Origin of the sequence: Bacteroides sp. MSSM.1001136sp1_RTP21357st2_D2_RTP21359_211015, assembly GCF_040913205.1 — a bacterium.
GTDB lineage: Bacteria > Bacteroidota > Bacteroidia > Bacteroidales > Bacteroidaceae > Bacteroides > Bacteroides ovatus.
On the sequence record NZ_JBDFVF010000009.1, the window covers coordinates 57,672 to 115,342 of the forward strand.

The following is a 57,671-nucleotide window of genomic DNA, read 5'->3' on the forward strand; positions in this document are numbered from 1 at the left end:
ACCAGTAGCATCTACTTCCATATCCGTATAAAGCGTCAATACAAAATGATCTGTGCCCACTCCGTCTTTATCTCCCCAGTACACCAGGTTGGAGTTGACAAACTCCACCACTTCCGGCGCCGGGTTTACGTCTTCTCCACCGGGTTTTCCTCCCTCCGGATTTTCGGCGTCATTGTCACTGCAAGCGGTCAACACCCCCACAGACGCAACAGCGAACAGGCAGACACCCAATAACTTCATTATTTTCTTATCCATATCAGACTGATTTATATATTTTACATCATTGAAAAGAACTTCCGTAGCGACCGGGAATCATAAAAAAGGCGGAGTAAGCTCGGGAAAAGGATTCCCATTCTTCGCACGAGTATCCCCGCCTGTCATATAGTAAAGTTAAATTAAGAGAGAATTAGTAAATTCTCATTCCGTTTCACAACGGTAGTTCTTTTCTTTATTCATCAATGTTATGTTCGTTTTATCTGAAAAGTGCAATATCCGGGAAAAGGATACAATCTTTCAGTGTCCCGGTCAGGAACTGCTGTCCGTCAAACAATGCTATCGCCAGGTAGCATCCGCTTTCCGGTGCTCCGGTCACGTCCTGAAAACTGACTCCGACAGAACCGTCCTGATAAAGCACAGGAGCGAAACCGAAATTTCCTTTCGAATAAATATTGGAAGAAGCCGCTACAGAAAAGCCGTACAGGGTTTGCAAAACAACACCTGCCCCATCATCCGATGTTCCGTCCGATACTCCACCTGACGTTCCGTCCGAAGCGCCTTCTGCCACCTCATCCGCAACTTCTTCCACGACCGTAAAGTCTTTCTGTGCCGCACCGATAGGAACCACAAACGATCCATTTTCATAGGTAGCCTGCAATGAAATCGTAGCCTTTGCGGGGTCTTTCAGATATTGCGCTGCCGGAGTATTTGCCAACGACATCTTAATGGTATATCCCTCGCCATCGACATTCTTCGAAATTTCAGTAGCCGACAAGGGATAGGCGTTTTCGATATTCTTCGTATCCCATTTCACATAAATCCGGCTATTTCCCCACACTCCAAGCAGGTCCGTCGCTTCATACTGGTAGACGTAGTAAAAGAACTTCCGCCCTTCATTGGTGCTGACCAACAACTGGCAGGCACGGGGATTACCGGTTTTGTTCTCTTTCAACACAAGCAAGAAACCATCTTCTTTTGAAGCAGCCGGCACCTCCACCCAGTCGATTCCCCGCTGCACGCTCACTTTGAAATCAAACGAACTATTCACCCGTACAATCGTCTGTGAAGGAGCATTTCCGAGGCGTATCACCTGCTGGTCGGAGTCGGGAGCAAAAATATTTCCCTCCTGCGTCACTACAATTTTCTGTTCGCTATTGCCATCGCTCACGGTCACCTGCGTGGCACGTGACGTATATTCATAATTGGCTCTGACAAGCAAAGTTATCTTTTCGTTTGTCACTTCGATTACCCTGCACCAGTCCGCACCCGAAACGGCAGTTAGTTCTCCGGTAGCCTGCAAAGCCACTTCCACTGTTCCGCCTCCGGCTACCAGATCGACGTCCGCCTTCATGACGCGAAAGCCTTGTGCCGTTTCATCGTTTTCCTTGTCGCACGCTGTCATCAGCAAACAGCACGCAGATAATAACAGTATAACTAACTTATTCATCATATCATTCTTCTATTGTTTTTTTAATCAACCTGATTGCTGCAACTGCATCCGTGTATCCCATGAAAGAGGCCTCCTCATCCTGCGAGTCGTACACACCGAAGATAAATCCGGAGATTTCACCCATCCACACTCCATTGTCCACCAGATAAATGCCGTCGGTGGTAGGATAACTGATAAGACCGATTGCCGAACTGCGCAAAACATAATCATTCATCAAATCCCACATAGCCAGATATACGTAACCTCCCTGTACTTTCTTCAAGAATTGCGGCAGGATGGAAAGTCCGCCACGCGGCTTGTCGTAAGTTACCAGAATGTCATATTCGAGTCCTTTAAGCCAGTAGCTCTTGCCGTCCTCGTTCTTCACCAGTTGAATCTCCTGCGAAGCCACTTCCAGTTGGTTCGTCGCACCGTTCAGGCGGTAGAAATCCATCAAATAAGTGCCCGGATAATAGTCGTAGCTCTGATATCCGTCAATGTAGATGCCTTTCATCTTCACTCCTGTAGCTCCTTCGTCGGTACAGACAAAGCTGATTTCCTCGTTCTTCCAGACAAAATTCTGCATGGTTTGTCCGTCTATCGTCACCGGTTCGTGAAAACGCATTCCGTCGGTGGTAAACATAAAAGGTACGGTTTTCTGATACACCTTTCCAACTTCGTCATAATAGGTCACAATGAACGTATAGTTGCTGCGTAGCATTTGCCCGGTGTAGAGTCCGTCCATCCGCAGGTCGTATTCATAAAAGAAAGCATCGTCTTCCACTTTCTTTATCCGGGTGAGATATTGCTTCCACGTCTGGTCGGCAGAAAAAGCCTTCATCACGATGCGGTTGCCATATTTCTTGCCTTTCAGTTCGATACGGTCGGCGGTGGCATCGGAGATCACAAATTCGTAGTCGCCTCCGAGCGTTCCGTTCGGGTCGTCGGCCATACTTCCCTGCGGTTGCCCGAAATAATGCACCAGGTAATTGTAGGTATCGAAAGACAACATCGTCGCCTGCTCGGACTTGACGCTATAAAGCGAACTGACCGTCTCATCCGCTCCCGCTATCTGCGAAGCCATCGTCACCCGCTGGCCGTCGAACTTGCAAAGCAGGGTAATACCTCCCAGCGAGTAGTCCTTACCGACGTAATATTCCATCACCCATCCGTTGGGTGCTGCTTCCAGCAGTTCGCTGCAACGCTTCACATCGGCCGTGGCACGGTTGGCAGACGAATCGTCAAAATAATCTTCTTCCTGAAAGAGGCACGACTGCAAACCCAGGCAGACAAGGGCCAACAGGAAATATATCGTTCTATTTTTCTTCATCATAATAATGTGTAATTAAATAATCATCCAATCGTCAATCAAAAAAACAAGAGGTGACCGGCACTTATTGAATAGTGCTCAAGTCAATTTCGGTAATCTCCTGCTGGCGGCGCAGCACGATTTTACGAAGTTCGTTGAGGTCGATCCCCCATGTGTCGCGCATATAGTTATAGACAATCGTGAATTTCTTGTTGATGATGGCAGCGCCCGATTCTCCGGCTGCCGTCATCATATTGTCCCAGTAGGCCTGCGTATGCGTGACGTACATGGCTATATTTTCCACAAAATCCTCGTTGGACTGGCTCATGGCATAAGCCGTCACGAAACCGTCGGACCAGGCCACATCGTCCGTGCGGGGCATGGCACCCTGGGCGGTCATGTAGTAATACCAGTCGGCTCCCACGTATTTTCCTTCCGAGATGCGGTTGAAAGAAGGGTCGAAATTCCGTTTCTGATGCAGGATATGGGCAAATTCATGATGCATCGTTTCAAAATAATACTCGTTGAGCTTTTCGATATTGATCTTCTTTATGTTGAGGTCGTTCACGTTGTAGAGGGTGATTTTCTTCCCGCCTTCTGCCGTGCCGAGCACCATGTTACCGCTACTTTCGTAGGCGGGCGATCCGATGAGGTGGAATGTCTTGGGTACGTAGACACGGAGAAAATCCATTCCTGCCAGTTCGACGTAAGCGTCCATCCAGACGTGTTTGATGATTTTCGACAGTGCCACTGCTTTGTCATAGTCGGCGGGCACGAGGTTGTATTTATGATCGCTCTCGATATCCTTCATGCGGTACATGAAGTCGATGTTATAAGGATAGGTGTAGTTGTCGAGCAGCCAGTAGTCGAAAGCATTTCTCTCCAGCGGTTCGGTAGAGAAGATGCTGTTCGCAGTGTCTATCTCGTCGTTATTGTTGCAAGCCCCCAGGCAGACTGTGGTGAGAGCAAGCAAAGAGTAAATGATCTGTTTCTTCATAATTTTCACTTTTTTCTCTGTTAGTTTCTTCTCGGGTTAGGTTGCATTCCCGCCACGATCACGTTTCGCGGAATCTGGATGGCACGGCGCAGGTCGTTCGGCGGCATTTCGTCGGTGACACGTTGAGTAGCCATGTTACGACGGTAAATCATAATACCGTACCGTTTGATATCGGGCCAGCGCATCCCCTCGTGCAGGGTAGTGACACGGCGTATGTGCAGAATACAGTGAAGAATATTTTCCTGCATCCCTTCTTCGATAGTGAAATCGGGAGCTAGCTGTTTCTTGGGCGTCTGTTGCGTGAAAGGCGTGTAGAAATTCATTTTATCATAATACGCATTGATCTGGTCGGGTGTCAGGGTCGATTTGTTGCGGGTGTAGGCACGTTGCCAGCTCGTGATGTCGGCAGCCGACTGGGGGTACATTTTCTTCAACGCGTATGCTTCGGCACGGCAAAGCAGGGTTTCGTCCGTTGAGAACAATACCGGCATATAATAAAGGTAGCCGCCATCATAAAGTCCGCTCTTGCGCAGGATGCTGGCTACAAATCCGGTGGTAGAGAAAGGTTTCAGATACAAATAATCCGAGCTGCCCCACAGTCCTGCAGAAAGACAGGTTTCGCTGGTGGCGAGCGTTTGGTTGTGGAAGTAACGCGGGCCTACCAGGTAGTCGCTTCCGAGTGCGCCCCAGTTGGAGACGGTGCTGCTTATCAGCAGGTTGGCCTCATTGGAAGAAGCAATATACGCATCTGCCTGCACATTTCCGTTCACGGAAAGATTGCTCAATGCTTCCCAGTCGCGGAGCAGGTCGTCGGGGTTGCTGCCCAACACACGGGTGGCAAAGTCAATCACCCGGTCGCAGTTGGAGAAATCGGGTTTCATATAATAAAGGTAGAAACGGGCGGCAAAGGCATAGGCGGCCTTGCGGGTGAAATGGTATTTGGGGACGGAATATCCGTCGTCCGAAATCAGTTCCACTCCCTCCAGGAGGTCACGCTCCACTTTCCGGTACACTTCTTCCAGCGTGCTGCGCTCGTAACGGGGAGACACGGTGGTTTCCACGTCTTCCATATAGGGGATTCCCAACGATTCGGAGGCATGAGTGTCATAAGCATTGCAGAAGATAGTTGCCAGCATGAAATGGCAGTAGGCACGGCACACCAGTGCTTCACCGCGCTGCGGGTTGAGCGATGCCGGATTTCCTTTCTCCTCTATCGCCTTGAGTGCCATGTTGGCGGCTGAAATTGCACCGTAATAACCTCCCCAAAGGGAATTGGGTGTGTCCTGATATTCCTCTTTGGTATCTTCCCAGTTGTAACATTCCTTTTCGGAAAGCTGGTAGTAACCGTAGGTGGGGCCGCTATCATCGGAGTTGTCGCTGTAGAGTTCGAACAGTTCGTTGGGTGATACGTCGGGATAGGCCGATACAAGCAGTTTGGCTATTTTCTGGTCGGTGTTCAGTTCCGTGCGGTTGTCCGGTGTTTTGTCCAGAAAATCATTGCAGGAAACGGTAGTCAGACCGGAAGCTGCGGTGAGCAGCAGCACAGGGAGTATATGGTTTATTTTCGTCTTCATCTATCGTATATTTTTTCGGGTTCTCTATTGGGGGTTACAATCACAGTCCCAGACGCAGGGTGAGGGTAAACTGACGCGGAACGGGGGATGCTACCCCTCCGGTGTTCACAAATTCGGGGTCCTGCCCGTTCAACTTCTTGTCGGCGTAGATCAGGAAGAGGTTGGTAGCCTGCAACTTGAGCGACAGGTTGGATATTTTGGCAGGAGCGATCCAGCTTCTCGGGAACTCATACATCAGTGATATTTCTTTCATGCGGATAAAATCGCCTTTGGCGATGCGCTCCGTAGAATAGTTGTAGGCGTTGTAGGCAAGATAAAGCGATGTATTCGTCCTATATTGCGGGTCGCTAAGTATCACCGGGATATTCGTTCTCGCTTCGTCGCCGGAAACAGTCCAGCGGTTTTTGAATTCACGCGGCATGGCGGTAAGGTCGGAATATTTGTAGTTGAACACCGGGTTGAGGCGGACTACGTTGCCGAAAGAGTAAGTCATAAAGACATTTAGTTTGAAGCCTTTATAGGTGAATACATTACCGAAACTTCCCGTGACGGTGGGATCGGTAGGACCTTCGTATTTCAGGTAATCCAGTTTTTCGCGTTCCTGGAAGTTGATGCTGGTGCTAGTCACTTTTCCGTCGATGAGGTATTGCGGAATACCGTCTTCATCAAGTCCCGCAAAAGGGATGGAGAAGAGTCCGCGCACGGGGTATCCTTCGCGGGCAAAGCCGTTGCCGGAAACGAGTTCCATCATACTTGTGAGTCCTTTCAGCTGGGTGACTTCGTTCTTGGCATAGGAGAAGATAAAGTCTGTGTTCCATGAAAAATCATTCGTGCGGATGTTGCGGGTGGAGAGCGTAAATTCCACACCGTGAGATTTCATGGTGGCTACGTTGGCATATTTGTTGATGACGCCGCCTACTCCCTGTGTGGGGACTACACCGATCAGGTCGTAGTTGTTACGCTGGTACCAGTCGGCGGAGAAGTTGATGCGATTTTCGAGCAGGCCGAGGTCGATGCCGATGTTCAGCTCATGCTTTTTCTCGTAAGTGAGTTCGCTGTTCTCGATGTCATCGATATAAAGTCCCGTTTCCTGAATGTCGGTAAAGGGGCGGTAGGGCGAGAAGCTGCGGATGATGGCTTGCGAGTTGGTCACTTCCGCCGGGCCGCGGTCGGCGGTGAGGGAGTATGAGGCTTTCAGTGTCAGGTTGGAAAGGGTGGGTTGCAGCGCTTTGAAGAAAGATTCTTCATGCACGTTCCAGGCACCGGACAGGTTCCATGTGGGTAGCCAGCGGGATGAACGGCTGCGTCCCATGCGGTTGGTTCCTTCATAGCGGAAAGTGCCGTTGAGGGTGTAGCGTCCGTCGTAAGAATACGTGGCGTTGAAGAAGCTGGCTATACTCCGGGTTTCGGAGTGTCCCAGGCTGTAATAGCGCGAACCGGATTCGATACCGTTCTTGAAGAACTGGTAGATGTAGGACGGAATTTCCCCCATCGAATATTGCATTCCCCAGCCTTGGAAAGAGGAATATGTTTTTTGAAGGCTGTTCACTTCCATTCCGGCAAAGAAGTTGGTGATGTGCTTTTCGGCGAAAAGATGATTCCATGAGAGTGTTCCACGGAAATCGAGTCCCAGCATACGGCGGTCCTGACGCTGGTAGATACCGCCTTCGGGCAGCAGGGTAATAGGCAGGGCGTATGGGTTGTCGGGGTCGGTATAGAGCAGTTTGTTTTGCTCGCGGATGGTGGCGTCGTCCATACCGGTGCGGTAGGCGATTGCCTGATTGGCGTCGTCGAGCACGTTGTGTTCCTGCGATGAAGTCTGGTATCTAACGGCTCCGAGGGCACTCAATTCGAGTCCCTGAATCACTTTCCACTTCATCTCGCCTTGAAATTTCACATCGACCATATTGATTTCGATGTAGTTATTGTCGAGTTCGTGGAGAATATTGAATGGGGCGTAGTTGCTGATATAGTCCACAGAGGGGTCGAGTGTGCGGCTTGTGTTGAGCGCGTATGAATAAGGGTTGATGTCGAATCCGCGGGACATCTTTCCTGATGCGATGTCGAGGGTGGAGTTCATCGTTCCCGGCGCGTTCTGCTGGCGGTAGGAGGCGTTGGATATGAGGTTGAGCGACAGATTTTTATATATATTATAGGTTGTGTTCACATTGGCCGTATAGCGTTTCACCTTGCTCTGCTTGTACCAACCAGGATCGAGCATGGCACTCAAGGAGGCGTAGAAAGAGGATTTTTCCGTTCCGGCGGTGATGCTGACGGAATGGTTCTGCGAAACGGCATTGGTGAAAAGCACGTCGAACCAGTCAGTGTTGCGCATTTCCGCTTCGCGGAGGTAAGCGTTACGGGCTTCGGTGGTGTTGAGCAGTCCGCGTTGGCCGTTACTGTTGTTGTATTCGTCGATGAGGCGGTACATACGACCGTACACTCCGGTGTCTCTGGTGCGGAAAAGGTCGGCACTGTTCAACCAGCCTTTCTGTTCCATTTCTTTGTAGATTCCCATCTGTTCCTGCGAATTCATGATATTGAATTCTTTGTAGCTGGGGATAGCACGGGTGGTGAACTCGCCCATATAACTGATCTTGCTGACTCCGGCACGTCCTTTCTTAGTGGTGACTACGATAACGCCTGCCATCGCACGTGCACCGTAAATGGAGGTTGCCGAACCGTCTTTCAAAATTTGGAAACTCTCGATATCGTCGGAATTCAGTCCGGCTATGGCGGAACTAATCAGTGTCTCGGCATCACCGGAGGAAAGGTCATCGGGACCTACGTCGATGGCGTCTTCCAGAATCACGCCGTCAACAACCCACAACGGTTTGGAACTTCCGTAAATGGAAGTAGCTCCACGCACACGAATCTTGGGGGCAGTTCCAAAAGTGCCCGAAACATTCTGAACGGAAACTCCTGCCGCACGACCTTCCAGTCCGCGACTAATGTCGGGCAAACCGTCCAGCTTCACATTATCGGCATTTAATTGTTTGGTGGCTCCGGTAAAAAGACGTTTATCCATTTTCTGCATACCGGTCACTACCACTTCCTGTAATACTTCGGAATCGGATTTCATCATTACCTTGATGGTCCCGGACTTGATGGGAACATCCTGCGACTTCATGCCGACATAGGTGATTTGCAAAGTTCTTGATGAACTCATGCATTTTCTGCCCCTCCTTCCATAAGTGCTTGAGCACAAAATATTTAATAAATATAAAAAAGAAAATACCGAAAGGGGAATAAAAAAAGCAAAAAAGGAAGTGAAACGCAAAATAAATCGTCCTTTTTTGCTTTTTATCTACTTACTGAAAAGGTAGAAAATATCTTTCATGTAGCAAACTTCAAGTCCGGCAGCAACTCTCGTCTCCCCAATTAGGGTATTAATATAAGAGACTATGGATAGAATTTCTTTCTTTGTCCAATAAACTATCTTTTTTCTACCTGCAATTATTTATTTGCAGATTATTATGTGTTATTAAACATCTTATCTACGAATTTATCCACATTTATTTATCAAAAAGATACTTATTTTCGTTTATTAATCACCAAAAAGAAATAAGAAACCGCCTTTCATGTACTTATCTTGTATTTAAGTCCTTTTGCTACAAGTATTTTGTATCGACAGCACAAATTCATATTTTTTTTCATATTTTTCTTTGTTTTTCTAAAAAAGTGGTTACTTTTGCGAATCGTAAGATAGCAAAACAGACTATTCTACTATATAAAAACTATATGAAAAGAAAACTAACGCTGTTATTAACCTGCCTGCTAGCAGGCATTAGCCTGGCAATCGCTCAAACCTCCAGAAAGGTAATGGGCGTTGTCTTCTCCGAGGAAGACAACCAGCCCGTCATAGGAGCATCCGTTTTAGTTAAAGGTACATCTATAGGAACCACCACCGACCTCGATGGAAAGTTCGTTATCAATAATGTACCAAGTTCATCAAGAACTTGGTAACTCCCCTCCCGCTTTCTTCTATTTTCCATCTTTTTTCTTCACCTTTCCTTCCTTTTCACCAGTCTCCAGGAACAGTGTTTTATCGTCATGAAACTGAATATCTATACGAATATGATGACTATCATCAACTGTATAGCCTACATCCGCAGAATCTCCTAGAAAAAGCTTCAGAATCCAGCACAACACCTCCGGAATATTGACAATAATCGTTGCCTTTCCAATCACACAAGAGAAAAAATTAAAGATAGTTGTCCAATTTGGTATAGGACTCCGACCGTCGAAATTACACCTGTACACACGCCCCACGGACGAACGCGAACAATCCGAATTCTTTTCAACATATTTTTCTGGAATATTATTCAGTTGCCCCAACTTAAAAACACAATCAATTACTTTCTTCTTAACATCATCGTCGCTGTGACGTACACCGGTCATTTCTTTCTGACCATTTTCACTGTTAAAAACCACTTCTCTTTCTACCTTAGTCATTTTTTTACATTTTATTTAATATTTACATATAAAATTCACGACAAAAGTACAATGCTTATTTTAACATATATGTTCAAGCATGACACATTCTATATTTTTCATCCATATTTTCACAAAGAAAGAGGGTTTGGGGTACCCATTTTCTACCTTACCGGTATTATCAAGAAAATAGATGAAATAAAATCTGCCAAAGAGGAAAGAAATCACTCGTTCCAAAAGCTGTGATTTGCGCTAAGAAAAGATACCGGAACTATTACTAAAAATAATAAATTAAGAGAATAGAAAAGCGATGTCAAATCGCGACTGTACATTTATAGCGGGTAATATCAACTTCCGGCAACTTGCTCCCTGAAGCAATTACCTTAGCAATAAACTCGTTACATTCCTCTGCCGAAAGCTTCTTCCGGCAAAAAGCATAATATAGAAAATCAAGAGTAGTCAGAAAAGTTATACCGTTCTGCAAACAATAGTCCTTTATATCCTTCAAATTACTGCTACCCAGCACATCACGGTGCTCTCTGCAATAAATCATGCAGGCACTCTCACCGTGTCCAAACGTTTTAAGTAATTGGAAATAATCTTTCAACGATGCTCCCGTAGGGGAGAAACCAAAATAACATATTCGTATTCGGGAAAGATGTCCGGCAACAAAGAAAATGCTTCCGCTTTCACAAAATGGATGATAACGTCAGCATCCAGTATTATTTTCGTCTTCTTCTGTTGCATGTGTGTTTATTTTGCGGAGTAACTCCCAATAGTGCCCCTCTGATATTTTTTCCTGTTCAAAAAGTGAGCGGGCTTTTTCGCCGAAGTCTCCGATTACCAGTCCTTCGTTTGCCGGATCATATAATGCAGTGTCATAACCGAAACACAAAGCCGAGTGTTTCACCGGTTCATCTGCCAGCGCAAGACGTGCAGCATTGGTCAGTAAACCAACATTCAGCAATCTGTAAAGCAGTGCAGAGCGGGAAACAGAAAAGTAATGTTCCAATTTCAACACTGTTGCCAATGAGATCTTTTTTGTTTTCAGTTCATTTTCCGGGATAAGTTGACAAAGTCCTGTCTCCGGCATCAGCAAAGAAGAGGCAAACATATCGGCGCTCTGTTCTACGGGGTCTTTACTTCCACTACAAGGGTTGCATTTGTGCGGAGTTGGTTTACTTTCAATATACAAGTGATAGAGTTCGTGGGCAATCGTGAAATGTTGCCTGCCTCTTGAATGGGAAGAATTCACGAGCATGAACCGATGTCCGGAACCGTCTTTGAGGCACATTCCCGAAAAGTTATCGGAAAGAGGGCGGAAAATGGTCAAGACATTCAATTTCAGCAACAGACTTTTCAGATTAATGGCTTCCGAAGCACTCAATCCGTTATCCGCGCGAAATTCCGCCACTTGTCTTTCTATGATGAATTTATTTGGAGCCATTTCCAATCCGTTCCATTTTAAGGTAAGACTTCACGAGATCTTTAAAATGGGCTATTTCTTTCAAATCCCCTTCTTCAACATCGGAGATACGAAAAGCAGTAGCCAGAATCTCATTGTCGGCTTCTACATTATCTTCAAACAGAAGAAACGCTTCACAGCCAAACAAATCAGCAATCTTCTCTAACAAATGAAAAGGCACTTCACGAACACCGCTTTCATAGTTACTATAAGCCGACCGCTCCACACCGATAGATTTCGCTACCTGCTCCTGCGTAAAACCGGATAATTCTCTGGTTTTCTTCAAGTTCTCTCCGACAATCTGATTCATGGTTTTCATTAGTCACCTCCTTTATTCTGTGGCAAAAGTAATTCTAAAATAAATAATAAACAAGTTTTGCCACAGATAAGTTTAATCTTCCGCCATTTACTTTTTCTCACATAGCACTCAATCATGACTCAATCGTTTCAACGTTTCATTATGGTTCAAGCTTGGACAGCCTTTGCATTACCTGCTCTCTACCTTTGTCCCCATAATCAAATCATTAAAACGAATCAAAATGACTGAAACTGAAAAAAATCATTCCTTCCAACGGGTACAGCTAATGAAGCAAGCTGCCGTCATCCGGCAAAACAACGGTATGAACCGGCACGATGCACTCGTCACGGCTCACCGGATAGGGGCTCTCATCCGGCAGATGCATCACGGAAATGTCTGTTTCCGCTACACCAAACAGGATGGAACCATCCGACACGCCACCGGCACCCTCACCGGATATGAACATAGTTTCCACCGTCCGTATCTACCCAAACCGGAAAATACGTTCGTTGTCTACTATGATATCGAAGCCAAAGGCTGGCGCACCTTTCACGCTGAAAATTTTCTGGATATCGAAACGGACGGGCAAGACAGCAACAAGTAAAAATGAATCTGCAAAAGAACGGAATGAACGGGCAGGAACGAAAAGAATGGGAGGCGCTTTGCAGACAGTATAACGTAGATTCGCTATACGAGGCCATTCAAGGCTGCCGGGAAGAACTGGAGTTTCTGATTCATTGTGCCGAACGGCTCGAACCTCATACAGAGGAGGAGGAAGAAACGCCGTTTAACACATACAGACCACAGCGTTTCTCCGCACCAGAAAGCGCCGTTTAACAGATGGAGGAAACGCCGTTTCTCCCCGCATGATTCAGAAAAACGATTATTTTTTAACAGAGTATAATTTTATTAACATTATCAATATCAAGTATGGAAAATTGGAGATTTATTGAAGAAAACCCCGACTATATGATTTCAGATCACGGACGGGTATTGAGTTTCAAGGGCAGATCAAAGTTGATCCTTTGTGCCAAAATCATGGGGACCGGTTACGAAACTGTCATACTGCCGAATAAAGGTGTTTGTATCGAATACAAAATTCATCGTTTGGTTGCCAAAGCATTCATCCCCAACCCGGAGCAGCTGCCACAGATTAACCACCTCGATGGCAATACGATGAACAACCACGTGTCAAACCTCGAATGGTGCGATGCATACACCAATATGATGCACGCCATCCGGACGGGATTACGACGTACGGGAGTGGGATCTCATCAAACACCTTTCGCCGTTACGGATGCAACGGGGAAAGTATTGCGTGCCTACCCGTCTATGAAAGAAATGGTCAGAGAGGAACGTCTGAAGCCTGCGCACCGAAACTGGCTTATCCTCCAACTAAAGCATCCGGACCGCGTGAAACAACACGCCTTGCGTGTGCAACATCATCGGGGAGATGCTTTTATTATGGTTCAGACAAGGCCTAACCAGACCACAGTGCTTAATCGGACGACAATACCTAATCGGCCCACCATGCCTAATCAAACGACAACGCCGCCGATGGATGCTCCCTTCTCTCCGGTGCTCCATTCAGTAACAAAGCAATATTACCGCCAACTGTCCAAAGAGGAGGCTATTGCGTTCGGGGTTATCTCACGTGCCGTCTGCAAACAGGAAAGGAGGATTCTGCCATGAAAGACACGATCATCATCCACTGTTCCGCCACTCGTGCGGGACAGGATTTTACCGCTACCGACATCGACCGCTGGCATCGTCAACGTGGTTTTCGTTCTATCGGTTATCATTTCGTCATCCGTCTCGACGGTACGATAGAACCGGGAAGAGATGTTGCTCTCGACGGAGCGCATTGCACGGGTTGGAACCATCGGTCTATCGGCATCTGCTACATTGGCGGATTGGACAGGAACGGCCGGCCTGCTGACACACGGACGGAAGCGCAACGTGAAGCACTCGTCCGGCTGGTAGAAGATTTGCGCCTTGTCTTCCCTTCTCTGAAGCAGGTGATAGGGCATCGGGACACCAGTCCTGACCTCAATGGAGACGGCATTATCTCACCTGACGAGTATATAAAATCCTGCCCCTGCTTCGATGTAAAAGCAGAATTTATTCAGTAATAATCAACCATTTACAACCAGCATTTTATCATCATGGCCCGCATTTCCAAACCCGGATTAGATTATTTCCCCCTCGATGTCAATTTTCTGCAGGACAGAAAAGTACGCCGCATCTCCTGTCGCCACCACGCGGCAGGGATTGCCGCACTCACTTCGCTGCTCTGCCTCATCTATAAAGAAAAAGGTTATTATATTTTGTGGAACAAAGACACTCTTTTCGACATCGCCCAGGAAGCGTGTTGCGGGGAGGAGGAAATGCAGGCCATCATTGATGATTGCCTGTCAGTGGGGCTGTTCGATGATCTTATATATAAGGAGTATGGCGTACTGACTTCACAAGCGATTCAGGAACAATATCATAAAATCATCACCGACAGTCGGAGAAAATATAAATTACCTCTGGAACATTTCTGGATTATCAAGGAGGAGAGTAGTGAAATAGAACCGGAAAATACGGATGACTCCAGTGCCAACTCCGGCAAAGATGTTACAAAACCCCATGAATTTGCTACAACAATGCCACAAACAAAAGAAGAAACGGATACAGATATCAAAGGTAAACAGGAAAGGAATATGGAAAATGAAATCAAATCTGAAATAAAAAAAGACATAGAGACAGAGAGGGAAAGAAAAGACGGAAAGGAGAATGAGAGGAGCATGCCGCCCGTTCCGTCAAACAGCGTTTTTCAGGCTTCGCCTGTCGTTGTAGAGGGTTTGTCTTTGGATAAATCGATTGGAAAAGAAACGGTTTCGGAAGGGATGCAAGCGGGAGGAGGCTCGGAAGCTATACTTCTACTTAATATGCAAACTATCGGCATCCGGAACGAACAGACCGTAAAAGCGATTGTCGCCCTTGCCCGACGTAAAGAATTGGGAGGCCCCGGCGGTATTTTATGGAAAATTCTTAGTTCCCAATACCGCCCTACCCTACTCAAAAAGAATGAACCGGGTGATTACATTCTTTGGGCACTCAATCATCCGACGGAATTTGAAAACACCTACAACGGGACACTGAAAAAGCTAATCAGGGGAAGATAAAGCGGAAAAGTCTGCCTATAAACAAGGAACCTTTTTATTTTTACTGCAAAAGGGATGGAAAACCAAGAATTATCGTACCTTTGTAGTACGAAGAAAAAGCCTCTTTTTTATGTATAAAGAGAAACGTCTCTTTGCAAAACATAAAAAGAAGCGACCCAAAACAATGAGTAAATTTATCAATCCGTTCACCGACTACGGATTCAAACTAATATTCGGCAGAGAAGTGTCTAAGGATTTACTAATCGAATTTCTGAACGACCTGCTCGAAGGTGAACGAGTGATAACGGACTTACAGTTTTTGAATAATGAGCAATTGCCGCTCTATCCGGAAGGACGAGGTATTATCTATGATGTATATTGCACCACGGACACAGGCGAAAAAATCATCGTTGAAATGCAGAACTGTATGCAAAGCAACTTCAAAGAACGCTCGATTTATTATTTATCGCGTGCCATCGTCAATCAAGGAAGGGTAGGCAATGAATGGAAGTTTGAAATAAAAGCCGTATACGGAGTTTTCTTGATGAATTTCATTATCGACAAGAACATAAAACTCCGCACGGATGTTATTCTAAGTGACAGGGAAACAGGAGAACTCTTCTCGGATAAGTTCCGGGAAATCTTTATCGCTCTCCCTCTCTTCAACAAAAACGAAGAGGAATGCGAAACGAATTTTGAACGTTGGATTTATATATTAAATAATATGGAAACTTTAAAACGCATGCCGTTCAAGGCACGAAAAGCTGTCTTCGAGAAATTGGAAGATATCGCTGATGTGGCTTCTATGTCTCCGGAAGACAGGGAGCGATACGACAATAGCGTCAAAGTGTACCGAGATTATTTGGTGACAATGGATGCAGCTGAACAAAAAGGTGCACAAGAAACCCAGCTGAAAATAGCCCGGAACATGAAAGCCAAAGGGATAGACAATGAGTCTATCGCCGAATGTACCGATTTACCTTTAAGCATAATCGAAGGATTATAAAGTAATCGGATTCATAAAGGCACTATCTTGTAACCAACCGTTTACGAACGAAGAAAATAAAAAGAGGTGAGCTCCCTTTGCAGGGTAGTCCACCTCTTTCTCTTCATACACAAACATTCAAATTATCAGGTTTCAGGTGTTCGTCAATATAACGGATACCGTCCATCTTAAAAAGCCCCCGCAGAAGCGTATAGTTCAACATACGCTGCACCAGGTACGGGGTGCCTTGCAAGCTGCTCTGGTAGATGACCTCCTGCAAATCCGGTGCAAAACGGTCGGGATCGACTCCGGGAAGCAGATAACCGCAAATCTTACAATGCGTCAAAACATCAATCAACTGCTGCAACCAGAAAGCTTCCTCCCGCTCGAAAGCAGCACGGTATTCCCTGTCGGCAGCAATATCCATCAGCAACTTCTTCCCCAGCGAATGAAGCAGGGTGAGATAGCCATCCACTGTGATAAAAAGTGCCTCCATGCACGAGCTGTCCATCCGTATCTGTTTTTGCTGGATCCGGCTTCTGATTCCGTTGGCAAAATCAGAAAGACAGACACGGAACAGACTCGTTTTGCTGGGAAAGAGCTTGTAGAGTGTCCGCTTCGACATCTTCATTCCCCTGGCTATATCATCCATCGTCAACCCGTCGGCACCATGCTGGTACATTTCCCGCTTGGTGTAGTCGAGTATCCGGCAACGCAGTGTTTCTGGATTCATACATACCTCCCTACATACGGCCGCCACCCAATGCCTGATACAAAGTGATTACGCCTTGGATTTCGGTAAAGCGGTTCGCCACTTGTGACAGTTGCGCGTTGAGCAACGTCTGTTGGGCGGTCAATACTTCCAGATAAGTGGTGTTGCCATGTTTCATCAACAGGCTTGTGCTCTTGGCTGCTGTTTGCAGAGAAGCCACCTGCTTGTTGTAGTAGTCGGCTTTCTCGCGGGCAGTCTGGTACTGCACCAGTGCCTCGTTCACTTCCACGCCTGCGTTCAGCAAGGTCTGTTCGAAACTAAGGCGGGCTTCCTCCTGTTGGGCTTTCGCTATTTTCAGTTGGGCGATGTTCGCTCCTTTATTAAACAAAGGCTGCGTCAGGGAAGCCACGGCGGAGGCCAGGAACTTACCCGGGTTGACAATCATGCTCCCTGCACTGTTGGTCCACCCTGCGCTGCCGCTCAACGTGATGGAAGGATAGAAAGCGGCACGTGCGGCATTCGTTGTATAGAAAGCCTGTGCCAACGAAAATTCTGCGCTACGCACGTCAGGACGGTTGGCAAGCATCTGTAAGGGAACACCCACGGAGAAGTTTTCCGGCAACTGTTGATTTCCCAGTTTGCCACGCTGTATTTGGTGGGGAGTTTCTGCCAGTAAAAGTGCCAGTGAATTTTCCGCCTGATTGATTTGCTCTTTCAGGTCGAGTACGGTGGTACATATATTGAAGTAGGTAGCCTCCGTCTGCGCCAGTCCGGCCTCATTCACCATCCCGGCCTTTTTCATGGCACGGGTGGCATTCACACTTTCTTTCCAGGCAGCTTCGGTAGCCACAGCTATCTCATACTGCGAATCGAGCATCAGCAAGGTGTAATACGTATTGGCAACGGATGCTACCAACTGCGTCTTGACAGCCTGTTCATATTCCTTGCTCTGTTCGTAGGCAGCTTTCGCACGACGCTTTGCTGTTGTCACCTTTCCAAAAATATCCAGTTCCCACGAAGCAGTCACGGGCAGCGAATAAGTTTGTGTAGCCTTTCCACGGTCGAAGCTGCTGGCAGCTCCTTCCGGTGCCAGAAACAAAGAAGGCAGATAAGACAGTTTGGACGTCAACAGCGTGGCTTCCGCTTCTTTCACACGCAAATGGGCAGTCTGCATATCGGTGTTGCGCAAGAGTGCCGAATCCACCAAATTCTGCAGATAAGGGTCGGTAAAGACCTCCCGCCACGAGAGGTTACCGAAGTTTGCCGTATCGGTGGCAGCAACAGACTCGCTGCCGTAAAGTCCTTCGGGAACTTCCGATACCGGTTTGTATTTATTGTAGATACCGCAACTACTCAATATAAGCGTTGCTGCGGACAGAATGATTATTTTTCTCATTAGTTCTTATTTTAATTCAGGTCTAAAACCTTTAATCATCAATTATTCTTTTCCAGCTTTAGATTTTTCTTCCTCGCTCACTTTGATTTCTTCTTCAATCTGCCAGTCATGCGTCGGGACGCTCTGCACGGGACGCAAACGTTCCTGCAACCACTGGAAAGCAATAAACAAAGTAGGCACGATGAAGAGCAACGCCAACGTACCGATGGTCATACCACCTACTACACCCGTACCCAATGAACGGTTACCGTTGGCTCCCACTCCACTTGACATCATCAACGGGAACAGACCGAAAATCATCGTCAATGCCGTCATCAGAATCGGACGCAGACGGGCTTTAGCCGCACTGACCGCAGAAGCAATCAGCCCCATACCTGCTTTACGACGTTCGGCAGCATATTCCGTCAGCAAAATAGCCGTCTTCGCCAGCAGACCGATCAACATAATCAAACCTGTTTGCAGATAAATATTATTCTCCAGTCCGAACATCCAGGCGAAAAGGAAGCTACCCATCAATCCGCAAGGCACACTCAAAAGCACAGCGAACGGAATAATGAAGCTCTCATAAAGCGCACTCAAAATAAGGTAAATCATCAGGAAGCAGATACCGAAAATAATGATCGTCGTACCGCTCTGCTGGTTTTCCTCACGGGTGATACCTCCGTAATCATAGCCATAGCCTTTCGGAAGAGACTGTTCGGCAGTTTCCTGCACAGCCTTGATGGCGTCTCCCGTACTATATCCGTCGGCCGGCATCGCATTTACCGCAATGGAGTTATACATATTGAAACGGCTCAACGATTCCGCACCGTAGCTACGGGTCAGCGTAACGAACTGGCTCAATGGCGCCATCTCTCCATTCGACATACGCACAAAAGCATTATCGAGGGAAGTTTCGTCCAAACGGAACACCGGATCGGCCTGAATCATGACACGGTACACTTTAGAGAAACGGTTGAAATTGGACACATACTGCCCACCGTAATAACCGGACAGCGTACTCAACACAGCGTCGGGCGTGATACCTGCACGCTTACATTTAGCCGCATCCACCTCTACCGTCCACTGCGGATAGCGAACGTCGAACGTCGAATAAGCCATCGATATTTCAGGCCGCTGGTTCAAAGCTCCCAAGTATTGCTGGGTGGTGGTGAAGAACTCGTTCATATCACCGCCCATCTTATCCTGCATGTGGAGTTCGAGCGCATTACCCATACCGTAACCCGGAATCATACCCGGAGAGATGGCGAACACACTGGCATCCTTGATATCAGCCGTACGCGCATATACCTGACCGATCACCGACTGCACATTGTCCTCATCACCCGGACGTTCGTCCCACGGTTTCAGTTTGAGAATCAACATACCGAACGAACTACCCTGTCCTGCCAACAATCCGTAACCGGCCACTTTCTGCACGTGTTTCAGTTGAGGTATTTCTATCAGGCGTTTTTCGATACGTTCCATCACCTTATCCGTCGTTGTCAGCGAACTGCCTGCCGCTGTACTCACATTGACGAAAATAACACCCTGATCCTCGTCGGGTACCAGACTGGTCTTCGTGTTATTCATCAGTAACACAAGCAATACCACGGAACAAGCCAGCAACGACCATGTCAACCATCTGCGCTTGATAAAGAACAATACAATCGTCTTATATTTATCCACCATCATATCGAAAGCCGAATTGAAAGCCTTACGGAAGCGTGCCGCAAAGTTGTTCTTCTGCGTTCCGTCTTCATTAATATAAGGTTTCAGCAGCAATGCACACAAAGCCGGACTCAAAGTCAACGCGTTAATAGCGGAGATACCTACCGCAACCGCCATCGTCAAACCGAACTGGGTATAGAACGTACCGGAAGTGCCGCCCATGAAGGACACCGGAATGAACACCGCCATAAACACCAGCGAAGAGGTGATAACGGCATTACTGATACCTTTCATAGCGTCGATACTTGCCATATATGACGACCTGTAGCCCACATCGAACCGCGCCTGCACCGCCTCGACGACAATAATGGCATCATCCACCACCGTACCGATAACGAGCACTAGCGCAAACAGGGTCAGCAGGTTGATACTGAATCCGGCTATCGCCATGAAAGCAAACGTACCCACCAGGGAAACCACAATTCCGACCAGCGGAATCAATGTAGAACGGAAGTCCTGCAAGAAGACGTACACCACAAGGATAACCAGGATGATAGCCTCGATCAACGTTTTCACCACCTCATGAATGGAAGCGAACAGGAAGTCGTTGGAGCTCATCATCTGCGTCAGTTCCACGCCTTTCGGAAGGTCTTTACTTGCCTCTTCGAGGAGTTTGTCGATATTCTGGTTTACTTCGGTCGCATTGGAACCTGCCGTCTGGAACACCATACAGGATACACCCGGATGACCGTCCATACCACCGTGGTAAGCGTAGCTGTCCTGTCCCAGTTGGATATCGGCAACGTCTTTCAGTTTCAAGACTTCGCCATTGTCGGTGGAACGGATGACGATATCCCCGAATTCTTCGGGAGTAATGAGACGTCCGGTGTACTTCATCGTATACTGATAAGTCTCATCGGAATTTTCACCGAACGAACCGGTAGCCGATTCGATATTCTGCTCGGCAAGCACACCGGTGATATCGGACGGAATCAGTTTGTACTGTGCCATCACGTCCGGTTTCATCCATACACGCATACTATATTCACCGCCCATAATCATCAGGTCGCCCACACCGGAGATACGAAGAATCTGCGGTTTCAGGTTGATGCTGATATAGTTGGACAGGAAGTTCTCGTCGTAACTGTCGTCCGGACTATACAATGAGAACATCTGCAGAATACTCGTCTGACGCTTGGAAGTGGTCACACCGACCTGGGTTACCTCCGCCGGAAGTTGTCCCGTAGCACGTGATACACGGTTCTGCACGTTGACAGCCGCCATATCGGGGTCTGTGCCCTGCTTAAAATAGACGGTGATGCTCACCGAACCGGAATTGGTGGCGGAGGAAGTCATGTAGGTCATGTCTTCCACTCCGTTGATCGCCTCTTCCAAAGGCGCAATAACACTCTTCTGCAATGTTTCCGCACTGGCGCCATAATAGGTGGTACTCACCATAATGGTAGGCGGAGCAATATCGGGATACTGCTCAACGGGCAAGCTGAACAGCCCGATGATACCCACTACGACAATCGTGATAGAGATGACTGCCGATAATACGGGGCGTTCTATAAAGGTTCTTAAATTCATGAATGATTCCTCCTTGGTTTAATTTTCAGTAGTAGTTGCCGGAGACTTCGTTGTTGTCTCTGTTGATGAGGATTGATTAGCATTTGTCACTCCTGCCACTGGAGTTTGAGCAGCCTTTGCCTTGACCGGAGTACCTTCACGAAGCAAACCTACTCCTTCTGCCACGATCACATCTCCCGGTGCCAATCCTTCATCTACAATAAATTCCCGACCGCCATTGACACGGGTCACTTGTACCTGGCTGGATTGAGCCTTGCCGTCCACTACCTTATAGACATATCTCTTATCTTGTATTTCGAAAGTGGCAGCCTGTGGAATGGTCAGCGCAGCTGTTTTTTGAACAGGAACAATCACATTACCCGCACCACCGCTATGCAGCAATCCTTCCTTGTTCGGGAAAACTGCACGCAGGCTGACCGTACCCGTCGAACGGTCGATCACTCCGCTGATAGATTCAATCTGTCCCCGTTCGGAGTAGGCTGACTTATCGTTCAGTTGCAGGTCGATGGCAGGCATATTTTTCAATGCTTCCTCTTTAGAACCGTATTGGCGGATCAGTCCCAGTAATTGGTTTTCCGTCATGGAGAAGTAGACGTACATATCCGAATTGTCGGAAACGGTAGTCAACGGCTGGGCAAGAGCGGAACTAACCAAAGCTCCTACACGGTAAGGCAACGTGCCTACCACTCCGTCGGCCGGACTTTTCACAACCGTATAAGAAAGATTATTGCGGGCACTCACTTCCTGCGCCTTGGCCTGTGCCAACTGTGCTTTGGCAGCCAACAGGGAGTTTTTTGCCGTACTCAAATCGAAAGAGGAAATTACGTTCTCTTTATACAGTTCCTCTTTACTGTCATACGTCAGTTGCGCTGTAGCCAGAGAGGCCTTGGCCGATTCAACGTTTGCCACTGCCGTCTGCAAAGCAGCTTCATACGGCACTTGGTCGATGATGAACAATGTCTGTCCGTTCTTTACACGCTGCCCTTCCGTTACACAGACTTTAGTCAGCGTACCACTTACCTGGGGGTAAATATCAATATCCTGACGTCCGCGGATGGTCGCCGAGTAGGCGCTTGAAATCATCCGGTCGGCCGGAGAAACGGTCATCACTTCGTATTCTGTTTCCATTTGTGCCGGAGGAGCTTGTTTACAGCCCGTAGCAGCTACCATACAGCAGAGCAACAATAGCCCTTGCTTCACTTTACATACCTTTTTACTCATTTTCTGTTACCTATTTAACTATTTTTGAACGCGGCAAAGGTAGACTGTTTTCTTCATAGGAAACTGGACTTAGTATCTTCAGTTTTGTTCATTTTAGGAACATTAAAACCGATATTTAGTGAAAAAGTCCTATTTTTGTACCCAAAATAAGAACAACAATGGAATCAAAAAACTCTAGCCTAGCCATACTTCATGAACCGTTCGTTGCCGGAATGGACGAAAACCTGTCTCCAATTATGCAACGCCTGTGGAAACTGGAAGGGGGTGCCATCTATTTTTGCAGAAGCGGATGGGCACACGTCACAATCGACCTGAAAGACTATGAAATAGTAGAAAACACTCAAATCGTGCTCTTGCCGGGAACGATTATCCGCATCAATGGCAACAGCAGCGATTTCACAGCTTCTTTCTTCGGATTTCCCAAAGAAATGTTTCGCGAAGCCTGCCTCCGTTTCGAGCCGATCTTCTTCCGGTTCATCAAAGAAAAACCGTGCTATACACTCAAGGATGAAAGCACAGGAGCAATCAACGGGTTAATGCGTGCCACAACAGCTATATACAACGATCGTGAAAACCGTTTCCGCAACCAGATCGCCAAAAATCATCTCCAGTCGTTTATGCTGGATATTTATGATAAGTGTTACCGCTACTTCGACCGACAGGAAATCGAAGGAGGAAGCCGGCAGGATGAAATCTTTAAGAATTTCATCGCACTGGTACATGAAAACTGTATCTCACAACGGGAAGTGACTTTCTACGCCAGCAAACTGTGTATCTCCACCAAATACCTGACAGGTATTTGCAAAAGCGTGACGGGCGAGGCTGCCAAAAAGATTATCGACGACTTTGCCATCCTGGAGATAAAAGTGTTGCTTCAATCCACCGGACTGACGATTCAGGAAATAGCCGACCGACTTGGTTTTCCCGATCAGTCGTATTTAGGAAGGTACTTCAAACGGCACGAGGGAATGTCGCCGAAAGAGTATCAGAGTAAGTATTCTATCTAATCAAGTAAAATAATCTTTTATTATTAGATTATTAGGCACGGATTACGCGGTTCTTTTATTAACTAAAACCGTGTAATCCGTGCCTCCATTTATTTTATTAATTTGTATTTATCGCACAACACAGATTGTTAACAGATCTGTAATACTATCTTAATCTGCCTTGCATTCCTTTGCACCGTGAAACAAAAACACGGGTGTGAATAACTTTATTTCATTTAATAAATTAAAAGAAGCAAGGTAAAAGATTATGAAAAGAAACAAATGGCTGCTTTCTCTGTCGATTGGGCTCTTGTGCTGTGGCTCTGCATACGCACAGACAACAGTGAAAGGAAAAATCACAAGTGAAGGCGGGGAACCGTTAATCGGGGCTACCGTAGCTGTGAAAAACTCGACAGACGGCACGGTGACCGACATCGACGGAAACTACTCCCTGAAGACTAAGAAAACATTGACTCAAAAGGATTTGCTTGTATTCAGTTATGTGGGATATAAAACGCTACAGAAGAACTATGCAGGCAATACGATGAACGTAAAACTGGCGGAAGAGTCGCAACAACTGAATGATGTGGTGGTGACTGCCCTGGGGATCAAACGTGAAGAAAAAGGATTGGGATATGCCACGGAAACCGTGAAAGGGGATATGATTACGAGTGCCCTGCCCACCAACTGGTCGACGGCACTGAACGGCAAGGTAGCCGGATTGAGTGTTATCTCTTCCGGTGGTCCGCTTAATTCGAGCCGTATCTCGCTGCGGGGGGACGTCTCGCTGAACCAGAACGGAAACGACGCATTGGTGGTAGTGGACGGTGTACCGATGAGTAGTCCGATGACCAATCCGGGTGTTGCCTACGGTGCAGGTTCAAACAGCGAACTTTCCGTGGACTATGGTAACGGATTCTCCGACATCAATCCGGATGATATCGAAAGCATCCAAGTATTAAAAGGGGCCAGTGCGACAGCCTTGTACGGTACGCGTGCAGCCAATGGCGTGATTATGGTGACTACCAAATCGGGAGCGGGTGCACCCAAAGGTATCGGTGTGTCTTACAGCGGTAACTTCAGTATTGACGATGTGATGAGATGGCCCGATTACCAGTATGAATTCGGACAGGGATTGCCGAGCAATATCGGTCCGGCAGGTTCTATCTACGAAGGCCAGCCCTATTACTCTTACGGGAAAGCGGAAGACGGCAGTTACGCAAGCACTAGCGGAACCAGTAGCGCCTACGGAGCACGTTTCGACGCCAACAGGTTGTTCTACCAATATGACCCCGTAACGCAGGGACGCGCTTCTGTTGCCACCCCTTGGGTAGCGTACAAAAACAACCGCAAAGATTTGTTCCAGACAGGATACACCCTGACCAACTCGGTAGCCTTGACCGGAAAATCCGACCGGGGCAGCGTACGGGCGTCCATCACCCACACTAAGAACGAATGGATTCTCCCCAATACAGGTTTCCAGCGTATCACCGCCATGGTTTCCGCCCAACAGCAGATTTCGAGGGCACTGCGCATTAATTTCAAGTCGAGTTATACGTACCGCAAGCTCAACAACACGCCTGCACTGGGATATAACAGTAACTCTATCTCCTACTTCCTTATCTTCCAGAATCCGAATGTCAACCTCGACTGGTTGCGTCCGATGTGGCGTACCGGACAGGAAAATGTGAAACAGCTCCAACCGTACAGTTCCTTTATCGGAAACCCGTATGTCATTCTATACGAATCTGAAAATCCTTCGGAGAAACACAGTAATGTATCATCCATTTCTGCCAATCTGCGCATCAACAGTAAATTCGATTTCATGATCCGGTCCGGTATCCAGTTGTCAGCCGACCAACGCGAACAGCATCGTCCTATCAGTGACGTGGTTTTCGGAAACGGGTTTTTCAAGAAACAGAATGTGTTCGATTATGAATTAAACAGCGATGCTTTATTTACTTACCATGATTCATTCGCCAACGGATTGCGTGTCAACGCTTCGGCAGGTGGAAACATGATGCAACAAAGCTACGATATGTTGGCTGCCTCGGTGGTAGGATTGATTACGCCGGGAGTATACAAACTGGCAAACGGTGTTTCCAACCCGAACGTGCAGACGGTTATCAAAAAGAAAGCGCTGAACAGTCTTTATTTCACGGCCAATTTCTCGTATAAGGATAAACTGTTTCTCGATGTCACCGGGCGCAATGACTGGTCGTCTACCCTGCCGAAAAGTAACCGTTCTTTCTTCTATCCGTCGGTCAGCGTCAGTGCAGTGATGAACGAGTGGTTCACGTTGCCGGAACAGATCAGTCTGTTGAAAGTGAGAGGTTCGCTGGCACAGGTGGGCAATGACACAGACCCTTACAAGACATCGCCCTATTATGGCACGAGCGATTTCCCCGGATCGGTCATCGTATCTTCTACGCTCTATAATCAGGATTTCAAACCGGAGATTTCGACCAATTACGAAACGGGATTCGACTTCCGTATGTTTCACAACCGCATCGGACTCGATTTCACATTCTATTATAACCGCACCAAAAACCAGATTCTGGATGCTCCGATGGACCCGACCACAGGTTACAGCAAAGCTACCATCAATTCGGGATGCGTCCGCAACCGCGGTTACGAAATCCAGTTGGACGTTACTCCGGTAGTCAGCAGGGATTTCCGATGGAATGCTACTTTCACCTGGTCTAAGAACGAGAACCGGATTCTCTCACTGGCGGAAGGGGCGGATGAGAACCAGTTAATCAGCAGTATCGGTAGTGTGTCTATCATCGGACGTGTGGGTGGAACTACGGGCGATCTCTGGGGATATAAACTGGTACGCGACCCGGAAGGAAATGTGGTCATCAACGACAACGGATTGCCCGAACGTTCGGGAGAGATCGAATACGTCGGCACGGCCTATCCGAAATGGAAAGCCGGACTGTACAATGAATTTTCTTACAAGAACTTCACGCTTAGCGTCCTGCTCGACGGACAGGTGGGAGGTAAAATGTACTCGCACTCGCACCACAAAATGACGGAACAGGGAAAACTGCAACATACCCTGAACGGACGTCTGCCGGGAACGGAATTTTATATGTCGAAAGACGACCCGCGCATCGCTGCCGCCGGACTTTCACCACAAGACGGGATGTACATGATTGCTCCGGGAACAGTGAAGAACGATGACGGAACTTACTCGCCAAACACCAAAGTGGTGACCGTGGAAAGTTATTATAAGGAATATTACCGGATGGCCAATGTGGAAACTAACACGTTCGACACTTCATTCCTCAAGTTGCGCGAAATGAGACTGGAGTACAAGTTGCCGAACAGCACACTGAAGAAAACACCGTTCAGCAAAGCATCGGTGGCACTCTACGCACGCAACCTGTTCTGTATCACTGACTATCCTCTGTTCGACCCCGAATCTGCCGCCCTCAACGGAAGTTCGATGGTGACCGGTGTGGAGACGGGCTCACTGCCTACGGCACGTACTTTCGGACTGAATATTAACGTATCTTTTTAAACACTGACTTATGAAAACCAATAAACTTTTCAAAAATATAGTATGGGGAATGACTTTGTGCGGAGCTCTCTGCACGACTTCCTGCACCAGCTTCGACGAACTCAATACAGACCCCACCCGCATGGATGAGGTGAATCCCGGCACTCTGCTCAACCCGATTTTATACGAAACATCGGTCTACAACTGGAAACGCTACAACAGCTATACCTACGACCTGATGCAATGTGCCGTATCTACCAGCAGCACCAACGGTGTGGGATGGTGGTATATGACGGACAGCGAAGGAGACGGCACATGGACTACTTATTATAGATGGATCAACAACGCCAAAGAGATGATGCGCCTCACCGGAAAATTGCCGGAAGCCTCCAAACAACCCAACTACGATGCTATATCGCTGACTTTGCAATGTTGGTTATACCAGATTCTGACGGATGCCTTCGGTGATATTCCGATGAGCGAAGCCTGCTCCGCCGACGAGGGAATACTTGCACCGAAGTTCGACACCCAGCAGCAGGTGTACCAACAGATTATCGACAATCTGAAAACAGCTAACGAGTTGTTCGACAAAGCTAACGGGTTGATCTACAACCAATCGGGCGAAATGTTGTACAAGACGTCCAAAGGGGATGCAACCGGTATTTTGAAATGGAAGAAGTTCTGCAACTCGCTCCGTCTGCGTGCACTGCTCCGGGTGATCGACGTGCCGGAATTCAACGCGAAACAGGAGCTGCGTACCATGCTGACCGATCCCGCCACTTATCCGGTATTCGAATCGAACGATGATGCTGCCCTGCTTGCCATCAGCGGAACTTATCCGGAGGAAGCTCCGCTCACCCGTCCACAGGATTTCACTTCTTATGTTCAGATTTCAGAGTTCTTTGTTAATCTGCTGAAAGGTTGGAACGATCCCCGTCTGCAGATGTATGCAACACAGGTCACTCTCCCCGACCAGACTAAAGATTATGTGGGTTTGCCCAGCGGTTATCAGACGTTGCCTTCAATCACTGCTTCGGGACTGAATCAGGAAATGGCGAAGGCACCTATGAAACTTGCCATGATGCCTTATGCCGAAGTGGAATTCATCAAAGCGGAATTACTGAAAAAAGGAGTGATCGACGGAGGAAGTAGCGCTGCCAAAGAGGCTTATCAGAAGGGAGTGCAGGCGGCTATCGAACAGTGGGGACAGAAAATGCCTGACCATTATTTTGAAAATCCGGAAGCTGCTTATGATGATACGCTGGAACGAATCATGAACCAGAAGTTTGTCGCACTGTTCTTCTGCGATTATCAGCAGTGGTTTGAATATAACCGTACCGGTTTTCCTGTGTTACCTGTGGGGCCCGGCATCGCAAATGCTAATAACAAAATGCCGAAACGCTTTAAATATCCATCTGCTCTGCAGCGTACTAACCTGAAAAATTATCAGGCGGCTAAAGCGAACATGGGAGGCGATGACTTCCATATCCGACTGATGTGGCAACAATAAATGAATGTATCGGTCACCAAGATTGCGGCAATAATTATCATTTCAATCAATCTTTAAAATTCAATGAATATGAAAAGAATAATCAGTATGGCTGTTGTGTTAGTTATAACGATGGCAGCAACAGCGCAAAAAGGAGAGCTCGCCATGAACGAGAATATCTCCGGAAAAGACCATGTTTCCAAAAACGAAAAAGAAGCTACTCCCGTAGGCAAAAAGCCGAAAGCGGCGTTTATATTCGACGTGTATGGAGAAATCCCGACTACCAAACCAGTGTTTGAAGCGGAACATTATCTGGGGAGTGACATTACCGGAAAATGGAATACTTTCATCCAGAATTATACGCACGAGTATGATGTAACAATCGGATTTACGGATTCTTCGGTCGAAATTTTGAAGCCTTCTATTTACAAGGCGGTCAATAAGGTGAATAAATATTATAAGAAGGCATTGAAGAAAGAAGAGGTGAGCCGGGAAGTTGCTACATTCAACATGGGTCATATTCTAGATTGCGCCAATGTGATGTGTTTCGATGATAACAGCAAGTCTTTTGAGGAGGCTCTCAAGTCGGCAGATGAACCGGAAGAAATTATCGCATTATTCAATCAGGTTACTTTAAGAAAGTTATAAGCAATGAAAAAGATCAATTTTAGAAAAACGCTGTTTGCAGCGGTTTTGCTTTTCCAGCTGAACGCTATTGCCGCCTTTGGTCAGACGGTGGTGAAAGGTAGTGTGAAAGATAATACAGGTAAACCCATCAGCGGTGTAGTGGTGACAGACGGGGCACATTTCAATACGACTGATGCAGAAGGAAATTATGTTCTGAACACTGATCCGACACGTTATCCAATGGTTTACATCTCTACTCCGGCAACGTATGAGCTTCCTTCCAAAGAGGGGATAGCCGATGGTTTCTATCAATATCTGGATGCCGGGAAAAGCGAAAACCAATGTGACTTCGTATTGACTAAACGGCAGAAGCCGGTGGATGAATTTGTCTACATCGTCCTTTCCGACCCGCAAGTGAGAAACGAAAAGCAACTGGACCGCTTCCGCACGGAAACAGTGCCCGACCTGAAACAGACTGCCGACTCACTAAAGAACTTCGAAATCGTCGGCATGGGACTGGGGGATCTGGTGTGGGATGCCATGAATCTGTACGCTCCTTACCGGCAAGCGGTGTCCAACTTGGGAATGACGATGTTCCAACTGATGGGAAACCACGACTTCAACCTGCTCTACAAATCTATAACGCAGACGGATCATCCGGCGGACGGTTATGGGGAACAGAATTATTATCAGTCATTCGGCCCGGCCAACTATTCATTCAATATCGGTAAAGTTCATGTGATAGCAATGAAGGATATTGATTACGACGGCAACAAGAAATACACGGAACGCTTCACGCTGGAAGATTTGGACTGGTTGAGAAAAGATTTAAGTTATGTGCCTAAAGGAAATATCGTGTTCCTGAACGTTCACGCTCCAGTAGCTAATAACACGGTAGCTGCGGGGGGAAATGCGCGCAACGCCAATGCGCTTTTCCAACTGTTGAGGCCTTACCAAGTACATATTTTCTCCGGACACACGCACTTTTATGAAAATCAGTTGCCCGCTCCTACCATTTACGAACATAATATCGGAGCGGCCTGCGGCGCATGGTGGGCAGGACACGTGAATCGTTGCGGAGCACCAAACGGTTATCTGGTGGTACAAGTGAAAGGTGATGATGTGAAATGGCGTTACAAGGCAACAGGGTGTTCGCCGGACTATCAGTTCCGGCTTTACCAACCGGGAGAGTTTGAAAGCCAGAAAGACTATGTGGTAGCCAATATCTGGGATTGGGACTGGACGTATACGGTAAACTGGTACGAGGATGGAGTGTTGAAAGGTGCTATGCAGGCTTTTGACGATGAGGATCAGGATTATATCAATATGGTAAAGGGAAAGAAAACGGGTTATCGCACACGTCATCTTTTCCGTGCACAGCCTTCTAAAGATGCAAAATCTGTCAAGGTGGTGGTTAAGAATCGTTTCGGGGAGATATTCACGGAAGAGATAAAACTCTAGTTTTATTTCGGTCTGTTTATACTGGTAGTAATTATAATTATACTGGTAGTAAATTATAAAAGTCATGAGGGAGTTTAAGCTTTAACTTCCCCATGACTTTTATTTTTGAAACAATCTCACTTTAACGGAAAATCCGGCACATTGCTACTTTCATCGGTACTTTCCTCATCGCCCATAGTGCACAAAGCAGGGAACAGATGGCGCAGACCACAAATGTAACTCCGGTAGATACAAGGATATTTCCCAAGCCGACCAACGGAGAAACAATACCTCCGGAAGCAAAACAGAGTGCTCCCAGCAGGGCGGAAGCTGCTCCGGCGTAACGGCGTTCGCTATCCATCGCCAAGGTGGTGGAGGAAGTAAAGGTCAGTCCCATTGTGAAAAGTAATGCGAACATCAGCAGTTCATAGGTCCAGAAGCCGCATCCGTTATACAAGGCAATCATCACACAGACGGACAGGCACAACATACCGATGCATCCGGTCAGCGTCCCAGTTTCAGGTTGGCGGAATTTCACGGAGATAGCTGCTGCCACCCCGATAGCTACCGCATTCACCGCGAAGCAAGCTTCACCTTACGGTACATATTATATCGCATCTTTACTTCAGGAGTGGTTGTGCTTCTTTCTATTCTTTCTCCTATTTGATATGCTAGCTGCCATTCGTTAAAAAACATTATATTTGAGCCTATATAGGGTTACAACTTACTTGTTTTTTTTCATAATTTTGCAAACCAAAAATAGAAAAATAGGTATCAAAATGAAACTAAGATATTATCAAATCGCCATTCGTTACAAGAACAAAATGCATGACTTTCACGGTTGGGGTGTAGCAGCGCAGATTTGATAACCCTCCTATTTTCACTACAGAGAACGCCAGAGGACACAGCGTTCAAATAATCTTCATTAACTTGTGTCAACTGACATATTTCAAAAGAAAAAACTCTGTGTTACTCTGTATTATTCCGTGGTGAAGAAAATTCAAAATTCTACTATTAATTAAATTTCTTTTCACTTTATGAGCAAAAAAAGATGGCTCATAGTGCCGCTATGTGCCGTGCTATGCAGTCAGGGACTGTTTGCCCAGACGCTTGACAGGAGAGTGTTGGGCATTGACGAAATGTTCCGTCTGGCAGACGAGAACAGTCAGAGTATTCAAACGTATAAAACCGGAAAGGAAGCAGCCGATGAAGCTTTGAAGGCTGCCAAGTCACAACGTTTGCCGGACATAGGTGCCTCACTCTCATTTAGTTACCTGGGCGACGGATATATATGGGACCGTGACTTCAAAAACGGGCAGAATATCCCTATGCCACACTTCGGCAATAACTTTGCGTTGGAAGCGCAACAAGTGATTTACGCCGGAGGAGCCATCAACAGCAGTATTACTCTGGCTGAACTCAGTCAGCAAATGGCTGCATTGGACTGGCAGAAGAACCGTCAGGAAATCCGCTTTCTCCTGACCGGCTATTACCTGGATTTATACAAGTTGAATAACCAGCTGCAAGTGTTACAGAAGAATCTGGATTTGACGGAACAGGTGATCCGCAACATGGAATCACGCCGCACACAGGGAACGGCCTTAAAAAATGACATCACCCGCTATGAGCTACAGAAAGAGACGCTGAAACTGCAACTGGCAAAGGTGCAGGATGCCCGCAAAATAATGAATCATCAACTGGTGACTACCTTACATCTGCCTGCCGGAACAGAAATCGTTCCCGATTCTACCTTGCTGAACGAGGAAGTGACAGCATTAGCCGAAAACGACTGGCAAATGATGGCCAGTCAAAGCAATGTAGGACTGCAACAAGCCCAGCTGGCTATGAAAATGAACGAGCAGAAAGTGAAATTGGAACGCTCGGAACTGCTTCCGAAAATTGCACTTGTGGCCGGTGAACATTTAGATGGTCCTATCACCATCGAAGTCCCGGTGCTCGACAATAACTTCAATTACTGGTATGTGGGGGTCGGTATCAAATACAATCTTTCTTCTTTATTTAAAAACAACAAGAAAGTGCGCCAGGCAAAACTAAACGTCCGCAGAGCACAGGAGGAATATTCACTGGCACAGGAACAAATAGAAAACGGTGTACAAGCGAACTACGTCAACTTTCTCACCTCTTTCACAGACCTGCGTACACAGGAGAAAAGCGTGGAACTTGCCGACCAGAACTATAACGTAACCAGCAACCGTTATAAAAACGACCTTGCCCTGCTCACCGATATGCTCGATGCCAGCAATATGAAACTAAGTGCCGACCTCGGTCTGGTCAATGCACGTATTAACTTGATATACAGTTATTATAAAATGAAATATATCACACACACTCTCTGACAGAGAAGTAATGACTTATCAAAAAGAATCCAACTTATAACAGAATCAAATTCTCATCTCTCTTAAAATAGAACAGATTATGATAGCTAGAAAAACCCAGAAGATAATATACAACATTGTAATTATCTGTTTACTTATCGGTGGTGTCACTTATGTTTGTTCCCGGTTTATCCACTTGGGAAATATCGAATATACGGATAATGCACAGGTGAAACAACATATCACGCCGATCAATACCCGTGTACCGGGATTCATCAAGAAAATCTACTTTGACGAGTATCAGCAAGTGCGCAAAGGCGACACGCTTCTTATCATCGAAGATGCGGAATTCCGTCTCCGTGTGGCACAGGCAGAAGCAGATTTGGCGAATGCCACCGCAGGACGCCAGGCCACTACCATCGGTATCGCCACTACGCAAAACAATTTAAGTGTGAGCGACGCAAGTATTGAAGAAGTACGTGTACAGATGGAAAATGCCAAACGTGAACTGAACCGTTTTGAGAAACTGTTGCAGGAAGACGCAGTGACGAAACAGCAATATGACAACGTACATACAGCATACGAAGCTGCCAAAGCCCGTTATGAACAGGTGTCACGGGCTAAAATGTCTACTTCTTTAGTGAAAAGTGAGCAGACTCATCGCCTGGGACAGAATGAAGCAGGTGTCCGCCTGGCAGAAGCTGCGTTGGAACTTGCCCGTCTGAATCTCTCTTATACAGTCATCATTGCTCCGTGTGACGGCACGACAGGAAAGAAAGAAATCCTGGAAGGGCAACTGGTGCAACCGGGACAGACTATGGTTGATATCGTAGACAGCAGTGATTTGTGGGTAATCGCCAATTACCGCGAAACCCAGCTTCCGAATATCAAAGAAGGTGCAGAAGTGGAAATAACCGCAGACGCCGTGCCGAACGTCACATTCAAAGGAGTAGTAGAATCCATCTCCGATGCAACAGGAGCCGCCTTCTCAATGATTCCGCAAGACAACGCCACCGGAAACTTCGTGAAAGTGGAGCAACGTATTCCCGTACGTATCAGTCTGAAAGGAAACAAACCAGAAGATTTGAAACGCATGCGTGCCGGTTTTAACGTGGAATGTGAAGTGAAATATTAACACTCCAATTCTCAATCGCTTTAATTTTTTAATTTTCAATTCTTAATTTTCAATTCTTATGAGTGCTCCTGTTCTGAACGGTCCTTTTGTTTTGCCGATGTTCCGCAGTTTCGTGCCGCGGAAGATGCAACCGTGGATTTATCTTTTCATAGCCGTCACCTTCCAACTTTCGGGAGGTGTCTATTTGGGTGCATTGAATCAGATGATCGGCAGCATGTCACTGATGCGGGAGGATATTTTAATGTGCATGTACGCCAACCTGGCCGGTATGGCGATCTACTTTCCGTTACTGTTCCGCATGAAGTTCCGTTTTACCAATAAGACCCTGCTTACATCGGCCGCACTGGGAGTATTACTCTGCAACCTGATAGCACCGCATATCACCTTTCTCCCTCTATTGTGGTTGGTCTGCTTCATCGAAGGTATGTGCAAAATACAGGGAACTTTCGAGTGTATGTCAAACATTCAGCTGTGGATGACTCCTAAACGGGATTTCACCGTTTTCTTTCCCTGGCTTCATATTGTTATTTTGGGAAGCATCCAGCTATCCGACCTGATTACGACCCGTTTGATGTATCATTATCACTGGACATACATGAACCTGTTCGTTGCCGGTCTGATGCTGATTGTCTTATTGATACAGTTCACTTGTGTGAAGCATTTCCGGTTCATGCGCAAATTTCCTCTGTTTGGTATCGACTGGCTGGGGGGGATACTATGGGCTGCCTTATTAGCGGAAATCGCCTTCCTCTTCAACTACGGAGACTGGTACGACTGGTGGAACAGCCCGGTCATCCGCCAACTTACCATCGTGATTTTCATCACTTTAGGAATTTGTATTTGGCGCATGATGACCATTCGACACCCATTTCTCGAACCAAAGATGTGGACGTACCGCCATTTTTTGCCTTTATTGGGATTAGTCACTTTAGTGGAAGCGTTCCTCGCCACGGAGCACGTGCTGGAGGAAGTCTTTTACGAGGAAGTAATGAAATATGAAGAACTGGTCAGTTCCCAACTCGATTGGCTTGCCATTGTCGGTATCGTATGCGGTTGTGTGTTTTCGTATTGGTGGATGCACGTCAAGCAGTATAATTATGTACGCCTGGTCATTGTCGGCTTTATCGGGTTGATCGGTTACCTGATCGGTTTCTACCTGACTTTATCCACCGACATCCATATTTCACAGCTTTACCTGCCGACCGTATGTCGGGGCTTCGCTTATGCCGTATTGAGTGCTACTTTTATGGTGTGTCTGGAGGAAATCATGACTTTCCAGCATTTCTTCCAGGGATTAAGTGTGTTCAATATGCTGCACATGGTAGTAGGCGGCGTAGTGGGAGCCGCAGTCTATGCACAGGGATTGGCGTATTATGTTCCCGACAATCTGGCCCGTTACGGTTCAGCCATCGATCATGTAGCTTTCAGCAGTAGTCCGTTCAATCTGGGTCACTATATGGAAGAGTTTATCAGTCAGATGATGGAGATAAGCATCAAGCAGATTTACGGCTGGGTGGCTTATGCCTGCATTTTCCTCTTCCTATTGTTATTGCTCTACGATTTCCCGGCTCGACGCTCACTAAAAAGTATACCAAGCTGGAAAGAGGTGGCAAGGGAGGTGAAAAATACGTTCTGGCGGACAACACACACGCCGTCGGAGAAAGAAAAATAGGAAGACTGTTTACCTGTATATTTATTGAACTGATAATCAATAGAGTTTATGCCATCCGGCTACGAAAACAAACTGCCGTAGCTATCCGGCATAAACTCTACCTTTTTCTAACTAGTCACTTACCTTCTATATCTTTATAAATAGTTGCTTTTTGTACAGCCCCCATACAATCAGATAATTGAATCCGATAAACAGAAGGCCGTAAATCAGAGAGGCCAGATGAGCATCGGGAAGAACGCTCCAAATGGAAGTGTAAATCTTCTCCTGCAAGCTACTCTCCCCAACTGTAATTACCTCCAGCAAAGTAGCTAACACACCGGCCACTATATAAATAAACAATGGATTCGTACCAAAAACATGGAAAGGATATCCCCATTTCTGCTTTTTACGAATATCAATCAGCCAGGTGAGAAACACAAGCAACAAGGAAGCAAAACCACAAGTCACCAGCACAAAAGTCGGACTCCATACTTTCTTATTCAACGGACAGCCGTAACTCAACAACCATCCTGCAAACAAAAGAGCAATACCCAGTATGGAGATCTGCAACAGCCGGTGATGGATTTCAGTCTTCTCCCGCAAAATATTTCCGCAGAAATAACCGATAATCACTTGCGCAATGCACGGCAAGGTACTCAACAGGCCTTCCGGGTCGAAAAAGATACGCCCGCCATCCGGCAACCACTCCCGATACAAATGGGCTTCTCCGAATAGTGTGCGATCTGTAACGGCAACAATATTCTGTTCGGAAAGTTCAAATCCGTGTCCCAAAGCCAGCAAGATGGAATAACCTGCCAGAATGATCCCGGAGATCCATGCCAGATTTGCCGGACGCCGGACACCCACAATCAGCAAGGAACCAAAGAAATAAGCCAATGCCAACCGCTGCAACACTCCCAGAATACGTATGTGCGAGAAAGGTTGTTCTACTCCTGTGCACACCAACGAGAACCAGGAAAGAAAAAGTCCCAACAAAAACAAGATCACCGTGCGCCGTACCAGTTTGATGATAAAACCGCGACTGAAATGATGATCGAACCGGGATAAGGCAAAACTCATGGAAACGCCCATTATAAACATGAAGAACGGGAAGACCAAATCAGTCGGAGTCAGTCCGTTCCATTCGGCATGTCGCAAGGGTGCGTAAATGGATTCCCATGTTCCGGGGTTGTTCACCAAAATCATTCCGACAATGGTGATTCCCCGGAGTATATCTAATGAAAGTAAACGTTCTGATTTCATATTGTTCTTAGTGTACCGGGATTAAAGAAATCCCGGTTTGGTGAAATAGAATCCATTCGCATTCAACCATTTAACATGCCATTTCAGGCGATTGGTAAAATCAATCCAGTTACGGCTACTTCCCCACGCCAACTCCGAAAATGCTTGAAGAGAGGGAAACACGTGCTGGCCAAACTTCCGTTCATTAGGAATCATCTCCGTCCAGACACAAGCCTGGAAGCCTAATACATTTTGCTTCACGATGCCGGGAAACTGGGGTTCGAACTCGAAGTTATACAAAGAGCTTAATCCTTCGTCTGAAGGCGTTGCACTCAAATAGAAACGGGACCATTCCATGAATATAATCGGATAACCTTTCTGGGTAATCTTTCCCGGCTGATCGGGCAGCCAGTCACGCCAATAAGTATAAATCAAATCCTGTGGCTCTTTTTCAAGAAAAGCATCGTCCCATCCCATCACTTTCTTGCCTTTACCCTTCACATAGTTCGTCATAATCTTCACAAAACGGTTTTGCAGTTCATCCACTTTCTGATAACCTTCCTGCTGCATCAATCGCTGACAAACTTCACACTGTTCCCAGTTATCTTTCTCCACTTCATCTGCTCCGATATGGAAATATTCCGAAGGGAAAATCTCGACCATCTCATCAATGATGGACTGCACGAACTGATAGTTCTCCGGACGCGAGGGACAGATAGGATAAGAGAATTCTTCTCCCCATCCGGCTTCTCCCGTGCACGACAACTCGGGATAGACTTTGATAGCCGCCGAGAAATGACCTGGCATGTCAATTTCGGGTACAATATCGATCCCTCTTTCCAACGCATAACTTACCAAACCTTTCATCTCTTCCTGCGTATAATGACCACCATATTGAGAACCGTTTCTCACGAAACGGGGATCTATCTCATAGTTATAATCCTGTTGGGAAAGTTCTACGCATCTCTTGTCATATTCGTCAAAGTCGCGCCAGCTGCCTTCCTGCGTCAGCAACGGATATTTTTTCACTTCAATGCGCCAACCCTGATCGTCCGTCAGATGCAAGTGAAGCTTGTTTATCTTGTAGAAAGACAAACAGTCTATCACCTTTTTCAGATAATCAACCGTAAACATGTGGCGGACTACATCGATATGAAATCCGCGCCAATCATATTTGGGAGCATCTTTTATATCGACCATCGGAAGATATTTAGCACTTCCGGAAGTGAAGAAATTTGCTTGTTCGAGCGCTTGTCTCAATGTCTGGATTCCCCAGAGAAGTCCGGTTTCCGTTGAATAATAAACGCAGGCTCCCTCTTTGGTAACGGTGAGCCGGTAAGCCTCTTTTGCCAAATCCGATTCCTGTTTCACACGGATAAAGGCACGATCGTTGGAGGCATCACTGACGGAAAGAGAAAGTTTCTCTTCCAGGGTGGATTTCAACAGTTGCGACGTGGAAGCCGGAATGTTCTGGCTGACAGTCACATTCTGCGAAAGAGAGACAACCGATTCTTTATAATCGACTCTTTCCGGCAAAGGCATCACCGACAGACGGGTGGGCACTCGCTCCGGGTAGTTCCCGTTATCATTATCATTGCACGACAACGATGTGATCGCACCTATTCCCAACAAGAATAATATTCCGGTTCTTTTTATCTTATCATAATTCATAACTTATCTACTTTTGTGGATTAATCTACTTTGAGAGTGCTTGTCACACTCTCTTTATTTAAATAAAACAGTTTCGCTTTCACAACGGAAGCATCACAGGCTACGGGAGCTTTCCAAAGTTCCGAATGAAGGGTCGGTTCCGTACCATCGGTCGTATAGCGTATTTCGCCTCCCCGGATAGGAGTACTGGCGTGGAGTTGCCCTTCTTTGATGCAAAGTCCGGGATGAGGTAAACGGAAATTGATACTTCGGGACGCCCAGTGAGGCATTTCTTTCTCACTCACTTTGGAGTAGAACAGGCCCAGTTCTTTATTGAAAGCCTGACGTTCTTTCTCTCCTGCTAAAGTGCTCCAGGCGGGAAAAGCATTCCAACCGCGTTCCACCAATCCGAGAATTTTAGGGAAGGTGTAATATTCCACCCATTCAAAATCACGGATGGTTTCAGCAAATAATTGTGCCTGCACTCCCTGGATATATTCCTTTCCGAAAGCGGTCAAAGTCGTTTTTCCCTTTCCCGCGATGTCCGGATCGACCGGATTGCCTGCCATATCGGTACGCGAAGAACGATAAATGCTATATGGAAGCATGGAGAAGCCTTTGGACTCGTCAACATATCCCGCCCACGAGAGACCTCTTTCGTCGGGATGAGCGTCATAGGCCAAATCCAGATAGAAATTGTTCACGTTGCAGAGAATCACCGGATATCCTTTGTTGGCTATCTGGTAAGGTATTTCATCCGCTTCCCATTCAGGAACCGTATTCCAGCAATACACTCCTGCTGCAAGTTGGTTCAAATGACGATCGGTTGTTTCCGGATGTCCCAACGCTACTTCCTGCCAGCCGCTGAATTGCAAATGATATTGTTGCAGATAGTCTGCCATCTTCGTAATATAGTATTCAGACAGTTCGTGGGCACTTGTCATCCCGTTTTCATCCATAAACGTCCGGCAGACAGGAGAACCCATCCAGGCTCCTTCGGGTACTTCATCGCCACCTAAATGAATCGTAGTCAAAGGTACCTCCGCTTCCTCATACATGGCTATCAACTCACGAATCACTTTTTCCATAAACCGGTATGTAGAAGGCAATGCTACATTCATGACATTATCCGTATAAGACTGCGCGGAAACATAACGGGAAGTGTCTTGTGCGTCACTTAATAAATATTCGTTGGCCTTTTCAGGGGCAGTATTCACATACTTATGATAGCGCGCTTTCATGGACACGATTGCCGCACGGGCATGTCCCGGAGACTCAATCTCCGGAATCACACGCACATGTCTTTGAGCTGCATAACGCAATAAATCGATAAATTCTTCACGGGTGTAATATCCGTTGCCGGAGGTAGCTGCAGACGGATCATAGTTGCCATCGTAGCCCGGATATAAACATTCCAGTTCATCCGTGGTATGTCCCCGGCGTGCGCCAACCGAGGTCAATTCTTCCAAGCCGGGAATCTCCAGACGCCAGCCTTCATCATCCGAAAAATGGAAATGCAGTACGTTCAGTTTATAAGAAGATATTACATCTACCAGCTTTTTCAGATGTTCAACAGTCGTAAAGTTCCTGGCAATATCGAGCATTTGCCCGCGATACGGCAAGTCGGGATAATCGCGGATGGAGAGAGCTTCCAAACGAAACGGCTTTTCCTGACCTTTCAACAGGGAGAGCAAGGTTTGCGTCCCATTGAATATGCCATGTGAAGTGGAAGCTGAAATATTTATCAGCCCGTTTCCCGTATCAATCCGATAATATTCGCCGTTCACTGCTGTTTCCCGTTCCGGCAAATAATCCAGATGAACTGTTACCGGTGCTTCGGATACAACTTCCAGGCCATGGATGGTTGCCAGCTTTTCTTTCAGTAATTCAGCTTCGTTGGCAAAATCGGGATGGAAAGTCAGTTTTACTTTATTTTCTATAGCAAAACCCTCTTTGCCGGTAGCCGGCACCGCTTCTTTCACTGACGGAAAAATATCAGTTTGCTGCAACTGGGCTGTAGTCTCCAACGCCAAATTCGAAGCATATATCTTATCAGGTGCGGGATACCAGTCTTCTGTCTCCATTCCTTTCAGCGGCTGTATGGTCAGTCCGACAGGCAAGGGGATACCTTGCTTACTGCCTGACTGACTCACCCAGTAAGTGCCTTCGGGAGCATGTGACATTTTTTTCAATCCGTTGGTACAACAGAATTTGACGGTCAACGAATCTCCCGGAGCCAGTGGTTGAAAATTTTCTGCCGGATACATCCGGAAGAAGTTCGCATTCACCACTTCCACTTTGACCGGAGCAGACTCTTCCTGCAGAATCTCACGAGGCAGCTGCGAATAATAGATGATCCAATCCTTTCCTAAAGGAACATCTGAGATGTTCTTCAGGACAAATGAATTCTCATAGTAACCGGGCTGTACTTCCACAGCTCCCATCTTCCAAGTCAATGACACGGGGGCTTTCGCCCCGTCAGTCGATTTACAACCGGAAATGACCAGCAGGAGGCACAGACTTCCCCATATTATATATAGCATATTTCTCATAGGCTTTCCTGTTTTTCTATATATCATTCTTTTAGGTATTAATCACTCAATCGTTCGATGTGCAAAGTTTCTTTGCCTACTCCCTGCGAGGCGTCGAAAGTCAGACGATAATAGCCGGGAACGAAACCGTCGCCACTCGTTATTCCATTGGAACCAGATAGTTCAATTCCATCCGTATCGCCGGACAATGAACCCTCTTGCAGTAGCATGCCTTTATCTTTATTCCATTGCAAATCGCTGTAAATTTCAATTTCGAAGGATTCCCATTCATGAGTGTTACTCAAATACACGGTGGTCTGGTATTTCTGTTCACCGATTGGCACAATATATCCTAACTGTGATATGTCTTCCAAATTCCAGCCTCCACTATTATATGCTTCATTCCAGACGGGTGCGCATGTAAATCCGTGTCCTACCAGCCAGAAGCAAGTGGGAGCCGTATCACCCATCCGTGCCACCCAGATATAATTATACTTAGAAGAATAATAGATCTCCCAGGTTCCTGATTTGCGCAAGAAGGTAAACTTGCCATTATCCGGATTATAGCTAAAGAAGTCGCGATTGTAAGCGTGTTCCACATCTTCAAATCCACTCATTTCGAACTCTTCCCCCTGCGTAAAGCTAATCTGTGCACGGAAAAATCCCTCACTGGCTATCAACTCGGTTTCTTTAATTTTCAGGTTCTTTTGGTAGCCGACTACTCCCAGTTCAAAAGTCATCACATTGAAAGTGATTTGTTCGACAAACCAATCCCGGTAATCAAAAGCAAAGCTAGGGCCCGACGCTTCAATAAGGACTGCCGTATTGCTTGCTTCGGCAGCTCCCCAAATCAGTTTTGCATCGTCCAATGATGCTGCGGTAGAGATCTTTCCGGATAGTTCCATCGGATAACCCTCTTCCGAATCGGAAACTTCCGTGAGGTACAGGTAAGGATTGTCCTCACTCCGGTTCATTTCTACCACCTCACCGTTATAGTGAAGATAAAGCACTTCGGGAATCTGCGGACGGGTGATATGGAAATCAAATGTTTGAGTGACTTCACTACCTTCCACATTAATGGCTGTCAGAATCACCTTCGCTTCCTGATTCTCTTCAAGTCCGGCTTCAAACGGGATATAAATCCCTTTTTCAACAATCGAGACATCAGTGCCTTTCGTACGGATCGACTGCGAACTGACCAAAGTTTCACCTGTCATCAATTTCACTTCCAGCGTAGACAAAGGAGTCTGCGGATCGTGAATCTTCACAGAAAAATAAAGAGAATCGGCAGCAGGTGTCTGATCGGTAGTTGAGAATTGCAGTTCCGATATTTCGGGACACGAATATGGATACGTCACCCGGCCATCTTCTTCGCTGCATGAAGCCAGCCAACAAACAGTCAGCCCCAGCAGCCATAAAAACAGATTATTGTGTTTCATCATTTTTTCTTTTAAAGTTTTACGTTCCTCTTTTCATTAATAGCCTTCATTTTGAGTCAGATTGGTGTTCTTATCTTTCTCTCCTTGAGGAATCGGCCACAACTGCCGAAAAGCCTGCAAACCTGCAAACAGCAATCTGCCGTCTTTGTCTTTATGCTTCTGCATCACTTCCAGCAAACGATTATTGCGTACCAGGTCGAACCAGCGCTGACCTTCCATATACAACTCTAATTGGCGTTCGTTCTCTACCGCCAGGCGTCCTCTGGCCTGCCCCATATTTTCATCTAAAGAAGAAGGAGCAAAACCGGCACGCTCTCTAATGCTGTTTACAATCCGGATGGCTTCCGGGGTGCGGTCCAACTCTACCAGTGCTTCGGCTTTCAACAGCAGTATATCTGCCAACCGCATCAAAATGATATTGGAAGTCTTCTCGCGAATCTTATAAGACAACGGGTAACTGTCTGCCGGCCAATAGGTATCATAAGGCACTGATTTCCAAAGAATACTGGATGCATAACGGGTATCTTTCTCTTTGTCAAATTTAGCAACCAGATCATGAGTAGGTGTACAATAACGTCGCCAGGTTACTGATCCGTCATCTTCTTTCAGCAATACCCAGTAAGCCCAGTTGGGTGCATCGGAGGTGTAATAGACTTCAAAGATGCTTTCTGAAGAAAATTTCTTATCGGGTTGCCACAACTCGTCAAAATTGCTGACCAGCGTATAGCCTTCTGCTATTACTTTGTCACAAGCCTCAACCACTTTGGTATAGTCGCGTGTTGATTTCTCCCCTCTCGTTGCTAACACTTTGGCACGTAAAGCATAGGCTGCTCCCTTGGTTGCCTGGAAAATTCCTTTATTCTTGCTTACCAGGTAACGAATGGTATTTTCTTCATTCAGGTCGTCCAGGATCTGGTCATATATTTTATCTGTGGCAGAACGTTCCGGATACATCACCGGATACCATTTATCGAGGTTTTCGGCTGTAATGGTCGGAATCAAATCCAGCACCATCGGGGCATCACCCCATAAACGGACAATATCAAAATACGCCCATGCCCGCAAGAACTTGGCTTCTGCAATAACACGATTACGTTCTTCTGCTACGGTAGAAGTAGGATCCATCATCTTCGTATTTTCAATCACACTGGTTGCAGTGCCCGCCATCGAATAATACTGTGACCAGACCAGTTCTACTTTATAATTGGTAGAGGTCAGTTTCAACAAATCAAACTCCTGTTCGGCCACACCATCTCCGCCGATATAACAATTATCGGACTGCACATCTCCAATAGTATAATTTTCCGACTGGAATATATCTGCTTTAAAACTCTCATACGCACCCTGCAACTCGGCCTGTGCATCTGCCAGACTTCCATATTTAGACTCCTGATCTTCCGTTCCGGTACCTTCCTGCATAAAATCCGATTGCGGTTTCTCATCTAGGAAACTACTGCATGAAACGACTAATGTACAGAGTACGACATACGCTAACTTTATTATGTTTTTCATTTTCGCAGCTATTAAAATTCAATATTCAAACCAAAAATTACCGCCCTCGATTGAGGATAAGTACCATAGTCCACTCCTTGAGCAACGGAGTCTCCGCCAAAAGCATTTACTTCAGGATCGTATCCTTTGTATTTTGTCAGTGTGAAGAGATTCTGTCCGGTGACGTAAGCCTGCAATCTGGACAGATGTATCTTATTCAACCATTTCTTAGGAAAATTATAGGATAAAGTGACTGTTTTCAGGCGCAGATAAGATCCATCTTCTACAAAACGGGAGGAGTTATGATTATTCTCTGTATTACCAACGCGGGGGACATTGGTAATCATACCCGGTCGTTTCCAACGATCCAACACACGAACCGACTGGTTTCTAAAGTCTGTCATGCCTTCCATATCAATACGCGATGCATTAAAAATCTTATTGCCCTGACTTCCCTGCAAGAATACAGACAGGTCGAAACCGGCATACGAAAATGTATTCGTCATACCGTAAATGAACTTGGGCTGGGCATTTCCCAAAGTAGTGCGATCTTCCGGATCGATAAAACCGTTACCATTCAAGTCACGATAGATAATATCTCCGGTTTCCGGATCAACGCCTTCTGATATGTAACCAAAGAATGTGCCTAACGGAAGACCTTCTTTCAGGATGACGGCTTTCTCCTTGGATTCGTACATTTCAGCATAATAATAAACTTTATTCAAACCGAGCTTCGTCAGCTTATTCCGGTTGAAAGATATATTGAAATCGGTATTCCACTGAAAGTTACCTTTAAAATTCTGGGAAGAGAGAGTGAACTCCATACCTTTATTCACCATCTCACCGTCGTTTCTTGTCACACTGCTCGGCACCACATTCTCCGGCAGGCTGACTGTCAATAGTAAATCGGTGGTCTTTTTGTAGTAAGCATCAACCGAGAAGGATAAGCGGGAATCAAACATGGTCAGGTCGAGTCCCAGATTCCATTGGCTTGTTTTTTCCCAGGTCAGTTCTTTATTGGCTGCCGAGCCGGGTTTAATGGCAAGTCCCGGATATAAGTTTCCCTCCGAAACGGGCAGTTTACTGACGCTCATGGAAGCCATGTAAGCGTAGTTTCCAAAACCGCCTTGGTTACCATTCATACCCCATCCGGCACGTAATTTCAGGTCGGTAACAATGTCTTGTAAAGGTTGCATGAACTTTTCGCCTGAAATTCTCCAACCTGCAGAAACAGAAGGGAAAGTACCCCAACGATGTCCCGGGGCAAAACGAGAAGAACCGTCTGCACGGAAGTTAACCGTCAGCAAATAACGGCTGTCGTAATTGTAGGCTACACGACCCAGAAAAGAGGCCAGCGTCCATGCGGAAGCAGAAGAACCGCAAGCATCCTTATCCAGTTGATTGGCGGCACTGATGGAATGAATATCGGGATAAGACTCTGCCAGGTCGAAACCTGCCATCCACGAACCGTTATATTGTGCACGCTGCTGGGTAGCCCCTCCCAAAATAGAAAGGTTATGTTTGTTGAATGAACAATCATAGGTCAGCAAATTTTCAAAAAGCCATTCGAAGTTTCGTGAGAAACTCTCTTCCACACGCCCTTTTGTACCCCGTCCGTCCGAAGTTGAAATCGGGTCCAGATAGTAGTCCCAATGTTCATTGGTCAGTTCAATGCCAAAAGTGGTTTTAAACTTCAGTCCTTTGAGTATGTCAACCGTGAAGCCGAGTGAGCCATTTATATGGTCTGTATTCGTGTTACTGTCTGCGGCATTGGCAGCCAGCGGATTCAGAATACGTGCACCGTAAGCCTGTTCATCATATTCGTTCGGATCATACGGATTCCGCTTCTGCATAAACGGAGGAGTATTCACAACGGATAAGATGGAACCGGCACGCAAAGAACTACGGCTTTCGTTCACCCATTGTCCGCCTGTATGCGAATATGCAAAATTGAGTGCCATCTTTAGCCATTTGGTCTGCTCACTATCCAGGTTTGCACGGAAATTATACCGATTGAAATGTGCTTTCTCCACGATACCCTGTTCATCGGAATAACCTCCGGAAACAAAATATTGCAGTTTCTCGGTCCCATTTGCCACAGACAACTGATAGTTCTGATTGACACCCGTACCGAAGAATAAATCAGTCCAGTCCACATAGCGCGTTTCACTTTCGGGGATATTGGGGGCAACATCCGAAACTGCTTTCAAATCTTTCATCAAGTCTTTATATTGTTCTGTATTCAACGCATCTATTTTTTTCCCTAATTTAGAGAAACCCACATAAGCACTCATTTTCACTTGTGGTGCACCGATCTTTCCTCTTTTAGTCGTAATCAACACTACTCCGTTTGCCGCACGTGCTCCGTAAATAGCTGCCGATGAGGCATCTTTCAGAATTTGCATGCTTTCAATATCATTCGGACTGATATTCGAAATGTCATCCGACGGCAAACCGTCCACCACATACAACGGTTCATTGGATGCCTGTACCGAAGTGGCTCCTCTCACCCGGATTGTCACTCCGGAACCCGGCATACCCGACGGCTGTACAACCTGAATACCGGCTGCCTTTCCCTGAATAGCCTGTGCGGCTGTCATAATCGGACGTTCTTCAATATCTGCCGTGGAAACGACAGATACCGCAGTCGTAATATCTTTCCGTTTCATAAAACCGTATCCCACTACGACTACCTCTTCCAGTACCTGCGAATCTTCGCTCAATGACACATTGTATATGTTCTGCTTATTGACCGTATGAGATTGGGAAACATAACCGATATAGGAGAAACTGATTTTTGCCCCCACAGGAGCTTCCAAAGAGAAACGACCGTCTATATCGGTAGCGGTTCCAATATTCTCTCCCTCCACTCTCACTGTGACACCAATCAAGGGTTCTCCCCTCCGGTCGGCCACAACACCGGTGATTGTTTTCTTATCGCCTTTCTGGGGGGCGTTCTGTTCACTTTTCAGAGTAAGCACCACTTGCTTACCCGATTCTATTTTATAACTAATAGATGATCCTTTGAAAACTTTTTCTAAAACCGCATCAATACTTTCATTACTCACTGTCAATGAAATTTTTTGATCTAATCCGGGAAGCTTATCCGTATAAAAAAAGCTGTAATCAGCCTTCTTTTCAATCACTCGTATCGTCTGGCGTATCGTCTGATTCTTCACAGAGAAAGTGATCTGCGCACTTGCCTCTTGAGACACAAACAACAAGATACAACTGAACATAACAAGCCTGAATATGATATGTAATTGTTTTCTCATTAGTAATTAGCTTTAAATTCTTTAAAATATAAGTCTGAAAATTAGACTTTTTATTATCTTTGTAAAATCGTGAAGCAAAAAGGATTCCCTTTCCCTTATCCGCATAAGGAAAATTTCTTTTTTACTATCATGTATAAACCGTATTTGATTTCGGGGTGGAATTATGCTGCTACATAATTCTACCCTCTTTATTTTATTATGAGGTGTCTTCCATAAATTGTCCTTTTTAGTTAATACTACTTCCTATTCTCACCGTATCTCCTTCTAACTCATAGGTTAAAGGATAAGTAAGGCCTATAATGTAAAATACATTATGCAAGCTACTGTTCCGGATGGTTCCGGAAAATAGCACGTTCTTCAGTTTCTCGGAGTCAAACACGACTTTCACTCCGTACATCCGCTCCAGCGTAGTCGCGATCTCCGCTAAAGAGGATGAATTAAAAATCAACATATTGTTCCGCCAAAAGTCGATTTCACGCATATCCGAGATTACAGATTTAGTAAATGTCTGCTTGCTCTTATGGTATTCTACCTTTTCCCCGGGTTTCAACAAGGTTACGTCCGTTTTATTAGAAACCTTGACGCTTCCTTCTGCCAGCAGTGTTGTGACAGAATGATCGTCACAATAGCCTTTCACATCAAAGGTGGTTCCCAACGCTTCTATCTCCAGATCATTGCAGCAGACGATAAAACGTTTATCTTTGTTTTTCGCCACTTCGAAATAGGCTTCTCCGTCCAAATAGATTTTCCGGTCGGATTTGTTGTACTCCGCATCATAAGAAAGATGAGTAGCCGAATTTAACCAGACTTTCGTTCCATCGGGCAAAGTCAGATTCGCTTTCTGTCCATAATCGACAGCCACCATGAAAGGGTCCTGTGACACCTTATTCATGTGTTCTACCCCAAAGTAAGTGGCCAGTCCCAAACAAACCGGTAATAAGATAGTGGCTGCCACCTTATATATAATAGGTTGCCAGCGCCGTTTCTTCGGAGATAGTATCTTGGGCTCATCCAGATTCCTCTGCAGATGGTTCCACATTTCTTCTTCCACTGTCTTATCGATTTCGACGGCTGCTTCTTTCCACATTTGCTCGCAAAGCAGATTAAACTCATTACGAATTCCGGGTTTACGAATCCATTCAATAAGTATCCTTCTTTCTTCAGAAGAGGCCTCCTTTTTGAAGAATTTTTCCAATAGTACTATGTAATCGTGTTGCTCCATAATTTTCCTGTTCTATTTATACTAGTCTTGAGAGACAGAAAAGGACTACAGAGAAATCGAAATAGTTCAGATATTAACTTTTATTAAAACTTCTATATTAGATATCATGTAAGAAGAGAGAGACTGAAAAGGCAATTATTCCCAGTTTGTCACGCAAGAAATCCAAAGAACGATGTACCTGTGTGGCAACAGTCTTTTCCGAGATATTCAATTGGTCGGCTATCTCACGATAGTTCAACCCTGATTTCCAGTAAAGCATAAAAACTTCCCGGCGCGCTGGAGGCAGTTCTTCTAAAAGTTTCAGGATATATTCTTCCAAAAACAAATAATCCAGTTCTTCATCTATCTCTACGGATTCGTCAGATGACTCATTCGCAAGCCTGTCTACATAATTTTGAAGCAGGAGTTCGCGTCTTACATAATGATATACCATGTTTTGGGATATTTTAAAAAGATAGCCGTCAAAATTCCCTTCCAGATCGATATTAAGCCGCTTCTCCCAGATATGGAGAAAAATATCTTGTGTGATATCTTTCGCCACCCCGGCATTGCTCACCATAGAAAGGACAAAATTATAAATGCGAGCATTGTATCCACGATACAATGCCTCAAAAGCATTTTTATTTCCTTCTTTCAATAATTGAAGTTGCTGGGTGGTAATCATTATAAAATAAGGTTAAATCATATATCGATTCAAAAATAGCGAAATAACTAAAGCCGACAACCAAAGCACTTGTTAAAATTTCAATAAATCAATATCATAGCATTTAAAAGGGAATAGAATACAAAAACACATCCTTGACATATCATATCATAAATTCAGCCATTTTGCTATAAAATTAATAGAAATTATTAATCAACAGCTACAATTTCGAACTTTTATTCCTACATTTGCGGTCAAATGATAACTTATTAACAAATTTCATAAATACCATGGCTAAAATAACGAAAGAAGCCGCTTTGCTCTATCATTCACAGGGCAAACCCGGTAAGATTGAGGTAGTGCCTACCAAACCTTACAGTACACAAACCGACTTATCACTCGCATATTCTCCCGGTGTAGCAGAACCTTGTCTCGAAATTGAGAAGAATCCGCAAGATGCGTATAAATATACGGCTAAAGGTAATCTGGTAGCCGTTATTTCCAACGGTACAGCCGTACTCGGACTGGGTGATATAGGTGCATTGAGCGGTAAACCTGTAATGGAAGGTAAAGGTCTGCTTTTCAAAATTTACGCGGGCATCGACGTTTTCGACATCGAAGTGGATGAAAAAGATCCGGAGAAATTTATTGCTGCAGTAAAGGCTATTGCTCCTACTTTCGGAGGTATCAACCTGGAAGACATCAAAGCTCCCGAATGTTTTGAAATCGAACGTCGCCTGAAAGAAGAACTGGATATACCTGTCATGCACGACGATCAGCACGGTACTGCTATTATCTCCAGTGCCGGTTTGGTGAATGCCCTGCAAGTGGCCGGAAAGAAAATCGAAGATGTAAAAATCGTTGTGAACGGTGCAGGTGCATCTGCCGTATCTTGTACTAAATTGTATGTGTCACTGGGTGCACGTCTCGAAAACATCGTCATGCTGGATAGTAAAGGCGTTATCAGCAAGGCGCGCACGGATCTGAACGAACAGAAAAGATTTTTTGCAACCGACCGCACGGATATTCACACGCTGGAAGAAGCAATCAAAGGTGCAGATGTATTCCTCGGCCTGTCGAAAGGAAATGTGTTAAGCCAGGATATGGTGCGCAGCATGGCTCCGATGCCGATTGTGTTCGCATTGGCTAACCCGACACCAGAAATCTCTTACGAAGATGCCATGGCAGCACGTCCTGACGTACTGATGGCTACCGGACGTTCCGACTATCCGAACCAGATTAATAATGTAATCGGTTTCCCGTATATCTTCCGCGGTGCTTTGGATACTCACGCTAAAGCTATCAACGAAGAGATGAAGATTGCAGCCGTACACGCTATCGCTAATCTGGCAAAACAGCCGGTACCCGATGTAGTTAATGCGGCATACCACGTGAACAACCTCTCTTTCGGCGCGGAATACTTTATCCCGAAACCGGTAGATCCACGCCTCATCACCGAAGTTTCCTGCGCAGTGGCAAAAGCTGCTATGGAAAGCGGAGTGGCCCGCACTGAAATTAAAGACTGGGATGCTTACTGTGTTCACCTGCGCGAATTGATGGGTTATGAATCCAAACTGACCCGCCAACTGTATGATACAGCCCGCCGTTCACCGCAACGTGTCGTATTTGCCGAAGGTATCCATCCGAATATGCTGAAAGCTGCCGTTGAAGCGAAAGCCGAAGGTATCTGTCATCCTATCTTATTAGGAAACGACGAAGCTATCGGAAAACTGGCAGAAGAAATGGATCTTAGCCTGGAAGGTATTGAAATCGTCAATCTCCGTCACCCGGACGAATCGGAACGCCGCGAACGTTACTCACGCATTCTTGCAGAAAAACGTGCACGCGAAGGCTTTACTTATGAAGAAGCCAACGATAAAATGTTCGAACGCAACTACTTCGGTATGATGATGGTGGAGACAGGAGATGCGGATGCTTTCATCACCGGACTTTATACAAGATATAGCAATACGATCAAAGTGGCCAAAGAAGTAATCGGTATCCAACCGGGCTTCAAACACTTCGGAACAATGCATATCCTGAACTCCAAGAAAGGTACTTACTTCCTGGCAGACACACTGATTAACCGCCACCCGGATACGGAAACATTGATTGACATCGCTAAATTGTCTGATAAAACAGTTCGCTTCTTCAATCACACGCCGGTTATCTCAATGTTGTCATACTCCAACTTCGGTGCTGATACTGCAGGTAGCCCTGTGAAAGTGCACGAAGCTGTTGCCCACATGCAGGAAGAATATCCGGAACTGGCTATTGACGGTGAAATGCAGGTAAACTTTGCCATGAACCGCGAATTGCGTGATACCAAATATCCGTTTACCCGCCTGAAAGGAAAAGATGTAAATACATTGATTTTCCCGAACTTGAGTTCAGCAAACGCCGGTTACAAACTGTTGCAGGCAATGGACCCGGATACGGAATTCATCGGCCCTATCCAGATGGGATTGAACAAACCTATTCATTTCACCGATTTCGAAAGCTCTGTCCGCGACATTGTCAATATCACAGCTGTAGCCGTGATCGACGCCATCGTTGACAAAAAGAAAAGAGGAGGTAAATGAAACGTCCGTTATCCAAATCACAAATAGTTTGCATCAGCCTGCTTTGGTTGGCGCTTTGCTATCTAGTTCTGACAAAAGCCGAACGAATTGACGGGATGACGGTGGTAATGCTTGGCATTTCGGCAGCATTAGTGTTTATTCCTGTCTATAAGTCGATCAAAAAGAACAAATAAATATCTTTTTTCCTATTTTTAATGCGATAAAATATCAAATTTGATGTTTTATCGCATTTTTCTTTATAAAATGTTTGCTAGTTCAATTTTTATCTTTACTTTTGCAACCGAAAATAAATATCCGATGTACCCATACGCAGATGTGCAAATCTGCTATATAGCACAAAAGCACATAGTCAAACGGTATATTAGCAAATTGTCAAATTAGCACTTTATTTATATCAACCAATTAAAGAAAAAAAAGATTATGAATGCAGCAAAGGTATTAGACGATCTGAAAAGAAGATTTCCCAATGAACCGGAGTATCATCAAGCAGTAGAAGAAGTACTTTCTACTATTGAAGAAGAATACAACAAACATCCGGAGTTTGATAAAGTAAACTTGATCGAACGTTTGTGTATTCCTGATAGAGTATATCAGTTCCGTGTGACTTGGATGGACGATAAAGGTAATATTCAGACCAATATGGGTTACCGTGTTCAGCATAACAACGCAATCGGCCCTTACAAAGGCGGTATCCGTTTCCACGCATCTGTGAACCTTTCTATCTTGAAGTTCCTTGCCTTTGAACAAACATTCAAAAACTCACTGACTACTCTGCCAATGGGTGGTGGTAAAGGTGGTTCCGACTTCTCTCCTCGTGGAAAGTCAAATGCCGAAGTAATGCGTTTCGTACAGGCATTCATGCTGGAACTGTGGCGTCACATCGGTCCTGAAACTGACGTTCCTGCTGGTGACATCGGTGTTGGTGGCCGCGAAGTAGGTTTCATGTTCGGTATGTATAAAAAACTGGCTCATGAATTTACCGGAACATTTACAGGTAAAGGCCGCGAATTCGGTGGTTCACTGATTCGTCCGGAAGCTACAGGTTACGGTAACATCTACTTCCTGATGGAAATGTTGAAGAGAAAAGGAACTGACTTGAAAGGTAAAGTTTGTCTGGTTTCTGGTTCTGGTAACGTTGCTCAATATACAATCGAAAAAGTAATCGAACTGGGTGGTAAAGTAGTTACTTGCTCTGACTCTGACGGTTATATCTACGATCCGGACGGTATCGACCGCGAAAAACTGGATTATATCATGGAACTGAAGAATCTGTACCGTGGCCGTATCCGTGAATACGCAGAAAAATATGGTTGCAAATATGTAGAAGGAGCTAAACCTTGGGGTGAAAAATGTGATATCGCTCTTCCTTCTGCTACTCAAAATGAATTGAACGGTGACCACGCTCGTCAGTTGGTAGCAAACGGTTGTATCGCTGTATCTGAAGGAGCTAACATGCCTTCTACTCCAGAAGCTATCAAAGTATTCCAGGATGCAAAAATCCTTTATGCTCCGGGTAAAGCTGCTAACGCCGGTGGTGTATCAGTATCAGGTCTTGAAATGACTCAAAACTCTATCAAATTAAGCTGGAGCGCTGAAGAAGTAGACGAAAAGCTGAAGAGTATCATGAAGAATATCCACGAAGCTTGCGTTCAGTACGGTACAGAAGCTGACGGATACGTAAACTATGTGAAGGGTGCTAACGTAGCCGGATTCATGAAGGTTGCTAAAGCAATGATGGCACAAGGTATCGTATAATCAGCAAAAGATATATAAGCTATAGTTTATTTAAAAGCTCCCGTCTTCCGTGAAGGAAGTGCGGGAGTTTTTTTATGCAATAAAAAGATGTACGCCCCCCGGGTGTCAGCACAATAATCTTTGTAGAAAAATAAATAGCAGACAATACACACACAATTCATAGTTATTCTCTATCTTTAGATAGAAATTATCTGTTTGACAAGCGAGCAAAAGAAGCCTATCTTTGTTATATATTATAAACCCCGGATGAAAGAATAAAAGGAAACAGTCTGCTTATACTTGTATCCGACTAAAAAATCTATTTATGGAAAAGAAAAAACTTACTGCAGCGAACGGTCGTCCTATCGCTGACAATCAAAACTCGCAAACCGCAGGTCAACGCGGACCTGTAATGTTACAAGATCCCTGGCTTATAGAGAAACTTGCCCATTTTGATCGTGAAGTAATTCCTGAAAGACGTATGCACGCTAAAGGTTCGGGAGCTTACGGTACGTTTACTGTCACCCATGACATTACAAAGTACACCCGTGCTGCTATTTTCAGTAAAGTCGGAAAACAAACAGAATGTTTTGTCCGTTTCTCCACCGTAGCCGGAGAACGTGGAGCTGCTGATGCAGAACGTGACATCCGTGGTTTTGCTATGAAATTCTATACGGAAGAAGGTAACTGGGATTTGGTGGGTAACAACACTCCTGTATTCTTCTTACGTGATCCGCTTAAATTTCCGGATCTGAATCATGCCATCAAACGAGATCCGAAAACAAATATGCGTAGCCCGAACAGTAACTGGGACTTCTGGACGCTTTTACCGGAAGCATTACATCAAGTTACTATCACTATGAGTCCGCGTGGTATTCCTTATTCATATCGCCACATGCACGGATTCGGCAGTCATACTTATAGTTTTATCAATGCAGAAAATCAACGTATTTGGGTTAAATTCCATCTGCGTACCTTGCAGGGTATCAAGAATCTGACAGACCAGGAAGCAGAAGCAATAGTTGCTAAAGATCGCGAATCTCATCAACGTGATCTCTTCGAGAGCATCGAAAAGGGCGATTATCCGAAATGGTTATTCCAGATTCAGTTAATGACGGAGGAAGAAGCGGACAACTATCGTATCAACCCGTTTGACCTGACTAAAGTATGGCCGCACAAAGATTTCCCTCTACAAGATGTTGGTGTCCTTGAACTGAACCGCAACCCGGAAAATTATTTCGCTGAAGTGGAACAAGCTGCTTTCAACCCGATGAATATTGTAGACGGTATCGGTCTGTCTCCCGACAAAATGTTACAAGGTCGTTTATTCTCTTATGGCGACGCACAACGTTATCGTCTAGGGGTGAATGCAGAACAAATTCCGGTCAACAAACCTCGTTGTCCTTTCCACGCCTATCATCGTGACGGTGCTATGCGCGTAGACGGTAATTACGGTGCTACCAAAGGATATGAACCGAACAGTTACGGCGAATGGCAGGATTCTCCTACTATGAAAGAACCGCCTCTTAAAGTTACCGGTGAAGTTTACAACTACAATGAACGGGAATATGATGACGACTATTATAGCCAACCGGGTGACTTATTCCGACTGATGCCAGCTGAAGAACAACAATTATTGTTCGAAAATACAGCTCGCGCCATGGGAGACTCCGAATTGTTTATCAAACAACGTCATGTGCGCAACTGCTACAAAGCCGATCCTGCATATGGAACAGGAGTTGCCAAAGCGCTGGGTATTGACTTACAAGAGGCTTTGAAAGAATAATCTGCTATCACTTTCCTCTACAGGTACTCCTTCTTCCCAAAGAAAGAGTACCTGTTTTCTTATACCCCATAAGGTATAATTCATAAATCTACAACTAAATTTATACCCTAAAGGGTGTAAAATAGAAAATTTACATTATCTTTGTACCCAAAAGGGTATAATATGAACGATAAATCATTATCAGAATACGTCAAGCAAATGCGTAAAGAACATAACTTGACCCAAGTAGAGCTGTCCGAAAAATCAGGAGTCGGGTTACGTTTTGTACGCGAACTCGAACAGGGGAAACAGACTTTGCGTCTTGATAAAGTAAATCAAGTGCTTAGTCTCTTTGGAACGGAAGTGGGTGTTGTACCAATAAGTAAATTCAACAAGCTATGAGACAAGCACTCATATACAACCAAGACCAGTTGGCAGGATTGCTTACAGAAGATGAAAATGGCTATACCTTTCAATATGATACAGCCTACATTAAATCCAGCGATGCGGAATCTATCAGCCTCACACTGCCAATCTCGGAAAAGCCATATACAAGTCTAATATTATTCCCATTCTTTGACGGTCTTATTCCTGAAGGCTGGCTTTTAGATATTGCTGAAAAAAGTTGGAAGATAAATCGACGTGACCGTATGTCACTACTGCTTGCCTGTTGCAAAGATTGTATCGGTGCAGTTAGTGTGATTCCCATCTTAAATAAAGAATAATGATGAGCAGATGCCTATATTGTTATCAGGAACTTGGCGAGGGAGAAACTGATTTTCACCCTCAATGCGGAAAGAAAATATTTGGGAGCAAAACAGTTCCTCTCCTACCTTATACAAAAGCGGATATTAAGCAACTTGCCGAACAAGTCATACGCTCACAAACCACACTTACAGGAGTGCAAGCAAAATTGTCTCTCGATATATCATCGTCCCCCAACCAACCGCAACGCTTTACTATCGTTGGTTTATGGGGACGTTATATTCTCAAACCGCAAACGGAACAATTTAAATACATGCCTGAAGTTGAGGATTTAACGATGCATCTTGCCGAATTGGCTAAAGTGAACGTTGTCCCTCATTCATTGATTCGTTTTGCCGATGGCGAATTGGCCTATATCACTAAACGCATAGATAGAACCGCAAAGGGTGAAAAGTTGCCAATGGAGGATATGTGCCAGCTCTCGGAACGCCTCACAGAGTATAAATATAAGGGTTCTTATGAAAAGATAGCAAAGATAATTATGCAATATTCCTCTGTGCCAAAACTTGACGTAATAAATTTCTGGGAACAAGTCGTTTTCTCATGGCTGACCGGAAATGCGGATATGCATCTGAAAAACTTTTCACTTTATAGTCAGCGTAAAGGCTATTATTCACTGACCCCGGGATATGACATGATCTCTACGGCACTCCTCATGCCGGAGGACACTGAAAAATTGGCTTTGACACTTTATGGAAAAAGACGCAAAATCAAGCGTTCTGATTTTGAAGTTGCCATGAATAGTTGCAGTTTAGAGAAAAAGATCATAGACAACCTATTTTCTAAATTTACCAAAGTTGCCGAAAAATGGTTAGAGTTCATAGATATTTCTTTCTTGCCCAAAGAAATGAAGCAACAGTACAAGTTGATTATAACAAGGAAGTTAGATTTATTATAAAAACAGTGCGGGGATTTAAAAAGGAATAATTCATTTATAACATTAATTTTAAAAAGGCGCTAATTTTATTGAATTACTTAAGTGATGAAGTACTGCATTTCAAAAAAGAAACTTAACTTTGCAACCAAGTTTTATAAAAGAGACTGAATTAGTAAACTAAAAAGGAAAATCAAATGAAAATTAAGACTTTAATAGCCTATTTCATCTTTACATGTGCAATATCTTCCTGCATACAGGATGAAGCATTAAATTCAGAAGCAGCCATTGATGTTTGTTCAGGCGATGATGTGCAATTGGCAAATATCGATGCAGATTCTAAAGTAATCAATGTATATGTAAATAAAGGAGCCGACCTTTCCAAACAAAAATTAGAATTTACACTTCCACAAGGAGCTACAATTAAAGTAAATACTCCAATAACTGGAGATACTGAATCTACCTATGATTTCAGCGAAGAACCGCACTCCCGTAAATTTACTGTTACATCAGAAGACGGTCAATGGCAGCCTGTTTATACCGTTAATGTGATTTTAGCGGAATTACCTACCCTTTTCAAATTTGAAGAATTACTGACAACCTCCAGTGAATACGATACATTTTACGAATTTACACCTGCAACCTCACAAGAAATATCTAAAGTATTACAATGGTCAAGCGGTAATCCCGGTTTTAAATTAACGGGTATGGCTAATTCTAGAATAGATTACCCAACAGTACAAGTTGCAAATGGTTTTAAAGGTAAGGCTGTAAAGCTAGAAACTCGTAATACTGGAGATTTTGGTGCAATGGTAAAAATGTATATTGCTGCTGGAAATTTATTTATCGGGACATTTGAAGTAG

46 protein-coding genes and 1 pseudogene (2 of these 47 cut by a window edge) are annotated in these 57,671 nt (G+C 45.5%); 23 read left to right on the plus strand and 24 right to left on the minus strand.

The window, feature by feature from the left end; all coding sequences use genetic code 11:
* From AB5217_RS08060 to AB5217_RS08085, 6 genes are all read right to left on the minus strand, one after another.
* A protein-coding gene (locus tag AB5217_RS08060; protein ID WP_004310112.1) for a hypothetical protein crosses the window boundary here: on the minus strand, window positions 1-255 show its 5' portion. The gene continues 945 nt to the left of window position 1, outside the view; the window shows 255 of its 1,200 coding nt (coding positions 1-255); it begins with the start codon at window positions 253-255; the stop codon falls past the left edge of the window.
* Window positions 256-472: 217 nt separating this feature from the next.
* Complete coding sequence (locus AB5217_RS08065; RefSeq protein WP_004326040.1) at window positions 473-1,666, minus strand: BACON domain-containing protein; 1,194 nt, start codon at window positions 1,664-1,666, stop codon at window positions 473-475.
* A 1-nt stretch (window position 1,667) separates the two neighbouring features.
* Window positions 1,668-2,978: a DUF4302 domain-containing protein gene (locus AB5217_RS08070; RefSeq protein ID WP_004326041.1), complete on the minus strand. Its 1,311-nt coding sequence runs from the start codon at window positions 2,976-2,978 to the stop codon at window positions 1,668-1,670.
* A gap of 61 nt (window positions 2,979-3,039) precedes the next feature.
* On the minus strand, window positions 3,040-3,951 hold the full coding sequence (locus AB5217_RS08075) for a putative zinc-binding metallopeptidase (protein ID WP_004326042.1): 912 nt from the start codon (window positions 3,949-3,951) through the stop codon (window positions 3,040-3,042).
* A 20-nt stretch (window positions 3,952-3,971) separates the two neighbouring features.
* Complete coding sequence (locus AB5217_RS08080) at window positions 3,972-5,525, minus strand: RagB/SusD family nutrient uptake outer membrane protein (protein WP_032845253.1); 1,554 nt, start codon at window positions 5,523-5,525, stop codon at window positions 3,972-3,974.
* A gap of 40 nt (window positions 5,526-5,565) precedes the next feature.
* Complete coding sequence (locus AB5217_RS08085) at window positions 5,566-8,694, minus strand: SusC/RagA family TonB-linked outer membrane protein (protein ID WP_368112576.1); 3,129 nt, start codon at window positions 8,692-8,694, stop codon at window positions 5,566-5,568.
* Window positions 8,695-9,266: 572 nt separating this feature from the next.
* Between AB5217_RS08085 and AB5217_RS08090 the strand changes: the two genes are divergently transcribed.
* On the plus strand, window positions 9,267-9,491 hold the full coding sequence (locus AB5217_RS08090) for a carboxypeptidase-like regulatory domain-containing protein (protein WP_004310107.1): 225 nt from the start codon (window positions 9,267-9,269) through the stop codon (window positions 9,489-9,491).
* 18 nt (window positions 9,492-9,509) lie between these two features.
* On the opposite strand, the gene AB5217_RS08095 is transcribed toward AB5217_RS08090, so the two are convergent.
* From AB5217_RS08095 to AB5217_RS08110, 5 genes are all read right to left on the minus strand, one after another.
* A complete protein-coding gene (locus AB5217_RS08095; protein WP_004296754.1) occupies window positions 9,510-9,980 on the minus strand; it encodes a hypothetical protein in 471 nt (156 codons plus the stop codon).
* A gap of 292 nt (window positions 9,981-10,272) precedes the next feature.
* Complete coding sequence (locus AB5217_RS24940; RefSeq protein WP_229070572.1) at window positions 10,273-10,512, minus strand: hypothetical protein; 240 nt, start codon at window positions 10,510-10,512, stop codon at window positions 10,273-10,275.
* A gap of 50 nt (window positions 10,513-10,562) precedes the next feature.
* Window positions 10,563-10,706 (minus strand): hypothetical protein, encoded by a 144-nt coding sequence (locus tag AB5217_RS24945; protein ID WP_229070569.1) that lies wholly within the window; start codon window positions 10,704-10,706, stop codon window positions 10,563-10,565.
* Window positions 10,669-11,406: an ImmA/IrrE family metallo-endopeptidase gene (locus tag AB5217_RS08105; RefSeq protein WP_004321738.1), complete on the minus strand. Its 738-nt coding sequence runs from the start codon at window positions 11,404-11,406 to the stop codon at window positions 10,669-10,671. Before AB5217_RS08105 ends, AB5217_RS24945 begins: the two co-directional genes overlap by 38 nt.
* Complete coding sequence (locus AB5217_RS08110; protein WP_004321740.1) at window positions 11,393-11,743, minus strand: helix-turn-helix domain-containing protein; 351 nt, start codon at window positions 11,741-11,743, stop codon at window positions 11,393-11,395. The genes AB5217_RS08105 and AB5217_RS08110 overlap by 14 nt, the downstream gene beginning before the upstream one ends.
* Before the next feature lie 220 nt (window positions 11,744-11,963).
* On the opposite strand from AB5217_RS08110, the gene AB5217_RS08115 reads away from it, so the two are divergent.
* The 6 genes from AB5217_RS08115 (at window position 11,964) to AB5217_RS08140 (ending at window position 15,877) form a co-directional block, all read left to right on the plus strand.
* Window positions 11,964-12,326 carry an SH3 beta-barrel fold-containing protein gene (locus AB5217_RS08115; RefSeq protein WP_004296751.1) on the plus strand — a complete coding sequence of 121 codons (363 nt, stop codon included), beginning with the start codon at window positions 11,964-11,966 and terminating at the stop codon, window positions 12,324-12,326.
* A 2-nt stretch (window positions 12,327-12,328) separates the two neighbouring features.
* Window positions 12,329-12,559 (plus strand): hypothetical protein, encoded by a 231-nt coding sequence (locus AB5217_RS08120; protein ID WP_004296750.1) that lies wholly within the window; start codon window positions 12,329-12,331, stop codon window positions 12,557-12,559.
* Between the two features lie 93 nt (window positions 12,560-12,652).
* Window positions 12,653-13,414 (plus strand): HNH endonuclease, encoded by a 762-nt coding sequence (locus tag AB5217_RS08125; protein ID WP_004296749.1) that lies wholly within the window; start codon window positions 12,653-12,655, stop codon window positions 13,412-13,414.
* Window positions 13,411-13,854, plus strand: coding sequence for an N-acetylmuramoyl-L-alanine amidase (locus tag AB5217_RS08130; protein ID WP_004296748.1), 444 nt, complete (start codon window positions 13,411-13,413; stop codon window positions 13,852-13,854). Before AB5217_RS08125 ends, AB5217_RS08130 begins: the two co-directional genes overlap by 4 nt.
* A gap of 33 nt (window positions 13,855-13,887) precedes the next feature.
* Entirely contained in the window at window positions 13,888-14,892 is a 1,005-nt protein-coding gene (locus AB5217_RS08135; protein WP_004321745.1) for a DUF4373 domain-containing protein, read from the plus strand.
* Window positions 14,893-15,001: 109 nt separating this feature from the next.
* Window positions 15,002-15,877: an Rpn family recombination-promoting nuclease/putative transposase gene (locus AB5217_RS08140; RefSeq protein ID WP_032844951.1), complete on the plus strand. Its 876-nt coding sequence runs from the start codon at window positions 15,002-15,004 to the stop codon at window positions 15,875-15,877.
* Between the two features lie 103 nt (window positions 15,878-15,980).
* Here the strand turns inward: AB5217_RS08140 and AB5217_RS08145 are convergent, their stop codons facing one another.
* The 4 genes from AB5217_RS08145 to AB5217_RS08160 are packed head-to-tail and all read right to left on the minus strand — an operon-like array spanning window position 15,981 to window position 22,425.
* Complete coding sequence (locus AB5217_RS08145; protein ID WP_004296744.1) at window positions 15,981-16,589, minus strand: TetR/AcrR family transcriptional regulator; 609 nt, start codon at window positions 16,587-16,589, stop codon at window positions 15,981-15,983.
* A gap of 10 nt (window positions 16,590-16,599) precedes the next feature.
* Window positions 16,600-17,964 carry a TolC family protein gene (locus AB5217_RS08150; RefSeq protein ID WP_004321752.1) on the minus strand — a complete coding sequence of 455 codons (1,365 nt, stop codon included), beginning with the start codon at window positions 17,962-17,964 and terminating at the stop codon, window positions 16,600-16,602.
* A gap of 42 nt (window positions 17,965-18,006) precedes the next feature.
* Window positions 18,007-21,204, minus strand: coding sequence for an efflux RND transporter permease subunit (locus AB5217_RS08155; RefSeq protein ID WP_004296741.1), 3,198 nt, complete (start codon window positions 21,202-21,204; stop codon window positions 18,007-18,009).
* A gap of 18 nt (window positions 21,205-21,222) precedes the next feature.
* Window positions 21,223-22,425 carry an efflux RND transporter periplasmic adaptor subunit gene (locus AB5217_RS08160; RefSeq protein WP_004296740.1) on the minus strand — a complete coding sequence of 401 codons (1,203 nt, stop codon included), beginning with the start codon at window positions 22,423-22,425 and terminating at the stop codon, window positions 21,223-21,225.
* Window positions 22,426-22,583: 158 nt separating this feature from the next.
* Here AB5217_RS08160 and AB5217_RS08165 point away from each other — a divergent pair, with 158 nt between their 5' ends.
* The 5 genes from AB5217_RS08165 to AB5217_RS08185 all read left to right on the plus strand — a co-directional run bounded on the left by AB5217_RS08165 (window position 22,584) and on the right by AB5217_RS08185 (window position 30,493).
* A complete protein-coding gene (locus tag AB5217_RS08165; protein WP_004296739.1) occupies window positions 22,584-23,432 on the plus strand; it encodes a helix-turn-helix domain-containing protein in 849 nt (282 codons plus the stop codon).
* Between the two features lie 247 nt (window positions 23,433-23,679).
* Entirely contained in the window at window positions 23,680-26,937 is a 3,258-nt protein-coding gene (locus tag AB5217_RS08170; protein WP_032849570.1) for a SusC/RagA family TonB-linked outer membrane protein, read from the plus strand.
* A gap of 10 nt (window positions 26,938-26,947) precedes the next feature.
* Window positions 26,948-28,426 carry a SusD/RagB family nutrient-binding outer membrane lipoprotein gene (locus tag AB5217_RS08175; RefSeq protein WP_080706973.1) on the plus strand — a complete coding sequence of 493 codons (1,479 nt, stop codon included), beginning with the start codon at window positions 26,948-26,950 and terminating at the stop codon, window positions 28,424-28,426.
* A 69-nt stretch (window positions 28,427-28,495) separates the two neighbouring features.
* Window positions 28,496-29,053 carry a hypothetical protein gene (locus AB5217_RS08180; RefSeq protein WP_004321758.1) on the plus strand — a complete coding sequence of 186 codons (558 nt, stop codon included), beginning with the start codon at window positions 28,496-28,498 and terminating at the stop codon, window positions 29,051-29,053.
* Window positions 29,054-29,056: 3 nt separating this feature from the next.
* Complete coding sequence (locus AB5217_RS08185; protein WP_368112579.1) at window positions 29,057-30,493, plus strand: calcineurin-like phosphoesterase C-terminal domain-containing protein; 1,437 nt, start codon at window positions 29,057-29,059, stop codon at window positions 30,491-30,493.
* Window positions 30,494-30,614: 121 nt separating this feature from the next.
* Here the strand turns inward: AB5217_RS08185 and AB5217_RS08190 are convergent.
* Window positions 30,615-31,058, minus strand: a pseudogene (locus tag AB5217_RS08190) (Bcr/CflA family drug resistance efflux transporter); the annotation flags it as partial.
* Window positions 31,059-31,509: 451 nt separating this feature from the next.
* On the opposite strand from AB5217_RS08190, the gene AB5217_RS08195 reads away from it, so the two are divergent.
* The 3 genes from AB5217_RS08195 to AB5217_RS08205 all read left to right on the plus strand — a co-directional run bounded on the left by AB5217_RS08195 (window position 31,510) and on the right by AB5217_RS08205 (window position 35,615).
* Window positions 31,510-32,829 (plus strand): TolC family protein, encoded by a 1,320-nt coding sequence (locus AB5217_RS08195; protein ID WP_032844945.1) that lies wholly within the window; start codon window positions 31,510-31,512, stop codon window positions 32,827-32,829.
* Between the two features lie 79 nt (window positions 32,830-32,908).
* On the plus strand, window positions 32,909-33,943 hold the full coding sequence (locus AB5217_RS08200; protein ID WP_004321762.1) for an HlyD family secretion protein: 1,035 nt from the start codon (window positions 32,909-32,911) through the stop codon (window positions 33,941-33,943).
* 58 nt (window positions 33,944-34,001) lie between these two features.
* Window positions 34,002-35,615, plus strand: a complete 1,614-nt coding sequence (locus AB5217_RS08205; protein ID WP_032844944.1) for a hypothetical protein — start codon at window positions 34,002-34,004, stop codon at window positions 35,613-35,615.
* A 126-nt stretch (window positions 35,616-35,741) separates the two neighbouring features.
* Here AB5217_RS08205 and AB5217_RS08210 read toward each other — a convergent pair whose 3' ends face one another.
* From AB5217_RS08210 to AB5217_RS08245, 8 genes are all read right to left on the minus strand, one after another.
* A complete protein-coding gene (locus AB5217_RS08210; RefSeq protein ID WP_032844942.1) occupies window positions 35,742-36,857 on the minus strand; it encodes an acyltransferase family protein in 1,116 nt (371 codons plus the stop codon).
* A 21-nt stretch (window positions 36,858-36,878) separates the two neighbouring features.
* Entirely contained in the window at window positions 36,879-38,507 is a 1,629-nt protein-coding gene (locus tag AB5217_RS08215) for a beta-N-acetylhexosaminidase (protein WP_032844941.1), read from the minus strand.
* Window positions 38,508-38,527: 20 nt separating this feature from the next.
* Entirely contained in the window at window positions 38,528-41,038 is a 2,511-nt protein-coding gene (locus tag AB5217_RS08220) for a family 20 glycosylhydrolase (protein WP_032844940.1), read from the minus strand.
* A 38-nt stretch (window positions 41,039-41,076) separates the two neighbouring features.
* Window positions 41,077-42,459 (minus strand): DUF5016 domain-containing protein, encoded by a 1,383-nt coding sequence (locus tag AB5217_RS08225; RefSeq protein ID WP_004310091.1) that lies wholly within the window; start codon window positions 42,457-42,459, stop codon window positions 41,077-41,079.
* 33 nt (window positions 42,460-42,492) lie between these two features.
* The gene (locus AB5217_RS08230; protein ID WP_004297680.1) at window positions 42,493-43,968 is read right to left on the minus strand and encodes a RagB/SusD family nutrient uptake outer membrane protein; all 1,476 of its coding nucleotides are present in this window, start codon (window positions 43,966-43,968) and stop codon (window positions 42,493-42,495) included.
* Between the two features lie 11 nt (window positions 43,969-43,979).
* Window positions 43,980-47,222, minus strand: a complete 3,243-nt coding sequence (locus AB5217_RS08235; RefSeq protein ID WP_004297679.1) for a TonB-dependent receptor — start codon at window positions 47,220-47,222, stop codon at window positions 43,980-43,982.
* A gap of 226 nt (window positions 47,223-47,448) precedes the next feature.
* Window positions 47,449-48,444, minus strand: a complete 996-nt coding sequence (locus AB5217_RS08240; protein WP_368112582.1) for a FecR family protein — start codon at window positions 48,442-48,444, stop codon at window positions 47,449-47,451.
* Window positions 48,445-48,541: 97 nt separating this feature from the next.
* Window positions 48,542-49,108, minus strand: coding sequence for an RNA polymerase sigma factor (locus AB5217_RS08245; RefSeq protein ID WP_004297676.1), 567 nt, complete (start codon window positions 49,106-49,108; stop codon window positions 48,542-48,544).
* A 269-nt stretch (window positions 49,109-49,377) separates the two neighbouring features.
* Here AB5217_RS08245 and AB5217_RS08250 point away from each other — a divergent pair, with 269 nt between their 5' ends.
* From AB5217_RS08250 to AB5217_RS08285, 8 genes are all read left to right on the plus strand, one after another.
* Window positions 49,378-51,669 (plus strand): NADP-dependent malic enzyme, encoded by a 2,292-nt coding sequence (locus AB5217_RS08250; RefSeq protein ID WP_004306858.1) that lies wholly within the window; start codon window positions 49,378-49,380, stop codon window positions 51,667-51,669.
* Window positions 51,666-51,842, plus strand: a complete 177-nt coding sequence (locus tag AB5217_RS08255) for a hypothetical protein (RefSeq protein WP_004297674.1) — start codon at window positions 51,666-51,668, stop codon at window positions 51,840-51,842. The genes AB5217_RS08250 and AB5217_RS08255 overlap by 4 nt, the downstream gene beginning before the upstream one ends.
* Window positions 51,843-52,089: 247 nt before the next feature.
* The gene (locus tag AB5217_RS08260; protein WP_004297671.1) at window positions 52,090-53,424 is read left to right on the plus strand and encodes an NADP-specific glutamate dehydrogenase; all 1,335 of its coding nucleotides are present in this window, start codon (window positions 52,090-52,092) and stop codon (window positions 53,422-53,424) included.
* A 304-nt stretch (window positions 53,425-53,728) separates the two neighbouring features.
* Window positions 53,729-55,189, plus strand: a complete 1,461-nt coding sequence (locus tag AB5217_RS08265; RefSeq protein ID WP_004310080.1) for a catalase — start codon at window positions 53,729-53,731, stop codon at window positions 55,187-55,189.
* A gap of 162 nt (window positions 55,190-55,351) precedes the next feature.
* Entirely contained in the window at window positions 55,352-55,570 is a 219-nt protein-coding gene (locus tag AB5217_RS08270) for a helix-turn-helix transcriptional regulator (protein ID WP_004297664.1), read from the plus strand.
* Entirely contained in the window at window positions 55,567-55,893 is a 327-nt protein-coding gene (locus AB5217_RS08275; protein ID WP_004297663.1) for a HipA N-terminal domain-containing protein, read from the plus strand. Before AB5217_RS08270 ends, AB5217_RS08275 begins: the two co-directional genes overlap by 4 nt.
* A 2-nt stretch (window positions 55,894-55,895) precedes the next feature.
* The gene (locus tag AB5217_RS08280; protein WP_008776321.1) at window positions 55,896-56,831 is read left to right on the plus strand and encodes a HipA domain-containing protein; all 936 of its coding nucleotides are present in this window, start codon (window positions 55,896-55,898) and stop codon (window positions 56,829-56,831) included.
* Between the two features lie 173 nt (window positions 56,832-57,004).
* Window positions 57,005-57,671 carry the 5' portion of a PCMD domain-containing protein gene (locus AB5217_RS08285; RefSeq protein WP_004297660.1) on the plus strand. It continues 461 nt past the right edge of the window, so 667 of the gene's 1,128 nt are visible here — the first part of the coding sequence; it begins with the start codon at window positions 57,005-57,007; the stop codon falls past the right edge of the window.

Coding starts and splice junctions, on each gene's coding strand:
- AB5217_RS08065 (WP_004326040.1), bottom strand. CDS start 1,666: ATGATGAATAAGTTAGTTATACTGTTATTATCTGCGTGCTGTTTGCTG.
- AB5217_RS08070 (WP_004326041.1), bottom strand. CDS start 2,978: ATGATGAAGAAAAATAGAACGATATATTTCCTGTTGGCCCTTGTCTGC.
- AB5217_RS08075 (WP_004326042.1), bottom strand. CDS start 3,951: ATGAAGAAACAGATCATTTACTCTTTGCTTGCTCTCACCACAGTCTGC.
- AB5217_RS08080 (WP_032845253.1), bottom strand. CDS start 5,525: ATGAAGACGAAAATAAACCATATACTCCCTGTGCTGCTGCTCACCGCA.
- AB5217_RS08085 (WP_368112576.1), bottom strand. CDS start 8,694: ATGAGTTCATCAAGAACTTTGCAAATCACCTATGTCGGCATGAAGTCG.
- AB5217_RS08090 (WP_004310107.1), top strand. CDS start 9,267: ATGAAAAGAAAACTAACGCTGTTATTAACCTGCCTGCTAGCAGGCATT.
- AB5217_RS08095 (WP_004296754.1), bottom strand. CDS start 9,980: ATGACTAAGGTAGAAAGAGAAGTGGTTTTTAACAGTGAAAATGGTCAG.
- AB5217_RS24940 (WP_229070572.1), bottom strand. CDS start 10,512: ATGATTTATTGCAGAGAGCACCGTGATGTGCTGGGTAGCAGTAATTTG.
- AB5217_RS24945 (WP_229070569.1), bottom strand. CDS start 10,706: ATGCAACAGAAGAAGACGAAAATAATACTGGATGCTGACGTTATCATC.
- AB5217_RS08105 (WP_004321738.1), bottom strand. CDS start 11,406: ATGGCTCCAAATAAATTCATCATAGAAAGACAAGTGGCGGAATTTCGC.
- AB5217_RS08110 (WP_004321740.1), bottom strand. CDS start 11,743: ATGAAAACCATGAATCAGATTGTCGGAGAGAACTTGAAGAAAACCAGA.
- AB5217_RS08115 (WP_004296751.1), top strand. CDS start 11,964: ATGACTGAAACTGAAAAAAATCATTCCTTCCAACGGGTACAGCTAATG.
- AB5217_RS08120 (WP_004296750.1), top strand. CDS start 12,329: ATGAATCTGCAAAAGAACGGAATGAACGGGCAGGAACGAAAAGAATGG.
- AB5217_RS08125 (WP_004296749.1), top strand. CDS start 12,653: ATGGAAAATTGGAGATTTATTGAAGAAAACCCCGACTATATGATTTCA.
- AB5217_RS08130 (WP_004296748.1), top strand. CDS start 13,411: ATGAAAGACACGATCATCATCCACTGTTCCGCCACTCGTGCGGGACAG.
- AB5217_RS08135 (WP_004321745.1), top strand. CDS start 13,888: ATGGCCCGCATTTCCAAACCCGGATTAGATTATTTCCCCCTCGATGTC.
- AB5217_RS08140 (WP_032844951.1), top strand. CDS start 15,002: ATGTATAAAGAGAAACGTCTCTTTGCAAAACATAAAAAGAAGCGACCC.
- AB5217_RS08145 (WP_004296744.1), bottom strand. CDS start 16,589: ATGAATCCAGAAACACTGCGTTGCCGGATACTCGACTACACCAAGCGG.
- AB5217_RS08150 (WP_004321752.1), bottom strand. CDS start 17,964: ATGAGAAAAATAATCATTCTGTCCGCAGCAACGCTTATATTGAGTAGT.
- AB5217_RS08155 (WP_004296741.1), bottom strand. CDS start 21,204: ATGAATTTAAGAACCTTTATAGAACGCCCCGTATTATCGGCAGTCATC.
- AB5217_RS08160 (WP_004296740.1), bottom strand. CDS start 22,425: ATGAGTAAAAAGGTATGTAAAGTGAAGCAAGGGCTATTGTTGCTCTGC.
- AB5217_RS08165 (WP_004296739.1), top strand. CDS start 22,584: ATGGAATCAAAAAACTCTAGCCTAGCCATACTTCATGAACCGTTCGTT.
- AB5217_RS08170 (WP_032849570.1), top strand. CDS start 23,680: ATGAAAAGAAACAAATGGCTGCTTTCTCTGTCGATTGGGCTCTTGTGC.
- AB5217_RS08175 (WP_080706973.1), top strand. CDS start 26,948: ATGAAAACCAATAAACTTTTCAAAAATATAGTATGGGGAATGACTTTG.
- AB5217_RS08180 (WP_004321758.1), top strand. CDS start 28,496: ATGAAAAGAATAATCAGTATGGCTGTTGTGTTAGTTATAACGATGGCA.
- AB5217_RS08185 (WP_368112579.1), top strand. CDS start 29,057: ATGAAAAAGATCAATTTTAGAAAAACGCTGTTTGCAGCGGTTTTGCTT.
- AB5217_RS08195 (WP_032844945.1), top strand. CDS start 31,510: ATGAGCAAAAAAAGATGGCTCATAGTGCCGCTATGTGCCGTGCTATGC.
- AB5217_RS08200 (WP_004321762.1), top strand. CDS start 32,909: ATGATAGCTAGAAAAACCCAGAAGATAATATACAACATTGTAATTATC.
- AB5217_RS08205 (WP_032844944.1), top strand. CDS start 34,002: ATGAGTGCTCCTGTTCTGAACGGTCCTTTTGTTTTGCCGATGTTCCGC.
- AB5217_RS08210 (WP_032844942.1), bottom strand. CDS start 36,857: ATGAAATCAGAACGTTTACTTTCATTAGATATACTCCGGGGAATCACC.
- AB5217_RS08215 (WP_032844941.1), bottom strand. CDS start 38,507: ATGAATTATGATAAGATAAAAAGAACCGGAATATTATTCTTGTTGGGA.
- AB5217_RS08220 (WP_032844940.1), bottom strand. CDS start 41,038: ATGAGAAATATGCTATATATAATATGGGGAAGTCTGTGCCTCCTGCTG.
- AB5217_RS08225 (WP_004310091.1), bottom strand. CDS start 42,459: ATGATGAAACACAATAATCTGTTTTTATGGCTGCTGGGGCTGACTGTT.
- AB5217_RS08230 (WP_004297680.1), bottom strand. CDS start 43,968: ATGAAAAACATAATAAAGTTAGCGTATGTCGTACTCTGTACATTAGTC.
- AB5217_RS08235 (WP_004297679.1), bottom strand. CDS start 47,222: ATGAGAAAACAATTACATATCATATTCAGGCTTGTTATGTTCAGTTGT.
- AB5217_RS08240 (WP_368112582.1), bottom strand. CDS start 48,444: ATGGAGCAACACGATTACATAGTACTATTGGAAAAATTCTTCAAAAAG.
- AB5217_RS08245 (WP_004297676.1), bottom strand. CDS start 49,108: ATGATTACCACCCAGCAACTTCAATTATTGAAAGAAGGAAATAAAAAT.
- AB5217_RS08250 (WP_004306858.1), top strand. CDS start 49,378: ATGGCTAAAATAACGAAAGAAGCCGCTTTGCTCTATCATTCACAGGGC.
- AB5217_RS08255 (WP_004297674.1), top strand. CDS start 51,666: ATGAAACGTCCGTTATCCAAATCACAAATAGTTTGCATCAGCCTGCTT.
- AB5217_RS08260 (WP_004297671.1), top strand. CDS start 52,090: ATGAATGCAGCAAAGGTATTAGACGATCTGAAAAGAAGATTTCCCAAT.
- AB5217_RS08265 (WP_004310080.1), top strand. CDS start 53,729: ATGGAAAAGAAAAAACTTACTGCAGCGAACGGTCGTCCTATCGCTGAC.
- AB5217_RS08270 (WP_004297664.1), top strand. CDS start 55,352: ATGAACGATAAATCATTATCAGAATACGTCAAGCAAATGCGTAAAGAA.
- AB5217_RS08275 (WP_004297663.1), top strand. CDS start 55,567: ATGAGACAAGCACTCATATACAACCAAGACCAGTTGGCAGGATTGCTT.
- AB5217_RS08280 (WP_008776321.1), top strand. CDS start 55,896: ATGAGCAGATGCCTATATTGTTATCAGGAACTTGGCGAGGGAGAAACT.